65 protein-coding genes and 1 tRNA gene (1 of these 66 running past the window's edge) are annotated in these 54458 nt (G+C 62.3%); 27 read left to right on the top strand and 39 right to left on the bottom strand.

Annotation, left to right across the window (positions count from 1 at the left end; genetic code table 11):
* Positions 1–183 precede the first annotated feature (183 nt).
* Entirely contained in the window at positions 184–2436 is a 2253-nt protein-coding gene (gene parC, locus ACOZKU_RS25015) for a DNA topoisomerase IV subunit A (RefSeq protein WP_314088057.1), read from the top strand.
* Here parC and ACOZKU_RS25010 read toward each other — a convergent pair whose 3' ends face one another.
* The 6 genes from ACOZKU_RS25010 to hemB form a co-directional block, all read right to left on the bottom strand.
* Entirely contained in the window at positions 2437–2826 is a 390-nt protein-coding gene (locus ACOZKU_RS25010) for a type II toxin-antitoxin system death-on-curing family toxin (protein WP_421581170.1), read from the bottom strand. It lies immediately after the preceding gene.
* Positions 2823–3044, bottom strand: coding sequence for an AbrB/MazE/SpoVT family DNA-binding domain-containing protein (locus tag ACOZKU_RS25005; RefSeq protein ID WP_421581169.1), 222 nt, complete (start codon positions 3042–3044; stop codon positions 2823–2825). The genes ACOZKU_RS25010 and ACOZKU_RS25005 overlap by 4 nt, the downstream gene beginning before the upstream one ends.
* 54 nt (positions 3045–3098) lie before the next feature.
* Positions 3099–4016, bottom strand: a complete 918-nt coding sequence (locus ACOZKU_RS25000; RefSeq protein WP_314088064.1) for a DMT family transporter — start codon at positions 4014–4016, stop codon at positions 3099–3101.
* Positions 4017–4034: 18 nt separating this feature from the next.
* A complete protein-coding gene (locus ACOZKU_RS24995) occupies positions 4035–4799 on the bottom strand; it encodes an arginyltransferase (protein WP_314088067.1) in 765 nt (254 codons plus the stop codon).
* Between the two features lie 100 nt (positions 4800–4899).
* Positions 4900–5364, bottom strand: coding sequence for an RDD family protein (locus ACOZKU_RS24990; RefSeq protein ID WP_314088070.1), 465 nt, complete (start codon positions 5362–5364; stop codon positions 4900–4902).
* 221 nt (positions 5365–5585) lie between these two features.
* Positions 5586–6602 carry a porphobilinogen synthase gene (gene hemB, locus ACOZKU_RS24985; RefSeq protein ID WP_421581168.1) on the bottom strand — a complete coding sequence of 339 codons (1017 nt, stop codon included), beginning with the start codon at positions 6600–6602 and terminating at the stop codon, positions 5586–5588.
* 154 nt (positions 6603–6756) lie between these two features.
* Between hemB and ACOZKU_RS24980 the strand changes: the two genes are divergently transcribed.
* From ACOZKU_RS24980 to ACOZKU_RS24945, 8 genes are all read left to right on the top strand, one after another.
* Positions 6757–7194 (top strand): DUF6163 family protein, encoded by a 438-nt coding sequence (locus ACOZKU_RS24980; protein ID WP_314088075.1) that lies wholly within the window; start codon positions 6757–6759, stop codon positions 7192–7194.
* A 130-nt stretch (positions 7195–7324) separates the two neighbouring features.
* Positions 7325–7837 carry a transcriptional regulator LdtR gene (gene ldtR, locus ACOZKU_RS24975; RefSeq protein ID WP_314088079.1) on the top strand — a complete coding sequence of 171 codons (513 nt, stop codon included), beginning with the start codon at positions 7325–7327 and terminating at the stop codon, positions 7835–7837.
* 317 nt (positions 7838–8154) lie between these two features.
* Positions 8155–9480 (top strand): L,D-transpeptidase family protein, encoded by a 1326-nt coding sequence (locus ACOZKU_RS24970; RefSeq protein WP_314088082.1) that lies wholly within the window; start codon positions 8155–8157, stop codon positions 9478–9480.
* Positions 9481–9672: 192 nt separating this feature from the next.
* Positions 9673–10971, top strand: a complete 1299-nt coding sequence (gene glyA, locus ACOZKU_RS24965) for a serine hydroxymethyltransferase (protein WP_421581167.1) — start codon at positions 9673–9675, stop codon at positions 10969–10971.
* 9 nt (positions 10972–10980) lie between these two features.
* Entirely contained in the window at positions 10981–11460 is a 480-nt protein-coding gene (nrdR, locus tag ACOZKU_RS24960) for a transcriptional regulator NrdR (protein WP_117369545.1), read from the top strand.
* Positions 11461–12561 carry a bifunctional diaminohydroxyphosphoribosylaminopyrimidine deaminase/5-amino-6-(5-phosphoribosylamino)uracil reductase RibD gene (gene ribD / locus ACOZKU_RS24955; RefSeq protein WP_421581166.1) on the top strand — a complete coding sequence of 367 codons (1101 nt, stop codon included), beginning with the start codon at positions 11461–11463 and terminating at the stop codon, positions 12559–12561.
* A complete protein-coding gene (locus ACOZKU_RS24950; RefSeq protein ID WP_314088091.1) occupies positions 12561–13175 on the top strand; it encodes a riboflavin synthase in 615 nt (204 codons plus the stop codon). Before ribD ends, ACOZKU_RS24950 begins: the two co-directional genes overlap by 1 nt.
* A gap of 132 nt (positions 13176–13307) precedes the next feature.
* The gene (locus ACOZKU_RS24945) at positions 13308–14441 is read left to right on the top strand and encodes a diguanylate cyclase (RefSeq protein WP_421581165.1); all 1134 of its coding nucleotides are present in this window, start codon (positions 13308–13310) and stop codon (positions 14439–14441) included.
* Positions 14442–14444: 3 nt separating this feature from the next.
* On the opposite strand, the gene ACOZKU_RS24940 is transcribed toward ACOZKU_RS24945, so the two are convergent.
* Positions 14445–14948, bottom strand: coding sequence for a cupin domain-containing protein (locus ACOZKU_RS24940; protein WP_421581164.1), 504 nt, complete (start codon positions 14946–14948; stop codon positions 14445–14447).
* 196 nt (positions 14949–15144) lie between these two features.
* On the opposite strand from ACOZKU_RS24940, the gene ribH reads away from it, so the two are divergent.
* The 4 genes from ribH to ACOZKU_RS24920 all read left to right on the top strand — a co-directional run bounded on the left by ribH (position 15145) and on the right by ACOZKU_RS24920 (position 19653).
* Positions 15145–15606, top strand: coding sequence for a 6,7-dimethyl-8-ribityllumazine synthase (gene ribH / locus ACOZKU_RS24935; protein WP_421581163.1), 462 nt, complete (start codon positions 15145–15147; stop codon positions 15604–15606).
* On the top strand, positions 15603–16085 hold the full coding sequence (gene nusB, locus ACOZKU_RS24930; RefSeq protein WP_314088099.1) for a transcription antitermination factor NusB: 483 nt from the start codon (positions 15603–15605) through the stop codon (positions 16083–16085). Before ribH ends, nusB begins: the two co-directional genes overlap by 4 nt.
* A gap of 12 nt (positions 16086–16097) precedes the next feature.
* Entirely contained in the window at positions 16098–17324 is a 1227-nt protein-coding gene (locus ACOZKU_RS24925) for an MFS transporter (protein WP_421581162.1), read from the top strand.
* A gap of 193 nt (positions 17325–17517) precedes the next feature.
* Positions 17518–19653, top strand: coding sequence for a sodium-translocating pyrophosphatase (locus ACOZKU_RS24920; protein ID WP_421581161.1), 2136 nt, complete (start codon positions 17518–17520; stop codon positions 19651–19653).
* Positions 19654–19729: 76 nt separating this feature from the next.
* On the opposite strand, the gene ACOZKU_RS24915 is transcribed toward ACOZKU_RS24920, so the two are convergent.
* Entirely contained in the window at positions 19730–20200 is a 471-nt protein-coding gene (locus tag ACOZKU_RS24915; RefSeq protein WP_117369564.1) for an outer membrane protein assembly factor BamE, read from the bottom strand.
* 152 nt (positions 20201–20352) lie between these two features.
* On the opposite strand from ACOZKU_RS24915, the gene ACOZKU_RS24910 reads away from it, so the two are divergent.
* The 7 genes from ACOZKU_RS24910 to ACOZKU_RS24880 all read left to right on the top strand — a co-directional run bounded on the left by ACOZKU_RS24910 (position 20353) and on the right by ACOZKU_RS24880 (position 26508).
* Positions 20353–20907, top strand: a complete 555-nt coding sequence (locus ACOZKU_RS24910) for a ubiquinol-cytochrome C chaperone family protein (protein ID WP_421581193.1) — start codon at positions 20353–20355, stop codon at positions 20905–20907.
* Between the two features lie 21 nt (positions 20908–20928).
* Positions 20929–21483: a YceD family protein gene (locus tag ACOZKU_RS24905; protein ID WP_421581160.1), complete on the top strand. Its 555-nt coding sequence runs from the start codon at positions 20929–20931 to the stop codon at positions 21481–21483.
* A 118-nt stretch (positions 21484–21601) separates the two neighbouring features.
* Positions 21602–22660: a phosphate acyltransferase PlsX gene (gene plsX / locus ACOZKU_RS24900; RefSeq protein ID WP_421581159.1), complete on the top strand. Its 1059-nt coding sequence runs from the start codon at positions 21602–21604 to the stop codon at positions 22658–22660.
* Position 22661: 1 nt separating this feature from the next.
* Positions 22662–23633, top strand: coding sequence for a beta-ketoacyl-ACP synthase III (locus ACOZKU_RS24895; RefSeq protein ID WP_421581158.1), 972 nt, complete (start codon positions 22662–22664; stop codon positions 23631–23633).
* A gap of 98 nt (positions 23634–23731) precedes the next feature.
* The gene (locus tag ACOZKU_RS24890) at positions 23732–24070 is read left to right on the top strand and encodes an integration host factor subunit alpha (protein WP_117369570.1); all 339 of its coding nucleotides are present in this window, start codon (positions 23732–23734) and stop codon (positions 24068–24070) included.
* Between the two features lie 230 nt (positions 24071–24300).
* Positions 24301–24831 carry a MerR family transcriptional regulator gene (locus ACOZKU_RS24885; RefSeq protein ID WP_421581157.1) on the top strand — a complete coding sequence of 177 codons (531 nt, stop codon included), beginning with the start codon at positions 24301–24303 and terminating at the stop codon, positions 24829–24831.
* A gap of 609 nt (positions 24832–25440) precedes the next feature.
* Positions 25441–26508, top strand: coding sequence for a porin (locus ACOZKU_RS24880; protein ID WP_421581156.1), 1068 nt, complete (start codon positions 25441–25443; stop codon positions 26506–26508).
* A gap of 89 nt (positions 26509–26597) precedes the next feature.
* On the opposite strand, the gene ACOZKU_RS24875 is transcribed toward ACOZKU_RS24880, so the two are convergent.
* The gene (locus ACOZKU_RS24875; protein ID WP_314088121.1) at positions 26598–26849 is read right to left on the bottom strand and encodes a GlsB/YeaQ/YmgE family stress response membrane protein; all 252 of its coding nucleotides are present in this window, start codon (positions 26847–26849) and stop codon (positions 26598–26600) included.
* A 118-nt stretch (positions 26850–26967) separates the two neighbouring features.
* Positions 26968–27044: transfer RNA gene (locus ACOZKU_RS24870), tRNA-Pro, on the bottom strand.
* 67 nt (positions 27045–27111) lie between these two features.
* Between ACOZKU_RS24870 and ACOZKU_RS24865 the strand changes: the two genes are divergently transcribed.
* The 3 genes from ACOZKU_RS24865 (at position 27112) to ACOZKU_RS24855 (ending at position 29097) form a co-directional block, all read left to right on the top strand.
* Positions 27112–28032, top strand: a complete 921-nt coding sequence (locus ACOZKU_RS24865) for a tyrosine-type recombinase/integrase (protein ID WP_421581155.1) — start codon at positions 27112–27114, stop codon at positions 28030–28032.
* 118 nt (positions 28033–28150) lie between these two features.
* Complete coding sequence (locus ACOZKU_RS24860) at positions 28151–28360, top strand: dehydrogenase (protein ID WP_421581154.1); 210 nt, start codon at positions 28151–28153, stop codon at positions 28358–28360.
* A 2-nt stretch (positions 28361–28362) separates the two neighbouring features.
* Positions 28363–29097, top strand: a complete 735-nt coding sequence (locus ACOZKU_RS24855; protein WP_421581153.1) for an ImuA family protein — start codon at positions 28363–28365, stop codon at positions 29095–29097.
* Here the strand turns inward: ACOZKU_RS24855 and ACOZKU_RS24850 are convergent.
* Positions 29079–29435: a hypothetical protein gene (locus tag ACOZKU_RS24850; protein ID WP_421581152.1), complete on the bottom strand. Its 357-nt coding sequence runs from the start codon at positions 29433–29435 to the stop codon at positions 29079–29081. The two genes, ACOZKU_RS24855 and ACOZKU_RS24850, sit on opposite strands and share 19 nt — an antisense overlap.
* Positions 29436–29612: 177 nt before the next feature.
* Here ACOZKU_RS24850 and ACOZKU_RS24845 point away from each other — a divergent pair, with 177 nt between their 5' ends.
* The 4 genes from ACOZKU_RS24845 (at position 29613) to ACOZKU_RS24830 (ending at position 31197) form a co-directional block, all read left to right on the top strand.
* The gene (locus ACOZKU_RS24845; RefSeq protein ID WP_421581151.1) at positions 29613–29837 is read left to right on the top strand and encodes a hypothetical protein; all 225 of its coding nucleotides are present in this window, start codon (positions 29613–29615) and stop codon (positions 29835–29837) included.
* Between the two features lie 10 nt (positions 29838–29847).
* Positions 29848–30522, top strand: a complete 675-nt coding sequence (locus tag ACOZKU_RS24840) for an SOS response-associated peptidase (RefSeq protein WP_421581150.1) — start codon at positions 29848–29850, stop codon at positions 30520–30522.
* 202 nt (positions 30523–30724) lie between these two features.
* Positions 30725–30943: a hypothetical protein gene (locus ACOZKU_RS24835; protein WP_421581149.1), complete on the top strand. Its 219-nt coding sequence runs from the start codon at positions 30725–30727 to the stop codon at positions 30941–30943.
* 8 nt (positions 30944–30951) lie between these two features.
* Positions 30952–31197 (top strand): DUF982 domain-containing protein, encoded by a 246-nt coding sequence (locus ACOZKU_RS24830; RefSeq protein WP_421581148.1) that lies wholly within the window; start codon positions 30952–30954, stop codon positions 31195–31197.
* 70 nt (positions 31198–31267) lie between these two features.
* Here ACOZKU_RS24830 and ACOZKU_RS24825 read toward each other — a convergent pair whose 3' ends face one another.
* The 28 genes from ACOZKU_RS24825 to ACOZKU_RS24690 form a co-directional block, all read right to left on the bottom strand.
* The gene (locus ACOZKU_RS24825; protein ID WP_421581147.1) at positions 31268–32092 is read right to left on the bottom strand and encodes a DUF6236 family protein; all 825 of its coding nucleotides are present in this window, start codon (positions 32090–32092) and stop codon (positions 31268–31270) included.
* A 247-nt stretch (positions 32093–32339) separates the two neighbouring features.
* On the bottom strand, positions 32340–33008 hold the full coding sequence (locus ACOZKU_RS24820; RefSeq protein ID WP_421581146.1) for a hypothetical protein: 669 nt from the start codon (positions 33006–33008) through the stop codon (positions 32340–32342).
* 107 nt (positions 33009–33115) lie between these two features.
* The gene (locus tag ACOZKU_RS24815; RefSeq protein ID WP_421581145.1) at positions 33116–33457 is read right to left on the bottom strand and encodes a hypothetical protein; all 342 of its coding nucleotides are present in this window, start codon (positions 33455–33457) and stop codon (positions 33116–33118) included.
* Positions 33458–33468: 11 nt separating this feature from the next.
* The gene (locus tag ACOZKU_RS24810; RefSeq protein WP_421581144.1) at positions 33469–34155 is read right to left on the bottom strand and encodes a TIGR02594 family protein; all 687 of its coding nucleotides are present in this window, start codon (positions 34153–34155) and stop codon (positions 33469–33471) included.
* 26 nt (positions 34156–34181) lie between these two features.
* Positions 34182–34493 (bottom strand): hypothetical protein, encoded by a 312-nt coding sequence (locus ACOZKU_RS24805; RefSeq protein ID WP_421581143.1) that lies wholly within the window; start codon positions 34491–34493, stop codon positions 34182–34184.
* A gap of 7 nt (positions 34494–34500) precedes the next feature.
* Positions 34501–34815 (bottom strand): hypothetical protein, encoded by a 315-nt coding sequence (locus ACOZKU_RS24800; protein ID WP_421581142.1) that lies wholly within the window; start codon positions 34813–34815, stop codon positions 34501–34503.
* A complete protein-coding gene (locus ACOZKU_RS24795) occupies positions 34815–35633 on the bottom strand; it encodes a hypothetical protein (protein ID WP_421581141.1) in 819 nt (272 codons plus the stop codon). Before ACOZKU_RS24795 ends, ACOZKU_RS24800 begins: the two co-directional genes overlap by 1 nt.
* Positions 35634–35636: 3 nt before the next feature.
* Complete coding sequence (locus tag ACOZKU_RS24790) at positions 35637–35882, bottom strand: hypothetical protein (RefSeq protein ID WP_421581140.1); 246 nt, start codon at positions 35880–35882, stop codon at positions 35637–35639.
* Between the two features lie 14 nt (positions 35883–35896).
* Positions 35897–37432, bottom strand: coding sequence for a hypothetical protein (locus ACOZKU_RS24785; protein WP_421581139.1), 1536 nt, complete (start codon positions 37430–37432; stop codon positions 35897–35899).
* Positions 37429–41766 (bottom strand): phage tail protein, encoded by a 4338-nt coding sequence (locus ACOZKU_RS24780; RefSeq protein ID WP_421581138.1) that lies wholly within the window; start codon positions 41764–41766, stop codon positions 37429–37431. The genes ACOZKU_RS24785 and ACOZKU_RS24780 overlap by 4 nt, the downstream gene beginning before the upstream one ends.
* A gap of 17 nt (positions 41767–41783) precedes the next feature.
* Positions 41784–42227, bottom strand: coding sequence for a GNAT family N-acetyltransferase (locus ACOZKU_RS24775; protein ID WP_421581137.1), 444 nt, complete (start codon positions 42225–42227; stop codon positions 41784–41786).
* The gene (locus tag ACOZKU_RS24770; RefSeq protein WP_421581136.1) at positions 42224–42865 is read right to left on the bottom strand and encodes a hypothetical protein; all 642 of its coding nucleotides are present in this window, start codon (positions 42863–42865) and stop codon (positions 42224–42226) included. The genes ACOZKU_RS24775 and ACOZKU_RS24770 overlap by 4 nt, the downstream gene beginning before the upstream one ends.
* On the bottom strand, positions 42865–43473 hold the full coding sequence (locus ACOZKU_RS24765) for a hypothetical protein (RefSeq protein ID WP_421581135.1): 609 nt from the start codon (positions 43471–43473) through the stop codon (positions 42865–42867). The genes ACOZKU_RS24770 and ACOZKU_RS24765 overlap by 1 nt, the downstream gene beginning before the upstream one ends.
* Complete coding sequence (locus ACOZKU_RS24760; RefSeq protein WP_421581134.1) at positions 43470–45320, bottom strand: tail tape measure protein; 1851 nt, start codon at positions 45318–45320, stop codon at positions 43470–43472. The genes ACOZKU_RS24765 and ACOZKU_RS24760 overlap by 4 nt, the downstream gene beginning before the upstream one ends.
* Entirely contained in the window at positions 45317–45541 is a 225-nt protein-coding gene (locus ACOZKU_RS24755; protein WP_421581192.1) for a phage tail assembly chaperone, read from the bottom strand. Before ACOZKU_RS24755 ends, ACOZKU_RS24760 begins: the two co-directional genes overlap by 4 nt.
* Before the next feature lie 20 nt (positions 45542–45561).
* Positions 45562–45969, bottom strand: a complete 408-nt coding sequence (locus ACOZKU_RS24750) for a hypothetical protein (RefSeq protein WP_421581133.1) — start codon at positions 45967–45969, stop codon at positions 45562–45564.
* Positions 45969–46379 (bottom strand): phage tail tube protein, encoded by a 411-nt coding sequence (locus ACOZKU_RS24745; protein WP_421581132.1) that lies wholly within the window; start codon positions 46377–46379, stop codon positions 45969–45971. Before ACOZKU_RS24745 ends, ACOZKU_RS24750 begins: the two co-directional genes overlap by 1 nt.
* A gap of 9 nt (positions 46380–46388) precedes the next feature.
* Positions 46389–46853 (bottom strand): hypothetical protein, encoded by a 465-nt coding sequence (locus ACOZKU_RS24740; protein WP_421581131.1) that lies wholly within the window; start codon positions 46851–46853, stop codon positions 46389–46391.
* Positions 46854–46855: 2 nt separating this feature from the next.
* Positions 46856–47122, bottom strand: a complete 267-nt coding sequence (locus ACOZKU_RS24735) for a hypothetical protein (RefSeq protein WP_421581130.1) — start codon at positions 47120–47122, stop codon at positions 46856–46858.
* On the bottom strand, positions 47119–47448 hold the full coding sequence (locus ACOZKU_RS24730) for a head-tail joining protein (RefSeq protein WP_421581129.1): 330 nt from the start codon (positions 47446–47448) through the stop codon (positions 47119–47121). The genes ACOZKU_RS24735 and ACOZKU_RS24730 overlap by 4 nt, the downstream gene beginning before the upstream one ends.
* A complete protein-coding gene (locus ACOZKU_RS24725) occupies positions 47445–47918 on the bottom strand; it encodes a hypothetical protein (protein WP_421581128.1) in 474 nt (157 codons plus the stop codon). The genes ACOZKU_RS24730 and ACOZKU_RS24725 overlap by 4 nt, the downstream gene beginning before the upstream one ends.
* Before the next feature lie 14 nt (positions 47919–47932).
* Positions 47933–48964: a major capsid protein gene (locus ACOZKU_RS24720; RefSeq protein ID WP_421581127.1), complete on the bottom strand. Its 1032-nt coding sequence runs from the start codon at positions 48962–48964 to the stop codon at positions 47933–47935.
* Between the two features lie 18 nt (positions 48965–48982).
* Positions 48983–49339 carry a head decoration protein gene (locus tag ACOZKU_RS24715; protein ID WP_421581126.1) on the bottom strand — a complete coding sequence of 119 codons (357 nt, stop codon included), beginning with the start codon at positions 49337–49339 and terminating at the stop codon, positions 48983–48985.
* Positions 49340–49341: 2 nt separating this feature from the next.
* Positions 49342–49878, bottom strand: coding sequence for a hypothetical protein (locus ACOZKU_RS24710; RefSeq protein WP_421581125.1), 537 nt, complete (start codon positions 49876–49878; stop codon positions 49342–49344).
* A 23-nt stretch (positions 49879–49901) separates the two neighbouring features.
* Positions 49902–50780, bottom strand: a complete 879-nt coding sequence (locus tag ACOZKU_RS24705; RefSeq protein ID WP_421581124.1) for a S49 family peptidase — start codon at positions 50778–50780, stop codon at positions 49902–49904.
* A complete protein-coding gene (locus ACOZKU_RS24700) occupies positions 50777–52483 on the bottom strand; it encodes a phage portal protein (RefSeq protein ID WP_421581123.1) in 1707 nt (568 codons plus the stop codon). The genes ACOZKU_RS24705 and ACOZKU_RS24700 overlap by 4 nt, the downstream gene beginning before the upstream one ends.
* Entirely contained in the window at positions 52480–52716 is a 237-nt protein-coding gene (gpW, locus tag ACOZKU_RS24695) for a gpW family head-tail joining protein (RefSeq protein WP_421581122.1), read from the bottom strand. Before gpW ends, ACOZKU_RS24700 begins: the two co-directional genes overlap by 4 nt.
* An 8-nt stretch (positions 52717–52724) precedes the next feature.
* Positions 52725–54458, bottom strand: partial view of a phage terminase large subunit family protein gene (locus ACOZKU_RS24690; protein WP_421581121.1) — the 3' portion only. Its footprint extends 300 nt past the window's final position; only the last 1734 of its 2034 coding nucleotides appear in the window; its start codon lies off the right edge, out of view — the gene reads right to left on this strand; the stop codon is at positions 52725–52727.

Here is a 54458-nt window from a genome sequence, read left to right as displayed (position 1 = left end):
AAGGCTGCCTTGCCGTTACCGCTCATAGACGGGCGGCGCGGCGACTATATTCGGGCACGCGCAACTTTCTACAGGATTCTGGCGCTTCGGCGGCATATTCGCGACAGGCTTTACAAACTGCTATCCACAGCGCAATCGCCCGGATTCCTTGCCGCGAATCGGTCTAGAGGCTAGTCAAGTCACATGGGACAAAACACTTTGCCGCCGGATGGCGGAGACGACAATATCCTGCCGGTCGACCTCAAGGCGGCGCTGGAAGAGCGCTACCTTGCCTATGCGCTGTCGACCATCACCCAGCGCGCGTTGCCGGATGTGCGTGACGGCCTGAAGCCGGTGCACCGCCGGATCATCCATGCGATGAGCGAAATGGGCATTCGCGCCAATTCGTCCTTCAAGAAATGCGCGCGCATCGTCGGCGACGTCATCGGTAAGTTCCATCCGCATGGCGACCAGTCGGTCTATGACGCGCTGGTGCGCCTCGCGCAGGATTTCTCGCAGCGCTATCCGATCGTCGATGGGCAGGGGAATTTCGGCAATATCGACGGCGACAACGCCGCCGCCTACCGATACACCGAAGCGCGCATGACCGATGTCGCGACGCTGCTCCTCGAAGGCATCGATCAGGACGCCGTCGATTTCCGCCTGACCTACAACGAGGAAGACGAGGAGCCGGTCGTCCTGCCCGGCGCCTTCCCGAACCTGCTTGCGAACGGCTCTTCGGGCATCGCCGTGGGCATGGCGACGTCCATTCCCTCGCACAATGTGCATGAATTGTGCGACGCGGCATTGCACCTGATCCGCAATCCGGAAGTCGAGGTCGAAAAGCTCGTCGAATTCGTGCAGGGCCCGGACCTGCCGACCGGCGGCATCATCATCGACAGCCGCGAAAGCATCATCGAAGCCTACAAGACGGGTCGCGGCGGCTTCCGCGTGCGCTCGAAGTGGCAGACGGAAGATCTGGGCCGCGGCGGCTACCAGATCGTCGTCACCGAAATCCCCTACCAGGTGCAGAAATCGCGCCTGATCGAGAAGATCGCCGAACTGCTCATCGCCCGCAAGCTGCCGCTGCTCGAAGATGTCAGGGATGAATCGGCCGAGGACGTGCGTATCGTGCTGGTGCCCAAGAGCCGCACGGTCGATCCAACGATTCTGATGGAATCGCTGTTCAAGCTTTCGGAGCTGGAAAGCCGCATCCCGCTCAACATGAACGTGCTCTCGATGGGGCGCGTGCCGAAGGTCATGGGCCTCAAGGAGGTGCTGGTCGAGTGGCTCGCCCACCGCCGTGAGGTCCTGCAGCGCCGCTCGCGCCACCGTCTTGCCGCTATCGACCGGCGCCTTGAAATCCTCGGCGGTTATCTCATCGCCTATCTCAACCTCGACGAGGTGATCCGCATCATCCGCGAGGAGGACGAGCCGAAGGTCTCCCTGATGGAAACCTTCTCGCTGACGGACGTGCAGGCCGAGGCGATCCTCAATATGCGCCTGCGCTCGCTGCGCAAGCTCGAGGAATTCGAAATCCGCACCGAATTCGACACGCTGTCGAAGGAGAAGGCCGAGATCGAGTCGCTGCTCGCCTCCGACGAAAAGCAATGGCAGACCATCGCCTGGGAAATCGGCGAGGTCCGCAAGAAATTCGCGAAAGCCACCGAGCTCGGCCGCCGCCGCACCCAGTTCGCCAGCGCCCCGGAAGCCGATGTCGAGGCGATCCAGCAGGCGATGATCGAGAAGGAGCCGGTCACGGTCGTCATCTCGGAAAAGGGCTGGATACGCGCGCTGAAGGGCCATATCGCCGATACGTCGGGTCTCCAGTTCAAGGAAGGCGACGCGCTCAAGGTGGCTTTCCCGGCGCAGACGACGGACAAGGTGCTGATCGTGACGACGGGCGGCAAGGTCTATACGCTCGGCGCCGACAAGCTGCCGGGCGGCCGCGGCCACGGCGAGCCGCTGCGCATCATGGTCGACATGGAAAACGACCAGGACGTGCTGACGGCCTTCGTGCACGATCCGCATCGCAAGGTCATCATCGCCTCGCAGGCCGGCAATGGCTTCGTTGTTTCGGAAACCGAGATGGTCGCCAATACCCGCAAGGGCAAGCAGGTGATGAATGTTGGCATGCCCGACGAGGCCAAGCTCGTCGTGCCGGTGCGTGGCGATCACGTCGCCGTCGTCGGCGAAAACCGCAAGATGCTGGTCTTCCCGCTGGCACAGCTGCCGGAAATGACACGCGGCAAGGGCGTGCGCCTGCAACGCTACAAGGATGGCGGCATTTCCGACCTGCGCTGCTTCGCCATCGCCGACGGCCTCACCTGGGATGACAGCGCCGGCCGCAACTTCGTGCGCACCAAGGAGGAGCTGGTGGAATGGCTCGCCGACCGCGCCAGCGCCGGCCGCACGGTGCCGAAGGGTTTCCCGAGAAGCGGCAAGTTCAGCGGCTGATCAGCCGGAATAGGGGACGCTGACGTCGCGCAGAAAGCGCGTCGCGCCCTCTTCGTCGATCTCGCCGGCCGCGATGGCGAGGACGAACGTGTAGAGCGTGGCGTCGTCCGTCGCGATCTCGAAGCCGTTGTCCATGAGGAAGGCGGCAGCAGCAACGATTGCAATACGCTTGTTACCATCGACGAAAGCGTGGTTCTTCGCCAGCCCATAGAGATAGGCTGCCGCGAGTTCAAAGATGTCCTCGCATCCGTACGTGGCTTTATTGATAGGACGGGCCAGCGCGGTTTCGAACGCATTCTCATCACGCAATCCGTCGGCCCCGCCAAATCTCTGAATTTGAATGGCTTGTAGCCGCTCGACGAGAGGCCGATCGAGAAAGAGAATGTTCATTCCGCAAGCTTCTTGAGCGCGACCTTGTAGCGATCCATGAATTTTTCGGCATGCGCGAGCTGTCGGTCGAAGTCGCCGTCGGCTGCCGTGAGGATCAGCTTGCCGCCCTCGGTGGTCATCGTAACTTCGTCCCCCGCTTTGACGCCCATGCGGTCGAGGACGTCCTTCGGGATGATGATGCCTTCGGAATTGCCGATCTTGCGGATGATGATGTTCATGGCCTTACTCCGTTATAACTCGGTTATAACATTGGGTGAGGCCTATCTCAAGTCTCACCCCGTAAACGGGAACTCCGCCGCCGCATCGTCTTGCCGGAATGCACGGCTTTTCGAGCGCATCTGCCACAGCGAATGGGCGAGCAGCGCGAGGATGAGGATGGAGCCGCCGATGAGGGTCTGCGTGGTCGGCGTTTCGGCAAAGACGATCCAGACCCAGATCGGGGCAAGCACGGTTTCCACGAGATAGAACATGCCGACTTCGGGCGCCGACAGATAGCGCGGGCCGGTGGCGAGGCACCAGAAGGCGAGCGGCAGCAGCACGAGGCCGTTGAAGAGGATATAGACCGGTTCGGCGATCGTGATGCCGCCGGCCGGAAGGAAGAAAAGCCCGACGATGCCGGAGAGAACGGCGGCGACGAGCGGCACGAAGCCCATGTCGGCGCCACTTCGGCGGCTGAGCGTCAGGGAGGCCGCCAGAAGGAGCGCCGAACAGGCGGCCATGGCGTCGCCGAAGAGGTTCCCGCTCGAAAGCCCGTCATGCACGATGAGCAGCACGCCCGCGACCATCGCGGCCATGGTCAGGAGTGTCGCGTTGGCCGGTCGTTCGCCGAGGAATATCCAGGAGAGGATGGCGGCGAACATCGAGGTGAAGGCGAGAATGAAGACGACATTGGCCGTGGTCGTGTTGAACACCGCCAGCATAAAGGTCAGCCCGTTGATACCGTAGAGCAGCGCGATGAGCCATCCGATGCCGCCGGGAACGAGCACGGTCTTGCGGCGCAGAACGAAGTTCAGGAATGCCCAGAGCACGAGCGCCATCACGAAGACCGAGATGTTGCGCACGGCGACCATCGACCAGACGTCGCCGTTTGCGGAGCGGATCAACGGAATGTCGAAGGAAAGGGCCAGGCCGCCGATGGCGGTGATGAGAAGGCCCTTGCGGTGAAGGGCGGGGTCGCTTGTCTGGGACACGATGGGACCGAATCGATGCTAAGAGGCAGTATCCTGCTCATCATAGCGCTCCCAGCCGCGCGGCATTAGGTGCTCTTGCGGCAAAAACTTTGTTTTATAGTCCATTTTGCGCGATCCCTTGACCCAGTAGCCGAGATAGACATGCGGCAGGCCGAGCGCCTTGGCACGCCTGATGTGGTCGAGGATCATGAAGGTGCCGAAGGAGCGGTCTGCAAGCTCGGGATTGTAGAAGGAGTAGACCATCGAGAGGCCGTCGCCCATGCGGTCGGTCAAGGCCACGGCAAGCAACTCGCCCTGCGGACGCTCCTGCAGGCCGGAGCCTTCTTCGCGCCGGCGATACTCGATGATCTTGGTGTTGACGTGGGTGTCCTCCACCATCATCGCATAGTCGAGCACGGACATGTCCGACATGCCGCCCTTCTGGTGGCGCGCGTCGAGATAATTCCGGAAGAGGGTATATTGCTCGCTCGACGGCTCGGCGGGATATTCGTGCGCGATGAGATCGGCATTCGTCGCCAGCACCCGGCGCATCGAGCGGCGCGGCGTAAACTCGTTGACGAGGATGCGCACGGAAATGCAGGCACGGCAGCTTTCGCAGGCCGGGCGATAGGCGATGTTCTGCGAGCGGCGAAAGCCGCCCTGGGTCAGGAGATCGTTGAGTTCCGGCGCCCGTTCACCCACAAGATGGGTAAACACCTTCCTCTCCATCTCCTGCGGCAGGTAGGGACAGGCCGCAGGCGCGGTCAGATAGAACTGCGGAGAGGGTGTTGCCTGCGTATTCATTGGCCGTGAGGCGACTCCATCGCTTTGTGACACGTCTATGCCAATAGCATGGCCTAGTTCAAAAAAAGGTCAACTAGAGGAATTCGCCCGCGTCTGCCGATCAATAGCGATCGCGGCGAACCATGACGGTGCCGAGCAGCAGGTCGTGCAGCAGACGGCCGCGGTCGGTGAACAGGCCTACGAGCACGATGAACGGCGTCAGCACGGCATTGCCGATCCAGAACAGCACGAGATGCACGATCGCGGTCAGGAAATCCACCGGGCGGCCGTCGACGCGCGCCAGCGCAAGGCCCATGACGTTCATGCCGGCACTCGCCTGCGACGGGCCGCCCATCGTCATGCCGAAATAGAGCATGGCGACGATGGCGAAGAGGGCGGGGTAGAGAAAGAAGCCAAGGCCGAGCGTCAGTACGCCGAGGAAGAACACGATGACGGCGGCCGGAACCCAGAGCAGCGCAACGATCGCATAGTCGATCAGAAACGCAAAGATCCGCCGCGACAGCACGCCGCGATAGGCCTGCCAGTCCGTCGTCGGAACCCGCGTTTCATTGAAATCTGCGCTCATCTGCCTGTCTCCGTGGTGGATCATGCAGAACATATGGGGATGGTTTTGGGGAAAACAACGGTGCGTACGGTATAGCGCCTCATCCGGCTGCCGCCACCTCTCCCCGCAGGCGGGGAGAAGGGATATGCCGCGCCGTTTTCCTCCATCCGGTGCCCTGCGTTCGGCACGTTCCCTCTCGCCGCTTGCGGGGAGAGGGGTAGGGGTGAGGGGCAGCGTCGGGCTCAGCCCTTCTTCGCCAGATGCCGCGCGACGTCCATCGCGAAATAGGTGAGAATGCCGTCGCAGCCGGCGCGCTTGAAGGCCAGCAGCGTTTCCAGCATGACTCGGTCGCCGTCGATCCAGCCGTTCATGGCTGCGGCCTTGATCTGGCTGTATTCGCCGGAGACCTGATAGGCGAAGACGGGCAGGCCAAAGGCTTCCTTCATGCGCCAACAGATGTCGAGATAAGGCAGGCCGGGCTTGACCATCAGCATGTCGGCGCCCTCCTCGACGTCGAGGGCCGCGTCGCGGATCGCCTCGGTGCCGTTGGCGGGATCGATGTAATAGGTTTTCTTGTCGCCCTTTAAGAGGCCGCCCGTGCCGATCGCATCGCGATAGGGGCCGTAGAACGCCGAGGCGAACTTCGTGGCATAGGACATGATGCCGACATTCTGGTGTCCCGCTGCATCGAGCGCATGGCGGATGGCGCCGATGCGGCCGTCCATCATTTCCGACGGCGCGATGATGTCGGAGCCGGCATCCGCCTGAAGGATGGCGGCTTTCGCCACCAGGTCCACCGTCTCGTCGTTGACGATGACGTCGCCGCGCAGCACGCCGTCATGGCCGTGGCTGGTGAAGGGATCGAGTGCGACATCGGTGATGACGCCGATATTGGGCACGGCTTTCTTGATGGCGCGCGTCGCCTCGTTGATGAGGTTGTTGGCCACGAGACAGTGCGAGCCGGTTTCGTCGCGCAGGTGCATTTCAATATTGGGGAAGGTGGCGATGGCGGGAATGCCGAGATCGGCGGCCTCCTTCGCTGCCTCCACCAGCTTGTCGATGCTCATGCGGTTGACGCCCGGCATGGCGGCGACGGGATCGACGACGTTCCCGCCGGGCACGACGAAGACCGGCCAGATCAGGTCATCCACCGTCAGGCGGTTTTCCTGCACGAGGCGGCGTGTCCAGTCGGCCTTCCGGTTGCGCCGCATGCGGCGTCCGCCGGTGATATCGTCGACAATGTGCCTGCTGCCGGTCATGATGCCATTTCCCTTACGCGATCCGATTTGCGCCTCATATCACGCTCGATCCGGCAATCAAATCGCCAGCGGTAAGAGGGCATGCGGCATATGGCCGTGCATGATCGCGCCTGCGGCCTTTATGCCGGGCCGTCTTGCCCTTACTGTCCGCCGCATGGTTGCTGATTCTGCCAAGGGCCCGAGGCCAAGCCTGATCGAAACGCTGTTTACGCTGTTCCTGCGGCTTGCTGCAGTCGGCGCGCTATGGTTTGCGCTGCAGTACTGGGCGATGCTGACCGGTTTCTCCTTTAATGGCCAGGGCCGTTTCGATCTGCTGCCGCCGGCCTGGAAGGCGGCCTATACGGCGCTGGCCGTGCTCTTCCCCGTGGCGGCTGTGGGTCTCTGGCTTCTCGTCTCCTGGGGGCCGGTCATCTGGCTGGTCGCAGCGGCGACGGAAGTGGCCATGCACGAGGTCTATCCCTCGATTTTCGGTATCGACCGGATGCTGGTTCTCCTGCATGTCGCGATCGCCGTTCTCTTCGTCCTTTTCCGCGCAGCGCTCTTCATCGAGCGCCGCAGGCAGGCCCGTTCGGTAAGAACTGATTCACCCTGAGACAGGGTCGCCTTCCGGTAAGGCGCTGTTAAGCCTGCGGTTTAAGTAGAATTTTAGATGCATTCGTTAGGTTCTCACTCAAGGCGGGAAAACAAACCACACCGCCAAACAAAACAGTGAGGCAGTAACGATGAACACCAAGATGAAGCCGCAGCAGGCCCCGGTTGTCGACGCGCAGGAAGATGCGATCCGCAACCTCTATCTGGAATCCCTCCACCTCGTCGAGCGTCTGCACCGCCGTCTGCTCGACGTGATCAAGGACGAGTTCGACCGCGCCGGTCGTTCCGATGTCAACGCCGTCCAGGCGCTGCTCCTCTTCAACATCGGCAATTCCGAACTGACCGCCGGTGAACTGCGCTCGCGCGGTTATTACCTCGGCTCGAACGTCTCCTACAACGTCAAGAAGCTGGTCGATCTCGGTTTCATCAACCACCAGCGCTCGCGCATCGACCGTCGCTCAGTCCGCATCAGCCTGACGGAAAGCGGCCAGGACATCGCCGAAACCGTCGCCAAGCTCTACGAGCGCCATATCGGCTCGATCCAGAAGGTCGGCGGCATCGGCGAAGGCGAGTTCAACCAGATGAACAAGCTGCTCCAGCGTCTCGATCGCTTCTGGAACGACTCGATCCTCTACCGCCTGTAATTCCGGACGACATTTCGACCTCCTCCATAAAAGCCGGCCGCGTTCCCTGCGCGTCCGGCTTTTGCCGTTCACGATCAGCGGATAGGGCTCACATCTTCGTGTGTTTCCAGAGACTTCCCGCTGTGCGAGAGGCCCGAGACACGAATTGGCCATATTGCTGTGACACCCGGACGCTGGGCTTAAGGTATGCGCGGGCGGCAGGGCCGGTTTGCGTTTGTTAACCCTGTTCATGATAGCTGCATCGGGTAATGACCTTGGGTCATGTGTCCAGGCGCACCCGCCGCTTTGAACGGCGTCTTCAGGAGATGGTAGGATAGATGTCTCGCAAAACCGGAATTGATGTGTTCTCGCGCCGCGCATTCCTGCGCTCCGCTGCAACTTTCGGCGCTGCTGCTGTTGCCGGCCCCGTGCTGGCCCAGACGGCCCTTGACGATGTCCTCAATGCTCCCCGCCGCGGCAACTGGGACGACCAGTTCGACGCCCAGGCATCGCGCTCCTCCGCCGGCGTCCAGTCCAACAATCCGATCCTCGGTGCCGGTGCGATCCCGAACATCCAGCAGGCGATTTCCGATTACCAGCAGATCGTGTCGAGCGGCGGCTGGCCGCAGGTCAGCTCCAGCGTGAAACTGGAGCTCGGCGTGGTCGATCCCGCCGTGCAGGCGCTGCGCCAGCGCCTGATCATTTCCGGTGACCTTTCTCGTTCCGCCGGCGTGTCCAACTCCTTCGATTCGTATGTCGACGGCGCGGTCAAGCGCTTCCAGGCCCGTCACGGCCTGCCGCAGGACGGCGTGCTCGGCGAATATACGCTGAAGGCGATGAACGTGCCGGCCACGACACGTCTTGCCCAGCTGAACACCAATATGGTGCGTCTGCAGACCATGTCGGGCGATCTCGGCCAGCGTTACGTTATGGTGAACATTCCGGCGGCCTACATCGAGGCGGTGGAAAACGGTCGCGTCGTGTCGCGTCACGTCGCCGTGGTCGGCCGCCTGAGCCGCCCGACGCACATCCTGAATTCCAAGATCTACGACGTCACCCTCAACCCCTACTGGACCGCGCCGCGCTCGATCGTCGAAAAGGACATCGTGCCGCTGATGCGCAAGGACCCGACCTATCTGGCGCGCAACAACATCCGCCTGATCGACGGCAAGGGCCAGGAAGTGGCGCCGGAAACGGTCGACTGGAACGCCGAAAAGGCCCCAAACCTGATGTTCCGCCAGGACCCCGGCAAGATCAACGCCATGTCCTCGACGAAGATCAACTTCCACAACCCGAACAACGAATACATGCACGACACGCCCCAGCAGGGCCTGTTCAACAAGCTGATGCGCTTCGAATCGTCCGGCTGCGTGCGCGTGCAGAACGTGCGCGACCTCACGACCTGGCTGCTGCGCGATACGCCCGGCTGGTCGCGCGGCCAGATCGAGCAGGTCATCAACACGCGCGTCAACACGCCGATCAAGCTGGCCGTCGAAGTCCCCGTCTATTTCGTCTATATCTCGGCCTGGTCGGCACGCGACCGCGTCGTGCAGTTCCGCGACGATATCTACCAGATGGACGGCGCGACCGAACTGGCGCTCCAGAGCGGCATCGGCACGGAAAAGCCGGCCGGCTCACCGGACGAGGACCTTCTGCCGCAATAAGGCGATTTGTCCGACTTTTTCAAAGGCCCTGCATTCCCGGTGGAATGCGGGGCCTTTGTTTTTTGGCTTCGGGCGCGTTGTCGTTTTTATCGCATAACACGCGCGGAAATGGCGCAAACCGTGGAGCGGATATTGCCCTTGCCATGCGAGGACGATAAACACCGTGCCACCCACCCTTAAGGAGCCTCGAGGATGAGCCAGTCTTCCGCCACCGACGTTTTCTTCACGCGTTCCCTTGCTGATACCGACCCGGACATTTTCGGCTCGATCCAGAAGGAACTCGGTCGCCAGCGCCATGAAATCGAGCTGATCGCGTCTGAAAACATCGTTTCGCGCGCCGTGCTCGAAGCCCAGGGCTCGATCATGACGAACAAATATGCCGAGGGCTATCCGGGCAAGCGCTATTACGGCGGCTGCCAGTTCGTCGATATCGCCGAAGAACTCGCCATCGAGCGCGCCAAGAAGCTGTTCGGCGTCAACTTCGCCAACGTTCAGCCGAACTCCGGTTCGCAGATGAACCAGGCCGTCTTCCTCGCGCTGCTCCAGCCGGGCGACACCTTCATGGGTCTCGACCTCAATTCGGGCGGCCATCTGACGCACGGTTCGCCGGTCAACATGTCCGGCAAGTGGTTCAACGTCGTGTCCTACGGCGTGCGTGAAGGCGACCACCTGCTCGATATGGACGACGTCGCCGAGAAGGCCCGCAAGAACAAGCCGAAGCTCATCATCGCCGGCGGCACCGCCTATTCCCGCATCTGGGACTGGAAGCGCTTCCGCGAGATCGCCGATGAAGTCGGCGCCTATCTCATGGTCGACATGGCCCACATTGCCGGTCTCGTCGCCGGTGGCCAGCATCCGTCGCCGTTCCCGCATTGCCACGTCGCCACGACCACCACGCACAAGTCGCTTCGCGGCCCGCGCGGCGGCGTCGTGCTCACCAACGACGAGGAGATCGCCAAGAAGATCAACTCGGCAGTCTTCCCGGGTCTCCAGGGCGGTCCGCTGATGCACATCATCGCCGCCAAGGCTGTGGCCTTCGGTGAAGCTTTGCAGCCGGAATTCAAGGATTACGCCGCGCAGGTCGTCAAGAACGCCAAGGCGCTCGCCGAGACGCTGAAGGCCGGCGGCCTCGACATCGTTTCGGGCGGCACCGACAATCACCTGATGCTCGTCGACCTTCGCAAGAAGAACGCGACCGGCAAGCGTGCGGAAGCAGCCCTTGGTCGCGCCTACGTCACCTGCAACAAGAACGGCATCCCGTTCGACCCCGAAAAGCCCTTCGTCACCTCGGGCGTCCGCCTCGGCACGCCGGCCGGCACGACCCGCGGCTTCAAGGAAGCCGAGTTCCAGGAAATCGGTAACCTCATCGTCGAGGTTCTCGACGGCCTGAAGGTCGCCAATTCCGACGAGGGCAATGCCGGCGTCGAAGCCGCCGTCCGGGAAAAGGTCGTCGCACTGACGGATCGCTTCCCGATGTACACTTATATGTAAGGAAGCCAGATGCGCTGCCCCTATTGCGGTTCGGAAGATACGCAGGTGAAGGATTCCCGTCCCGCAGAGGACGGGGCCGCCATTCGCCGCCGGCGCATCTGCCCGGATTGCGGCGGTCGGTTCACGACCTTCGAACGGGTGCAGCTGCGCGAGCTGATGGTTGCCAAGAAGACGGGCCGCAAGGCCCCCTTCGACCGCGACAAGCTCCTGAAATCCTTCGAGATCGCGCTTCGTAAGCGGCCTGTCGACCGGGACCGCATCGAACGCGCGGTCTCAGGCATCGTCCGCCGGCTGGAAAGCTCAGGCGAGACGGAAATCTCTTCCGAAGAAATCGGCCTCCAGGTGCTGGAAGCCCTGAAGGCGCTCGATGACGTGGCCTTCGTGCGCTACGCGTCGGTCTATCGCGATTTCTCCCATGTCGACGACTTCGAAAAGATCCTTTCGGAAGTCGCCGCCAAGATCGCCCGCGATCCGGGCGCTGACGGCTAGATGTCGGGCGTCGTGTCCAGCGACGAACGCTTTATGGCAGCGGCGATCCGCCTCTGCCGCCGCAATCTCGGCCTGACCTCCACCAATCCCTCCGTCGCCTGCCTCATCGTCAAGGATGGCGTGATCGTCGGCTCCGCCGTGACGGCGCCCGGCGGGCGGCCGCATGCGGAGACGCAGGCGCTGGCCATGGCCGGTGATGCCGCGCGCGGGGCAACCGCCTATGTCACGCTCGAACCCTGCTCGCACCATGGCAAGACGCCGCCCTGCGCCGATGCGCTCATCGCCTCCGGCGTAGCACGCGTGGGCGTGGCCGTGACCGATCCGGACGAGCGTGTCGCGGGCAGGGGGCTCTCCATGTTGCGCGATGCCGGCATCGTTGTGGAGACCGGCCTGTTGGAGAGGGACGGCAAAGCGGCGCTATTTGCGTACCTCACTCGGCAGACCAAGAAGCGGCCATATGTGACTCTGAAACTTGCCGTTTCCGCCGATGGCATGCTCGGCCATCTCGGTGCGGGCCAGGTGGCGATATCAGGGCCGGTCTCGCGTGGCCAGGTGCATGTGCTGCGCGCCGAAACCGATGCGATCCTCGTCGGCATCGGTACGGCGCTCGCCGACGATCCCGAATTGACCTGCCGCCTGCCGGGTCTCGAAAACCGGTCCCCGGTGCGGATCGTGCTCGATCCGCGGCTGGAACTGCCACCGGCGTCGAAGCTTGTGCGAACGGCTCTGTTGGTGCCCGTTATCGTGGTGACGGCGAAGGACGGCAAGGACGATCCTGCTTTTGCCGCACGTCGGGATGCCCTGGAAACGCTGGGCGTCGAGGTGCTGATCTGCGATCCGCGCCGGCTCGAGGCGCTGCTGACGGCGCTTGCCACGCGCGGCATTTCCTCGCTGCTCGTCGAGGGTGGCGCGCGCACGGCGCAATCCTTCCTCGATGCGGATCTTGTCGATCGCATCCTGCTGTTCAGTGGTGCCGGCACCCTTGGCAAGGACGGGGTCGCATCCCCATGTGTGTCCGGGCAGATGCCGCCGGGCTTTTCGCTGCGCGGCACGGCGCGCTACGGCGCGGATATTTTTGAAGAATACGAAAGAGACGAGTGATGTTCACAGGCATTGTCACGGATATCGGAACGGTCGAGAAGGTCGAGCCCATGAACGAGGGGGTTCGCCTGCGCGTGCGCACGAACTATGATCCGGCGACGATCGACATGGGCGCCTCCATCGCCCATTCCGGCACCTGCCTCACCGTTACCGCTCTGCCGGAAGAGGGCGCCAATGCCCGCTGGTTCGAGGTGGAAGCCTGGGAAGAAGCGCTGCGCCTGACGACGATTGCCGGCTGGAAGGCCGGCACGAAGATCAATCTCGAGCGCTCGCTGAAGATCGGCGATGAACTCGGCGGCCATATCGTCTCCGGCCATGTCGACGGCAAGGCAGAAATCCTCTCCGTCGAGGCCGAGGGCGACGCGACGCGCTTCCGCATCCGCGCCCCCGAAGGGCTGGAGCGATTCGTCGCGCCGAAAGGCTCTGTCGCGCTCGATGGCACTTCGCTGACCGTCAATGCGGTCGATGGTGCTGTATTCGACGTACTGCTCATCCGCCATACGCTTGAAGTCACCACCTGGGGCGAGCGCAAGGCCGGCGATTTCGTCAATTTTGAGGTGGACACCATGGCGCGATATGCGGCCCGGCTTGCGGAGTTTCCCGCCAAGGCGTGACCGGCGCGTGACTCTTTCCCGTTATGTGCCAGATCGGAATGGTGCGGTGCGGTGTTTGCAACTGTCATGGTAACGATATCGATACCTCTCGGCTTTTAGTGTCCGCGCATTGGACTGCTGGAGGCCTCGGGGATGGTACCCGACTACAACACATTGTTGCTCGCCATCGGGCTTGCCGGCTTTTGCCTGTCGGCAACGCTTTTTGCCTCCTGGCTCTCGGCGAAGATCGAGCGTTTCCTGCTCTCCTGGTCCATCGGTATTGGCTGCATCGTGCCGGCCGTGGTGATCTACAGCGTCTATATCGAGCACGCGAGCGTGCTTGTCGGCTGCGTGGCCTTCCTGCTGCAGTTCCTCGGCTTTTCCTTCATTTACGGCGCGGCCTATCGCTTTCGCACGGGTGAAAGCGCGCGGCGGCGTATCGTCGGCGTATTTGCCGCCTGCGCGGCGATGTCCCTGCCGTGGCTGATCGGCGGTTATGACGGCCTTGCCTTCATCGCTCTCAACCTGCTGATCACGGCTTGCGTCGTCGCGACTGCGCGCGAATATTGGCGGGGCAGGGCGGAGGCTCCGTTGCCGCTGACCGGCATCGTGATCCTCTATCTGCTGACGGCACTGTCTTTCCTGCTGTGTGCCGGCGTGCTCATCCATGACGGCAAATGGGTGATGGGTCATGCGCCCGACAACTGGGCGGAAAACCTCAATCTGATCGTGGCGATCATGGGCATCAGCGGCATCGGCGCCATGTCGCTGGCACTCAACCAGTGGCGCGTTGCCGGCAACCACCATCGCGCCGCGATGACGGATGCGCTGACCGGCCTGTTGAATCGCCGTGCGCTCTTTGATCGTTACGACGCGCAAGCCGTGACCCCGCATATGGCGGCCATCGCCTTCGATCTCGACAATTTCAAATCCGTCAACGACCGTTATGGCCACGCCGCGGGCGATGTGGTGCTGAAGGTCTTCGCCGATGTGCTGCGCGACGCCTGCGATGCGGCCTGCATGGCCCGCCTCGGCGGCGAGGAATTCATCGTCGTGCTGGACCGCACGGTTCCGGATCGCGCCCAGCGCATCGCCGAGCGCATCCGCATGGATTTAGCGGCAAAGCTCATCCCGGTCGGCCGGCGCAGCATCACCTGCACCGTCAGCGCGGGCATCGCCTTCGGCCGGGAAGACGGCGTAAGCTTCGACAGCCTGCTCAGCAGTGCCGACAAGGCGCTCTACGCGGCCAAACGCGCTGGCCGCAACCGCGTCTCGCTTGCCGCCTGATGTTTACGCGCCGGGCTCGCCGTCCCAATAATCGACCTCTTCGCCATGCCGGCGCATGCTGCTGAAGGTGGTCGGACCGCCGGTGGCCGGACGGGTCTTTGCCAGGAACTTCCCCGAGTCCGGATATTCGCAGATCTCGGTCGCCGCCATCGTGGAGATGGCGAGATATTTCAGCGGCACCGTGCCGGTGTTGATGATTTGGTGCGCCGTTTCCGGCCCGCCGGCCGGCGCGCCGAGCACATCGCCGGGGCCGAACAGGTACCGCTCTTCGCCGAAACGATAGGTGCCGTGGCCTTCCAGGATAACGAAAAGCTCGTCCTCGACATGGTGGTTGTGAAACGGACAGCTGGACTTGCCCGGCGGCACCTCGCTATAGCTGATGCCGAGGTTTTTCAGGCCGAGCGCCTTGCCGAAGGCCGTATCGGTGCTTTCGTAGAGGCTCCCCTGCGTCCAGTGCTCCAGCTTCTGCTTGGCAAGCGCGATGATGGGCGATATCTGGGTGCTCATTCCTGTCTTCCTCTTGACAATGGCGCATTGTTCCCATTTTGTTCCGTTGTGTCAATGCCGCAACGCGCGCGGCCCGCGGCGGGGAGGACTCAAATGGCCGCATCCGGTGGAAAACTCTTGCCAAGCCCGGCCCGTCGTGGTTTGACCCCGCTTCCGCCCGCATTTGCGTAGCCTGCCTCCAATTTTCAGGTGATTCATGGCCAACACCGATACTCCCCATCTCCTCATCGTCGAGGCGCGCTTCTACGACGACATGGCCGATGCGATGCTCGAAGGCGCCAAGGGCGCGCTCGACGCCGCCGGTGCGACCTATGATATCGTGACCGTCATGGGCGCGCTCGAAATCCCCGCGGCCATCGCCATGGCGCTCGACGGCATGGACAACGGCGGTACCCTGTATGACGGCTTCGTCGCGCTCGGCATGGTCATCCGCGGCGAGACCTACCATTTCGATATCGTCGCCAATGAATCGAGCCGTGCGCTCATGGATCTCGCCGTCAGCGAAAGCCTGCCGATCGGCAACGGCATCCTGACCGTCGAGAATGACGAGCAGGCCTGGGCGCGCGCGCGCCGCTCGGAAGGCGACAAGGGCGGTTTTGCCGCCCGCGCGGCCCTGACGATGATCGACCTGAAGAAGAAATTGGGCGGCGAACAGTGAGCACGGACAAGGATCAGCAGCCGGTAAAGCCGGCCAACCAGCGCGGTGCGGCGCGCCTTGCCGCTGTGCAGGCGCTTTACCAGATGGATATCGGCGGTTCGGGCGTGCTCGAAGTCGTCGCCGAATACGAGACGCACCGGCTCGGCCAGGAAGTCGACGGCGATACCTATCTCAAGGCCGATGCCTCGTGGTTCCGCTCGATCGTCTCGGGCGTCGTGCGCGACCAGCGCATGCTCGACCCGCTGATCGGCACCGCCCTTCAGGACGACTGGGCGCTGTCGCGCCTCGATTCCACCGTGCGCGCCATCCTGCGTGCCGGCACCTTCGAACTGAAGGAACGCAAGGACGTGCCGATCGCGGTGATCGTCACGGAATATGTCGAGATCGCCAAGGCGTTCTTCGAGGATGAAGAGCCCAAGCTGGTAAACGCGGTGCTCGACCGTATCGCCAAGCAGCTTCGGCCAGAGACACGCAAATAACGGTAGGCAAGCATGGACACGGGGTCGGTCGAAGGTCTTGAACGGGAGCTTTCGGCCGCACGCCGCAATGTCTTCCTGTTGATGTTTGCGCAGGCGCTGCTCGCTTCGGCCGGGCCGATCGCCTTCTCCATCGGCGGGCTTGCCGGCTACAACCTGCTCGGCGAGGACAAATCGCTGGCGACGGCCCCGCTGACCGGTTTCAACATCGGTGTGGCGCTCGGCGCCGTCTTCGTGGCGATCGCCGCCCGCATGCTTGGCCGCGCCTATGGCTTCATCGTCGGCGCCCTGATCGGCGCTGCCGGCGGCATTCTTGCCGCCATTGCGCTCTTCCGTAGCGATTTTTGGTTGTTTGCCACAGGCTTCGTGCTGATCGGCATTTCCGGCGGCTTCACGCAAAAAATCCGTTTTGCCGCCGCCGATGCGTCGCCCTCCTTCTACAAGCCGCGCGCCATTTCCTGGATCTTGGCCGGCGGCGTCATTTCTGCCATCCTCGGCCCGCAAGTGGTGATCCTCACCAAGGACCTGTTCGAGCCGGTGCTGTTTGCCGGCGCCTTCGTGGCGCTGGCGCCGCTCTGCCTGTCCGGCATCGTGCTCTTCCTGTTCCTGCGCCTGCCCGATCATAAGGCGGCGGGCGTGGCGAGCGGGCAGGCGGCCCGGCCGCTCAGCGAGATCGTGCTGACGCAGCGCTTCCTGACCGGCATGATCTGCGGCATCTCCACCTATGCGCTGATGACCTTCATGATGACGGGCGCCCCGCTCGCCATGGTCATCGGCTGCGGCTTCTCGCCGGAAATGGCGACACTCGGCATCCAGTGGCACGTGCTCGCCATGTTCGCACCGAGTTTCTTCACGGGCATGCTGATCCAGCGTTTCGGCGCGGAGAAGGTCGTGGCCGCCGGCCTCGTCATCCTGATGGGCTGCGCGACCGTCGCCCATGCCGGCATCGCGCTCTGGAATTTCTGGGGCGCGCTGATCCTGCTGGGCATCGGCTGGAATTTCGGCTTCATCGGCTCTACCGCCATCGTCGCCTCCAGCTACAGGCCGCAGGAGGCCGACAAGGTGCAGGGCTTTCACGACATCATCCTGTTCGGCGCGGTGGCGCTCGCCTCGTTCTCCTCGGGCAAGGTGTTCAACGCCTATGGCTGGCAGACGATCAACCTGCTGTTCTGGCCGATCACCGGCATCAGCCTTGGTCTCGTGCTGCTTTTGCTTTTGCGCAATCGCCGCGCCGCCGTCTAATCGGTTCAGATCGGTCGCCGCCAAAAAATCCGTTTTCTAGAAGCGGTTGCCGCAGTGCGGCGACTTGACGCAACCGATTCGCAAACGCACTCTGGCCGCGCGCCGGCCCCTGTCTTGTGAGGAGGCAAGCAGGAGCGGGCGCATATCGGCTGCGGGGAGAGGACCCCGTGGCTTCCTAGGAGGACAGAGCGAAATGACCATATTGTTTGGCGTTATCGCATGCGGGTTGCTTTCGGTGGTCTATGCCATCTGGGCGACACAGTCGGTGCTTGCCGCCGACCAGGGGAATGCCCGCATGCAGGAAATTGCAGGTTATATCCGGGAAGGGGCGCAGGCCTATCTCACCCGGCAGTACAAGACCATTGCGATCGTCGGTGTTGTCGTCTTCGTCGGCACCTGGCTGCTTCTTTCCGCTACGGCCGCCATCGGGTTCCTGATCGGCGCCGTCCTGTCTGGCGTTGCCGGTTTCATCGGCATGCATGTGTCCGTCCGCGCCAATGTGCGCACGGCGCAGGCCGCGTCGGTCAGTCTGTCCTCCGGCCTCGACATCGCCTTCAAGTCGGGTGCGATCACCGGCATGCTGGTGGCCGGTCTCGCGCTTCTGGGCGTCTCCATCTATTACTGGGTGCTCACCGGCGTTCTCGGCCAGGAGCCGGCCTCCCGCGAGGTCATTGACGCGCTCGTCGCGCTCGGTTTCGGCGCTTCGCTCATCTCCATCTTCGCCCGTCTCGGCGGCGGCATCTTCACCAAGGGGGCCGACGTCGGCGGCGACCTCGTCGGCAAGGTGGAAGCCGGCATTCCAGAAGACGATCCGCGCAACCCGGCGACTATCGCCGACAACGTAGGCGACAATGTCGGCGACTGCGCCGGCATGGCGGCCGACCTCTTCGAGACCTATGCGGTGACTGTCGTCGCCACCATGGTTCTCGCCGCCATCTTTTTCGCCGGCGCGCCGGTGCTCGCCTCGGCCATGATCTATCCGCTGGCCATCTGCGGCGCCTGCATCATAACCTCGATCATCGGTTCGTTCTTCGTCAAACTCGGCTCGAACGGCTCGATCATGGGCGCCCTTTACAAGGGTCTTATCGTCACCGGCGTGTTGTCGGTTCTCGGCCTTGGCGCCGCGACCTCGCTGACGGTCGGTTGGGGCGAGATCGGCATCGTGGACGACAAGGTAATTACCGGCACGAACCTCTTCATATGCGGCCTCCTCGGCCTCGTGGTGACGGCGCTCATCGTCGTGATCACCGAATACTACACCGGCACCAACAAGCGTCCGGTGAACTCCATCGCGCAGGCGTCGGTGACCGGTCACGGCACCAACGTCATCCAGGGCCTCGCCGTCTCGCTGGAATCGACGGCGCTGCCGGCGATCGTCATCGTCGGCGGCATCATCGCCACCTACCAGCTCGCCGGCCTCTTCGGCACCGGCATCGCGGTGACGGGCATGCTCGGCATTGCCGGCATGATCGTGGCGCTCGACGCTTTCGGACCGGTGACGGACAATGCCGGCGGCATCGCCGAAATGTCCCATCTGCCGCCGGAAGTGCGCAAGTCGACCGACGCGCTCGACGCCGTCGGCAACACGACCAAGGCCGTCACCAAGGGCTATGCGATCGGTTCGGCGGGCCTCGGCGCGCTGGTGCTCTTCGCCGCCTATTCGAACGATCTGAAGTACTTCGCCGCTAACAGCGAAAAATATCCGTACTTCGCGGACGTCGGCACGATCTCCTTCGATCTCTCCAACCCCTATGTGGTGGCTGGCCTGATCTTCGGCGGTCTCATCCCCTATCTCTTCGGCGGTATCGCCATGACGGCCGTCGGCCGTGCGGCGGGTTCGATCGTCGAGGAAGTGCGCCGCCAGTTCCGGGAAAAGCCCGGCATCATGGCCGGTACGGAACGTCCGGACTATGGCCGTGCGGTCGATCTCCTGACCAAGGCGGCGATCCGGGAAATGGTCGTGCCGTCGCTGCTGCCGGTCCTTGCGCCGCTCGTCGTCTATTTCGGCGTGCTGCTCATTTCCGGTTCGAAGGCCTCGGCCTTTGCAGCGCTCGGTGCCTCGCTTCTCGGCGTCATCGTCAACGGCCTATTCGTGGCGATCTCCATGACCTCGGGCGGCGGCGCCTGGGACAATGCCAAGAAGAGCTTCGAAGACGGTTTCGTCGACAAGGACGGCACGCGTCACCTGAAGGGATCGGAAGCCCACAAGGCCTCCGTGACCGGCGATACCGTCGGCGACCCCTACAAGGACACTGCCGGCCCCGCCGTCAACCCGGCGATCAAGATCACGAATATCGTGGCCTTGCTGCTGCTTGCCGTTCTCGCCTGATTAGCACGGTGCGCAAAAGAAAACCGCGGGGAGCGATCCCCGCGGTTTTTTGATTCCGTATGGAAGAAGCCGATGCTTATTTCTGCGCGCCGAGCGCGTTCTGCACCATGCTGGCCGGGTTCGCGCCGCCCTTCAAGAGCTGGCCGAGGAAGGTGAGTTCCGCGCCGCCCGTCGGCGTGACGCGCGAGATCATGTCGAAGACCTTGCCGTCCTGCAGCGTGTAATGCGCCAGACGTTCGACATTGCCGTCCTTGTTGAAATAGACGGCGAGGATGCTCTGCTCGACGAGCTTCGGCTTCATGAAGGCGACCGGACGGGTGCGCTTCTGCGAAACGTAATAGAAAACCTCGTTGTCGAAGGTGGCGGTCGAGGACGGCGAGCCGAGCGACAGGAGAACCTGTTCGCGCGAGGAGCCGACCGGTGCCAGCGCCAACGTCTGCTCGTCCACGATATAGCCCTGGTTCAGGACTTCGCCGGTGCCCTGGCAGCCTGCGAGAACGGACACGGAGAGGGTGGCGGCAATGGCGGCGTTACGCAACAGCTTCATCTTCACAGCATCTCTCTTCACAACATCCCAGGGACTATGATGGCCGCGCAGCCATTGCAATTCATGCCTGCTTCGGTAAACCAGCTTCAAGCCTCATGCAACATGACTTGCAACGGCTCCATGGTTTGAATCGGGCAAAACTAGGCTTTATGATGATTTTCGGCCTGTTCGGCAAAAAAAACGGCAACCGGCGCATCGTCGAAAAGCAGTATGCGACACTGACGACGGCCGCGCGCCATCCCTATCTCTATGAAGCGCTTGACGTTCCCGACACGGTGATGGGCCGTTTCGAAATGCTGTCGGCGGTACTGATCCTCTACTTCCGCCGCACGCGGACGGGCGGCACCTCGGGCCAGGAGATCGCCCAGGAGATCGTCGATGCCTTTTTCGAGGACGTCGATCATTCGATTCGCGAGCTCGGCGTCGGCGATGTCGGCGTGCCCAAGCGCATGAAGAAATTCGCCGGCATGTTCTACGGCCGGCTGGAATCCTATGCTGCGGCCCTCGATAGCGGCAACCGCGAGGCGCTTGCGGCAGCGCTTCGGCGCAATATCTACCCGGAAGCAGGGGACGGCGCGCCTGCCATGGCGGGGCTGGCGGACTATCTCTTCGCGGCCGAGGCGGCGATGGCCGCGGTCAGCGACGATGACATCAAGACGGGCGTGCTCACGGTTATCGAGCCCGGCCGCGACGAACACGCCGCCTGAGGGCGGCCGGAAGGCAATACGATGAAGAAAGACGACGAACCGCCGTTCTCCTATCTGGTCAAGGTCGGCCATATCTCGGTGAACCCTGTCGAGGTGACGTTGAGCGCCAACGACAAAGAGCGGGCCGGTCTGGCCGAACTCTGGTCGGTGCTCGAGGTGAATGCACTTGCCGCGACCTTCACCGTGCAGCGCTGGAAACGGGACGGCGTGCGCCTCAAGGGCCGCGTCACGGCGGATATCGTGCAGGCCTGCGTGGTGACGCTCGATCCCGTCGAAGCCCATATCGACGAGCCGGTCGAAACGGTCTTCGTGCCGGAAGGCTCCAAGCTCGCGCGCATGCCGATCGCCACGGAAACCGGCGAAATGCTGCTCGATCCCAACGGGCCGGACGCCCCTGAAATCTTCACCGGCGATACGATCGACGCCGGTGCGGTGGCGGCCGAATATGCAGCACTTGCCATCGAGCCGTATCCGCGTAAGCCCGATATCGCCTTTTCCGGCCATATCGAAAGCAGCGACAAGGAGGACAAAAAACCGTCGCCTTTTGCCGTTCTGAAGGACTGGAAAAAAGACTGAACGGCTCCATGAGCGCCTGATAATTCAGTTGTGCACCCCGCGAAAAGCGGTATTTTGGCGCAATTCCGCTGCGGTGGCTTCTCCGCCGCCGGAAAACGAGAAGTAAGGCAAGACACGCGTGGTCAGAATTTCCGTCGACGTCATGGGAGGCGATTTCGGTCCGAAGGTCGCTATCCCTGGCGCAGCCAAGGCCCTTGAGCGCCATCCCGAAATCCGCTTTGTCCTTTTCGGCAATGTCGCCGAATGCGAGCCGATCCTGGCGCAGCACCCGAAGTTGAAGGCCGCAAGCACCTTCCATCATTGTGACGTCGCTGTTGCCATGGATGAGAAGCCGAGCCAGGCCCTGCGCCGCGGCCGTGGCAAATCCTCCATGTGGCAGGCGGTCGATGCGGTCGCCAAGGACCAGGCCGATGTCGCGGTTTCCGCCGGCAATACCGGTGCGCTGATGGCGATGTCGAAGTTCTGCCTGCGCATGATGGCCAATATCGAGCGCCCGGCGATTGCCGGCATCTGGCCGACCCTCAAGGGGGAAAGCATCGTGCTCGACATCGGCGCGACGATCGGCGCGGATGCCAACCAGCTCTTCGATTTCGCCCTGATGGGCGGTGCCATGGCGCGCGCGCTGTTCGAGATCGACAAGCCGACGCTCGGCCTGCTCAATGTCGGCGTGGAAGAGATCAAGGGCCAGGAAGAGGTGAAGGCTGCCGGCCAGCTGATCCGCGAGGCCAATTTCGACACGATCGACTACTATGGCTTCGTGGAAGGCGACGATATCGGTCGCGGCACGGTGGACGTTGTGGTCACGGAAGGCTTTGCCGGCAACATCGCGCTCAAGGCTGCGGAAGGCACGGCGCGGCAGATCGCGGAATATCTGCGCGCCGCCATGTCGCGCACCTGGCTTGCCAAGCTCGGTTATATCCTGGCCAAGAGCGCCTTCGACCGCGTGCGCGAAAAGATGGATCCGCGCAAGGTCAATGGCGGCGTGTTCCTTGGTTTGAACGGCATCGTCATCAAGAGCCATGGCGGCACGGATGCCGAAGGCTTCGCGGCGGCCGTCGATGTCGGTTACGACATGGCGCGCAATGGCCTGAAGCAGAAGATCGAAAACGATTTGCAGAAATATCATGCCGGCCGCCCCGTTGAAGGCGCTGCCCAGGGCATGAGCGACGAGGTATAGAATGATCCGTTCAGTGGTCCGCGGTTTTGGAACGGCGCTTCCGAAGCGGGTGCTCACCAATGCCGAACTGGAAAGCATGGTCGACACGTCCGATGAGTGGATCGTGCAGCGCACCGGCATCCAGCAGCGCTACATCGCCGGCGAGGGCGAGACGACGGCCTCGCTCGGCGAAGGTGCGGCACGCGCCGCTCTCGACAAAGCGGGCCTGACGGCGGCCGATATCGATCTCATCATCGTCGCGACGTCGACGCCGGACAATACTTTCCCGGCGACGGCGGTCAATATCCAGAACCGCCTCGGCATGCATCACGGCTTCGCCTTCGATCTCCAGGCGGTCTGTTCCGGCTTCGTCTATGCGGTGACCACGGCGGATGCCTATATTCGCGGCGGCCTCGCCAAGCGCGTGCTGGTCATCGGTTCGGAAACCTTCTCGCGCATCCTCGACTGGACGGACCGCACGACCTGCGTGCTGTTCGGCGATGGCGCCGGCGCCATCGTTCTCGAAGCGCAGGAGCAAGCGGGCACCAATGCGGATCGTGGCGTGCTGACGACGCAATTGCGCTCCGACGGTGCGCACCGCGACAAGCTCTTCGTCGATGGCGGCCCGTCCACGACGGGCACGGTCGGCCACCTGCGCATGGAGGGCCGCGAGGTCTTCAAGCATGCCGTGGGTATGATCACCGACGTGGTCTACTCCTCCTTCGATGCGACCGGCCTTACGGCCGACGATATCGACTGGCTGGTGCCGCATCAGGCCAACAAGCGCATCATCGACGGCTCGGCCAAGAAGCTCGGCATTCCGCTCGAAAAGGTCGTCGTGACCGTCGACCAGCATGGCAATACATCGGCCGCGTCGATCCCGCTGGCGCTGGCCGCAGCCGCCAGCGACGGGCGAATCAAGGAAGGCGACATCGTGCTTCTGGAGGCCATGGGCGGCGGCTTTACCTGGGGCGCGGTGCTGCTTCGCTGGTAGGCGAGGGTGTTGCCGTCGCACCGCTTGACCGAAGGGGGCAAGGACAATACTCTCCTGCCACTAACCATGCGCTTTCAATGGGAAATCGGTGAGGGACGATGAGCGGCAAAACGGTGACACGTGCAGATTTGGCCGAATCGGTTTTCCGTAAGGTCGGCCTTTCCAGAACCGAATCGGCGGAGCTTGTCGAAACCGTGATCGACGAGATCTGCAACGCCATCGTCCGGGGCGAGAGCGTCAAGCTCTCCTCCTTCGCGACCTTCCAGGTGCGCGACAAGAACGAGCGCATCGGCCGCAATCCGAAGACGGGCGAGGAAGTGCCGATCTCGCCGCGCCGCGTTATGACCTTCAAGGCTTCGAACGTGTTGAAGCAGCGGGTGCTGAAGCAGCATCTTGCGCGCAAGGCCAAGCAGAAGCCTGCGTCTCCCGCGTCCTGAGCGGCGAATCGGCGGTTTTCCGTCCTCATTGAAACGCTGCAAGACGGCAACCTGATCGCGAGGGGCGTGGTGTTCGCCACCGGCTCCTCGTGAGATTCGATGCGTTTTTGCTTGGGTTCATGCCCGTTAGGCAATTTGAAACTTGAATATCGTCTGGCAACCCGCTGAAATGAAAGCGACTCGACGCCGTTTCTGCTAGAGAGGCGTTGTTAGCATTCATCGAGGACACAATGGACAAGAGTCCGGACGCTTTCCGCACCATCAGCGAGGTCGCCGACGATCTCGACCTGCCGCAGCACGTGCTGCGCTTCTGGGAGACGCGCTTCACGCAGATCAAACCGATGAAGCGCGGTGGCGGACGACGGTATTATCGTCCCGAAGACGTGGATCTCCTGAAGGGCATCCGTCATCTGCTCTATGATCATGGCTACACGATCAAGGGCGTGCAAAAGCTCCTGAAGCTCAATGGCAACAAGTTCGTCGCGGCGATCGCCAGCGGCGATCTGGCGACCGTTGAGGCGCTGGCGGCGGCAAGCCACGAGGAGCCGACGCCGCCCAAGGCCGGCAGCGACGAGGACCAGATCGTCGGCCGCGCCAAGGCCCCAAGCAGCCGCCGCTTCTTCTCCTTCGTCGGCGGCGGTGACGATGCGCCGGAAATCTCGCTCGGCAGGACCAGCGTCGGCAAGGAAGACCGCGCCCTCCTGCAGGAAGCGCTCTACGATCTTCTGGAATGCAAGCGCCTGCTTGATCAGGTACGCTGATCTATAGGTTTATTGAACCTATGATCCTGTGGATGCGCATGGGCTGTCTCTCGTAAGGCGGCGGCAGCATTCCTGACGGGAAGGAGCGGAAAGATTTGCCTTTGGCGTTGATTTCCGCCGGTGACGCTGAAACCCGAATGATTCCCCACCACACCCTTTTGTCATGCGGCCAGTAGCCGCCCGCACTCTTCGTATTTCCGTCAACCGGCTGCGCACCCTGATCACGATCAAATAGATGGGACCAATGCGAGTCGTGTTCGCACGTCACGCTGTAGCTTCGCGTTTGCCTAAATCTGTCATAAAATATTCCATCAAAAGATGTATTCGTTCCTGTTATAATATTGAAATAACTTTATAAAATTCACCAAAGTTCGTCATGAAACTGTCGCATGCGCGAAATGCGTGTCTTTCCGGCAACGCTCCAATCATCCCCTGTCGTCACACTTCAGTCACAATTCGCTTTGGCGATTGAGGCCATTCTTCGTCTGGGTAATTTCCTGCCAGCCGGCTGCGGGATTGCACTTCCGCCTGCCCGGTGGTCGGGGCATCCGCGAGGCACATCGTCTTGCGGAGAGGGGTCCGGCCCCATGAATCAAACGGAGAGTAAAAATGAATATCAAGGGCTTCCTCATCGGCTCCGCCGCTGCCCTCGTTACGGTTTCGGGCGCTCACGCCGCAGACGCTATCGTCGCTGCCGAGCCCGAGCCGATGGAATATGTGCGCGTCTGCGACGCGTTCGGCAAGGGTTACTTCTATATTCCGGGCACGGAAACCTGCCTCAAGATCGGCGGCTACGTTCGCATGGACGCCCGCGGCGGCGAGTTGCTCGGCCTCAATGCCAATGAGGCAAACGGTTCGCTCGGCGACGAATGGGACACGCGTTCGCGCTTCGATCTTCGCCTCTCAACGGCTTCGGACACCGAATACGGTGCGCTGAAAACTTACAGCGAACTTCGCTTCAACTGGCGTCAGGGTGACACGTCGCTTGACGTGAAACATGCTTATATCGATCTCGCGGGCTTCCGCGTCGGTAAGACCGATTCGGCCTTTCTCACCTTCACCGACTATGCCGGCGCCGTGCTGATCGACGATCAGATCGACTTCGGTGTGGATGATGCCAACGTCATCCAGTACAATTATAAGTCGGATTCCGGCATCACAGCCGTGATCTCGCTCGAAGATACCGACTCCAAGGCTGCCGCCGAGGCCATTTTTGGCAAGGGCACGCCGGGTAGCGTCTACCAGAGCCGCCATGATTACATCCCGAACATCGTCGGCGGTGTCGGTTACACAAGCGAAGCGTTTAGCGCTCGCATCGTCGGCGGCTATGATTCGGCAATGGAAGAAGGCGCAATCAAGGTCCGTCTCGATGGCACTTTCGGAAACGTCTCGGTCTTCGCAATGGGGGGCTGGAACACCGATGGCGATATCAAGAATGCCTACGCAAACTGGGGCGGCGATTGGGCTGTCTGGGGTGGTGCATCGGTCGGCCTGACGGATCGCGTCAAGCTCAACGCGCAGCTCGCCTATGACGACAGCGAAACCTTCGTTGCCAATGCCAACGTCGCCTTCACAGTCGTTCCGGGCTTCGTCGTTACGCCGGAAGTCGTCTATCGCGACCGCGACGCCGACGGCAGCGCATGGGGCGGTATCGTCCGCTTCCAGCGCTCGTTCTAAGTTAGCCTGATCCTCCAGTCGGCTGGCGACCCGGCCCTGCATATGCGGGGCCGGGCTCGTTTTTTATGCCGGGCGTCAAATGAATGGCATCAGCGCCGTATGGCGCGGGCAATGGCGATGAGGATACAGGCTCCGATAAAGCCGGCAATAAGGTAGCCGATCCAGCCGCCGAGCGAGACACCGATCAGGCCGAGCAGCAGGTTTGCCACGGCCGCGCCGACAATGCCGAGCACAATGTTCATCAGCAAGCCCATATTGCTCTTCATGAACATTTCGGCGAGCCAGCCGGCGATACCGCCGATGATGATCGCTGCGATCCAGCCTACGCTTGCGTCTTCCATTCCAATCTCCTCAAGCCTTGAACGCTACACGGTGCGGTAGCCGGCAGATAAACGCGCAAAGCGCCGCAAAGTTCCATTGGGAAACTGCGAGCGTGGGGAGGAATTTAAGAAAGAAAAATGGTCGGAATGGCGGGATTCGAACCCACGACCCCTTGACCCCCAGTCAAGTGCGCTACCGGGCTGCGCTACATTCCGGACCGACGAAACCCCTATAGTCTCAACGTTTTGGACGCAAGCCCAAAAATAGGCACGGAGAACAAAAGTGGAGAATTATCTATCGGTGGGACTTCCACAGACAGAAATTCACACGGAAAACGCCACGGATGTTCTCTCTGCGTTCCGGCCGACGGCGGGGCAGGGGCGTACATTCGCCGACGCCGCCGAGAGCTTCCAGCGACAGGGTGGGGATGGTCGTTATCTGCCTCGATTGATCTCCTACTTCGGCCCTAAGCCTTTGCGCGAAATCTTTCCCTTCGATGTTCAGCAGATGGCGATAGCCCTCTATCCGCGCCAAAAGAACGCCACGCGAAACCGGCAGGCCATCTCACCCGCCAAGGCCGTCCTGCGACATGCGGCCGATCGCGGATGGTGCCAGCCGCTCAGCATACGTCGTTTCCGGGAAGACCCGCCGAAGCGGAAAGCACCAGCATCGCAAACATGGTTGCATGCCTTTGTGCGCCAATGCCAGAAAGACGACCTGATGCATCTGGCCGCCTTGGTGCTTTTCATGTCGACGACCGCGGCGCGCGTCACGGAAGCGATCGAGTTGCGCTGGCGCGAGGTGGACCTTGCGCGTTGCGCCGCCCTTCTCCTGAAGACGAAGACCTCGACGAACGTGCAGAAGGATTTCAGCAAAGAAGTGTCGGCCCGGCTCGCCGCGCTGAAGAGGGATGCGCGGCCGGACGATCGCGTGTTCGGCTACTCAGGAAGGCAGGCCGTGAATGCCAGGATTCGCGCGGTGTGCGCACGCGCCGGCATCAGCTACAAATCCAGCCACGCCTGCGGCCGCCACACCTTCGCGACGACGGCGATCAGCCTTGGCATGGACATCCGCACAACGATGGTTGCCGGCGGATGGCGGAGCGTTGAAGTCTTTCTCAGCACCTACGTGCATCCGAACGCCAACGCTGGCCGCATCGTGGCGGATACGCTCGGGCGGTACCAGTTCGACGCGGACCTGTAGCAGCGGTTCTTGACTCCGCCCTTGATGAGAACATATTAAGAACAACCGGCGATGCGGCGCCAATCCGGAACCTAGGGGATGATGCCTACTGTGGCACGAGACACAGGAGAACGACGACGTGCGCCCGATCGAACGACAACAGGAAGAGACCAGCGAGATTGACGAGGCCCTGGCATGGCATGACGGCGACGCGCTGGCGACAATCGCCACGCTGCTGCAGGACTGCCGGCACCTTCGAGGCCAGATCGCTATCTGCTCGAAGGCGATGAGCCGCGGCTATACGCGCGGATGGCGTCCAGATCCTGACAGCGTCTCGCTGGAGGATTGACGATGGCCTCTTCGAATGCTGCAAGGATTGCTGCCCTTCAAGAGCAGATCGACGCGATCGGCGGCGGAGTGGCTCGGCAGCGCGTCCGCCTGCCCTTCGGATGTCGCGAGATCGATGACCGCATTGGAGGAGGTCTTTCGTTCGGGGCCATTCATGAAATCGCGGGCGGCGGTAGTGACGCGGTCAACGGCGCAGCGGCGGCTTTGTTTGCCGCCGGGATCGCGTCCCGGGCGAACGGACCAGTCGTCTGGTGCTACGTCCGGGATGACCTCTTTTTCCCTGCACTCGCACACGTCGGCCTCGATATGGATCGGGTGATCTTCGTCCAAAGTGACAATGAAGAGGGAGCAATGGACAACGCCGAGGAAGCAATCAGCTTCGGCGGGGTATCGGTTGTCGTCTCTGAGCTGGTGCGCCTGCCCATGGTAGCATCTCGACGGCTACAGCTCGCGGCAGAGAAAAAGGGGACGATGGGGCTGATCGTCCGTCGCTGGCGGCGCCAGTCGGAGGCCACAGACTATGGCCAGCCTACGGCGTCGGCGACCCGCTGGCGTGTCTCCATTATCCCCTCAGAGCCATTACCGGTCGATGGGCTGGGGCGGCCGCGTTGGATGGTCGAACTCATGCGGGCGCGTGCAGGCGAGTGCTTCAATGTCGTAGTCGGGGCATGCGACGACCAAGGACGGATCGAGGTCGTGAAAGACAACCATGGCCTGGATCACGCGAGGTTCGCATGACGCTCCCGAAGTTGCGACACTTCCGCGGTGAGAAGATCGACATGGATTGCCGACGGTGCGACCGGCATGGCGTCTATGACCGCAAGGCTCTGGTGAAGAAGTTCGGCGCCAGCGTCGAGTTCGTGGAAATAAGGCGCCGGCTTGCGATCGGCTGTGCCGACGCGGGAACAGCGCAATGCCTGGCGCGGTTTCCCTGCCTCCTTGAAGCGAACATCCTTATTGAGGAGCCGAGGAACGCGCGGCGCCGCTGAGCGACCAATAGGCCAGAGCAAAGGGAAGATAGAATGTCGGACGAGAACGGATCCAAACAACATGCCGCGGCTGGCATAGTGGATCACCGGTGCGAATATCCCGGTTGCGGGGAATGGGGCGGGTTCGGTTTCGCTGCATCGCGATCTGTGGCGCCGCGATGGTGGTGTGCCCGGCATTATCCCTACTGGGATGAACCGGTCAAAGCGAAATACGCCGCCTTGCCAGTTTAAGGCTCCGCGCTATCTTGGCGACTGGAGGCGGCCATGGAAATTCTGGGACCAAGATCTACGAAACGAGACGAGGACAGGTTCCTGCTCTGTGAGGAGGAGCTTGAAGCGGCGTTTCAGGAGTTGATCTGGAAGGCAGTTCAGGCGGGATGGGATGAGGGCGAAGCCTGCGTGGCGATCGCTTCCTTGGCGGACCACCACGTCCTTGCCATGCAATGCAACGAGCGGACGGCCGCCTCCATCCGCAAGATCAAACTTTAGTCGAGGAACCATGTGCGGACGCTTCACGCAGATGCTGCCGTGGCGCGAGCTTGTCGCGCTCTACCGCCTCACGGAGAACATGAAGGCCCGAAACACAGAGGCCCGGTTCAACATAGCGCCGACACAAACCGTACCCTTTATCCGACTCGATAGCGAAGGCAATCAGGTCGTTGACGACGGTCGGTGGTGGCTCATCCCGCACTGGGCCAAGGAACCGTCCAAGGCGGCGATGTTCAACGCGCGCATCGAAACGGTGGCGACGACTCCCGGATTTAGAGACGCGTTCAAGGCGCGCCGCTGCCTCATCCCGGCCGACGGCTTCTATGAATGGACAAAGGCTGATGACGGCGGCAAAGACCCGTGGCTGATCCAGATGCCGGGCGGCGCCCCTTATGCCTTTGCCGGCTTGTGGGCGCACAACACGAGAATGGAAACCCCGGTCACGAGCTGCACGATCATCACCGGGCCGGCGGTCGATCCCATTAGCCAAATCCATGACCGGATGCCGATCATTCTGGATCCGTCCGTTTTCGATGCCTGGCTAAACCCGGCCACGCCAGTTGAGGACCTCATCGGCATTCTAGCCCATCACCTTGACGCCCAAATGCAGATGCACCGCGTGAGCCGGGACGTGAACAAAGCGACGTTCCAAGGCCGGCCCGAGCCGATCGTCAATTCGCTATGATTTACATTGTCTCGGCTCTTGCCGTATTCTCCGCATTGCTAGCGGTGATGCGCCCATCGATCTGGTCGTTGTTTGCGGCGGCGGCGTTGAACGGCGCTGCCGCCTATGCCGCTCTTGGCTCTTACATGGGCTGGTAGGCTGATGCCTAGCCGGAACAGATTGCCACCAGCGCAGTTCTCGACTCCATAGAATGGAGTGCGCCATGACAGTGTCCATCCCCTCCCCACGCAAACCGATGAATGACGCGTACGCGCAGATCGACTGCGAATTGGCGATCGATGTTCCCGTGCGCGATCTCGTCGATGCCATCATACAGGCCGGCTGGGCACCGGAGATCGCTTATGCCTCATTGAAGAGCGTAGCCGAGAACCAGGCGCTGGCTTACATGGAAGATCCAGACCCGGCGGCCGACCCGGAATAGTTGGCACCATGAACGATGGAAACTGGGAAGAGCCGATCACGTTCGAGACCAACAAGCTGGGCAAGTACTGGACCGTAACCAGCACTGCTGAGGCAGCGAGAGCGTTGATGGATAAATGGCCGGCCAATGCCGGCGAGGCCTATGAGGCGGCCCTGAGAACGTGTCTGGCAGCAATGGAAGGAGATGAAGCGCCCGACGCTGCGCGAGAGGCGTTCCTGAGAGCAGCCGAAGAAGCGGACGTCTTTATCCGATAAGCCCGACCGACCATACGCCAATTATCCGCGGCGGAATGCGGCGGGAGGGAATGTGTAGGCTCACGACCACCTAAATCATACCGAAAATTTCGTTATGATAAGAAACGACATACTGAAACGGAGTGGGCGCAGATTTGCGATTTTTCAGCCCGAAAACCGTACCAATAGTAACACTAGCCCCAGCCAGCAAGCTGTTCCCAATTGCGGCCGGCCAACTCGCGCCAAGGGAGAGCGAGCCCGTTCCGGCGACAGCAGCGGCAGCGAGGTTAAAATCAGAAGCTATATCACCGAGCCGAAACGAAAACCCAGCCTCTTGGACAACTTCGAGCTGCTCGCGAGCCGAACGTGCCAACCTCTCTAAAGCGTCGTGTTCCGCTAGTGGCCTGTCGGGCGCCCGCAAAACGGATTGATAGGTATCATTGATGTGTGACATCAATGCCTCACGCTGATCTCTTCTTTTTACTCGAAAAGCGAGAATATCATCTAACGGCACATCTATATTTGGTATCGGCAAGGCATTGACCATATTTACCTGCAACGCTCGCGCATCTTGCTGTTCCGGCCCATCCCAAGCCCCAGGGCCTGACGCAAGGGCCCAAGCGCCAGGCGCTGCTTGCTCAAGTTGTTCGAACGTTCTAGTCCTTGCTGCGATGGTAGCGGCAACGACTTCGCCGTGGGCGATGTCAATCCGATGGCGACGAAAGACAGACAAACTTTCTAAGTAGTCGATGTCATCACCCAGACCTACATAGAATGCGCTTCCGGGCTCAGGATATACAATCTCATCCCAATAAAGAAGCCATGCCCTTAGCAGTTGAGGATCGGCACCCCCGCCGAGGGTCACACCTTTGGGCAACCGTACCGAGACACCTGGCATTACAATAATACCCCGCATCTAATGCCCCTGCTTGGTGCGAACAGTACTGACAGTCGATATGAGTTGCACATGTCCGCGGTCTATATCAATAGAGAACTCAGGCGCTGCGTACGCATCGATCTACTTCGGCTCGACGCCGTTCCGCTGCCAAGGCCGTCGAAGATTGGTACGACGAGGGCTTGGCAAGGAGTGGAGAGCGTCCGGCTATCGTGGCGCAGAACATAGGCCCGCTTGATGCGCACGGTCTACCGCGGTGTCCGTGAGATCAGCCGGGAGACCCGCTGAGGCGCTGACGCTCGATCCGGTCAAGCCGCCCTCTCAGATCCAGAATGATGTCACGCTGACCATAAACAGAACCTTGGGCCTGCTTCACCTCATCGATCTGCCGCTGCTGGTCCGAAAATCGCTGATCATAAGAAGCCCATACGCGCTCGTGCTCGCCACGGGGAACTTGCTCGCTGCGCAACTCCTTCAGCCCGGCCTCCATCCGCTGGCGATCTTCTTGGCCGCGAGCCGTTCGCCACTCCATTTCCTTTTGAGTGACCATCTTGTCGACGATCGAGGCGAGGGCCGAAGAGGTGCCTGCCGAGAGGACTTTGCCGTCATCGCGAATTTGAGCGATGTTGTCTTTGATCGGCTGGAGCGCGAGAAACCCGAGGCCGCCAAGGATCGTGATGCTGACTGAGCAGAAGCCAATGATGATCGCCCACGGCGTCCTGTTTCTCTCGGCCAGATTTGTCGACAGCGAGGCGACGGCACTCCGCATCTCCGACGACATCGATGTCATGGAGGATTCGATTTGCTTGAAGCCGGAGCGCATTTCCGTTTCAAGATCCGATTGCCGCCGATTGAGGTTCGTCACCCGCTCGCCAAGCTGAGCGGTCAAGGCATCGGTGTAGATCCTGTTCACGTCTTGGCCGTTGCCGTTGGTCATATCATCCGGTCCTGTCATCATCGCCCCGCGTGCCGTTGCTGAGTTCGCCCCTCACCGGCTGAGCCGTGTGCACGCGAGGGGCGACGTCCAAAATCGTGTGAACCGCTTTACTTTGGCGCGATACGGATATCCGGCGCAGCGCCCGGCGTCTGGATCACCACCGGCGCTGACGGCGGGATTTCCTTGTCGATCGCCTTGGCGGCGGCGGCCGCCTTATCGGAACTCGACTTTGTCCAGATCGCGTAGAGCGGGATGATCGCGGCGGCCAGCGCGCCGATGGCGGCGAGCAGTTCCGGTACCTGCTTAGTCAGCGCTTCGGACTGCTCCGGCGTCAGCCAGCCGAGAACGCCGAGGATCGCGATGATGGAGCCGATGATAGTCGTAAGGTAGCGGATGGTGACGCCGATCGACGAGGCCGTCGTCAGCGGAGAGAGAAGCTTGTCGAGCATGGGAGATCCTTTCATGCCTCGTTGGTGGAAATCTTGCCGTTGAAAGTGCTTAAGGCGAGCGGCTTGGCCGGCATGGTGAAGGTGCGCGGGTAGCGCAGGCCCTTCACCCGGCTCTTGGGCATCTTGACGATGCTGACGCTATTGGACTGGTTGCCGCCCAGCGCGTGATAATTGTCCTTGTCGTGGCCGACGACGAAGAAGACATGGCCGCCGCCGTTGCGCTCGGCCGCGCCGATCGCGCCAAGGACGGGCTTGTCCTTCGGTACGTCCCGCCCGAACTTCAGCCAGTTCAGTGCCCAATAGGGATTGGCGATCATCGCCTCGTTCGGCAGGGCAACGGCAATGCACGTCTCGACAAAATCGCCACACCAGGGCAGCTTGGCGGGATCGCCCAGCGCGTGCCCGTCGCTCTTCAGGAACACTTTCAGTTCCTTGTTGTCGCGGACCTCGTGCAGCCCCATCTTGCGCTGCGCAAGTTCGATCCACGGCGGGATGACGGTTGCGGTTTCGGACAGGCCTAGCGCCGCGAGCGTTTTCGGTCCGACCGAGCCGGGGTTCTTGATGTCGAGCCCCCTGTCGGTCTGGAAGTTAGCGATGGCCTTGGTGGTATTACGCCCGGGGATACCGTCGGCGCCGGTCGGCCCAAGATAATAGCCGAGCGCGCTCAGGCGCTCCTGCACCTGCTTCATATCGATCATGGGATTTCCTCTTGAGGTTTCGGCCTTCAGTCCGGCCAGGTCAGTGTCGGGAGTTCTGCGACGAAGGCTTCGACAGTCGGGCGCGCACGCTCACCAGCCTGAACCTTTGCCAGTTCGACATAAGTGAAGGCCCACACCTGATCGCGCCACGCGATGAACGCTTGAGCCTGCGCCTGCCATGCGGGAATCGTCGACAGCGCATAGGAGGCGAGCGTGACGCCGTCACGGAAGGCGCGCTCGCGGGGCTTGGCATCCACGACGGCCTGGATGGCCTCCTCGTAGATGGCGATAAGTGCAGCGGTTGCCGCCGTTGCCTTCATTTCGGCGGTGATGATCATGTTCGGATCAGGCGCCCACATGACTGACCTCGCCGCCTGGCAGTGTGATGGGGCCGTCCTGCGCATCGTCGATCGCTTCCGGGAAGGCGACGGCGAGAGAGGGGTTTGGCCCGTGTGGAAACAGGAGCGTCAGATTGATCTTGCCGTCGATACGCTGCACCGGCCCGACAATCCATTCGCAAGGAACCCCGCCGGCCGGGATTTCGGCGCCGTCGGGCAAGCTCGTGAAGTCGAAGACCTCGCCGTTGATCGTCAGGCTGTCGCCGGCCTTTACGACTATGAGCGGCTGATCGGATCTTTGCGGGGAAAACACAATCTGCATCACACGAACCACCTTCCTACCGCGACCAGGTTCACGCCGCCCGACACCTCGGCGCCAGTGCTGCTTGTCCAAAGGTTGATCGCCGCGCTCGATGCCGCCGGCAGACCGCCTGCGACGCGGGCCGCGCCCGTAGAGCTCGACACGACAGACAGCGACGTTGTCGCCGCGCTGAAGAACGACGCCGGATAGGTCCACGTGAAAGCCGAGCCGGCCGTGACCGTGACGTTACGCAGCCAGCAGATCTGCGTGCCGTCGGCAAAGCGGACGTACTCGCCATTGGCGTTGGTCCCGCGCTCGACCAGTGCCCCAGACGGGATGCCGCTGGACTGCGCGACAGTGCCAAGGATGTCCTGCATGACGCCGGTGTTGGCACCGGTGGAGCGAAAGAACTTTCCAGCGCCGCCCGACAGCGCGGTAAAGGCGCGCGCATGGGCCGTGAAATCGGCGAGCGCCATCGTCCCGGCGCCGGTGAAATAGCCGATCTTGTTGGCCGCCGACGCGAGCTGCGAGAACGCATAGAGAAGGCCGTTCGTGATGCTCGACAAGACGGCATTCATCGCCGTCAGGCCGCGGACGGCGTCCGGTGTGAAGCGTATGCGGTAGGCGGCGGTGGCGCGCGTTGCGCCAGGCCACGCCTCCGCGAGGGTGATGCTGGTGTTGCTGTTGACGGACAGGATCTCGGCCTGCAAGCCAGCGGCGACGAAGAGATCGCCAGCCTGGACGCCGCCCGTCAGCCAGCTCGTGCCCTGTCCGGTCACTGCCGTATCGTTCGCCGTGACCGAAGCGGTACCCGTGTTGTAACTCGTTGGAAGCGCCATGGATCAATCCTCCTGCCGGCTCTCGGCAGGCGGCGGCTCGATATCGGCTGCCGGGCCAAAGGCTTCTATCCGGCCCTGGAGTTCATCCAGCCGCGATGCGAGAGCCGCGCGCTCCTCCGCCATGTCGTCGATGACGGCTTTCTGTTCTGCGACCATCTGGGCGAGAAGCAGGTTTCGGTTTTGGTAATGGGCAATAAGCGCCGCGTCCTCCTGCCGTGCCACGGCAGGATGGATGTTGATTTGGGACATGGAAATCTCCAGAGCTACGGAAGGGGGATACCGAGAACGAACCAGCGGATGCCGACCATCGGCTTTTCGTCCATTTGGTTGACGATCGAGCCGCCGCCGGACGATCGATAGAAGGTGTACCGGGGGCGCCCCTTGGCCGTGTAGAAGGTCGCCTGCGTCTGATTGTATTTGCAGTACGACCCGTCGCCGGAGAGGCCGCCGTCCGACAGGCTATTCTGAAATCGCCTGTTCACGCGCGGAGCCCGCACCTCCTCAGTAAGACCGGAGCCGTGCACCGTCATGTATTTGACGTAGGGGAAGAACCCGGCCGCGTCATACTCCACCGTCGTGGCCGTCGGCGTGGTCAGGCTTCCCGAGTGGTTCGGAACGTCAAAGTAGCCGTCCGCCAGGATCTGAATGACCGGCCGGCGGGTATCGATGATGATGTCGCTGAACCGTGGCGGGTTAGCTGCCCCCGGTCGCAACAGCTGCATGACGTTCTCACCATCGGCCGTGAACTGCTTCAGAACGTCGTTTACGCCCGACGACGGCCCGCGCGGGTCGTAGCCATAAACAATAAAGCGCGCTCGGCAGGCTTTCTTCGTGTTGTTGAACCGGACCAACGAACCGTCGGTCCAGTATTCCACCCCGTAGTTCGAATTGCCGTCCGAAAGCTTCATTGGATAGTAGATGTCCGAACTGTCGTAGCAGGACATGTCGATGGCGGTGAGCGCTGGCAGCGTGACCCCCGTATCGTAGGACGAAGAACCAACCGGGATTGCGATATCGGCCGCGGCGACGACATTCAAAGGCCGCCCCGTCGCGTCGAACGCCAATTGCGATGGCGTGGCGACGTTCACGTCATAACCAGGTTTGGCGACCTTGCATTGCGTCGAGGAGATCAAGACGGTCTCTTTCCCCGCAGAGCTGGGCGGAGACGGGTCGCCATCGAGATCGGTGTTGTTTCCTGGAAGGTTGTACACGATCAGAACCTGGTCATAGCCGGAGCCATTGGCGTTCGAGTTGTAGGACGTCGAAAAGAAGCGCATGCCATAGTCGACGTTGAAGGCAGAGCTTGCATCGAAGGTTTCGAAGCGCCGAGCCCACGTGCCCTGATCGCCCGTCCCGTTGTATCCACCCAGCACGCCAGCCGGGCCGTATTCGGCACCAAACGATCGCTCCGTCATGTCGACGCCGCGATATCTACCGTTTGCGCTCCAGATCGGAATGAGATCGAACACCGGCATGTTGTATCGAATTTGCGGAAACTGCACCGGCCCACGGATCGTGTAGGCAGAGCTACCCGTGCTCGACGGGCCGTCGACCCGCATGATACCGAATGTGGAATTGTTCGATCCGGCCGGGGTCCTGACAACGCGGTCATTCCCTCCAGAATTGGCAACGAATGGGCAGTCAACGATCTCTGGCGTCGTCAGCTGGTTCGCCCACTTCGAACTGAAATAGAACCGCTCCCGCCGGGCGTCGCTCGTCGTGATCGGGTCATAGGTGCCCTTCGTGATCTTGACGCACGCCACGCCGGTACTATCGAAGCCGATGAGTGTTTCCGTCATGACGAAATCCTGATCGTACCGGCGTTGAGATCGATCCGCATTTTGCCGTTGAGGCTCTGCATCACGCCTGCATTGACAGTGCCGATATTCGCAACATTCATGATGACCTCGCCGCCCTGGACGATAAACGGTTTGTCCTTGGCACTGCCGTTGCGAATGGCGAACTGGTCAGCCTCGACCAAAAACACACTGTCGAGATCAGTGTTGCTCGGAACGTCGACATACCAACCGGCGGATCTCTCCACCCCGGATGCCGAGTATTTCACCCGTGCCGCGATGCGCGCGTAACCGGTCGGACCTGTGACGGTTGCCATGCGGAAGCGCGCATTCGCCGAGTTGTCATCCACCGTGGCGGAAATGCTTTGCACCAGTTCGGCTGTCGCCTGGACGCGGGCATCGGATACGTCAACCCATGCCGATCCGCTCCAGCGCTTCGGACGGTTATCGTTGGCGGTATCGAACCAGACATCGCCGGCACGGAGCGGGATTGCCGTGGTGCCTGTCGGCGCGGCGCTCTGGCGGAAGATCCTGTTTTTGGCGTCCGCCAACGCGACGACGGTGTCGACGTTGGTGCGAATGACCGACAGGCCGGTGGCCTTGCCGCCGCTTGGCTGCGCATCGTCCCAGCCCAGTTCGGATTTGATGGATGTGATCGATGCGGCCGATGCCGTCACGCGCGCGTCCGTCACGTCGATCCACGCCGACCCGCTCCAGCGTTTCGTCAGATTGTCGTTCGCCGTGTCGACCCAGAGATCGCCCGCAACGAGCGGCACGGCCGTGGTGCCGGCGGGCGCGGTGTTCTGGCGATAGACCTTGTTCTTCGCCGAGGCGAGACCGTAGGACGCCGCGACATCGGCTTCGAGGATGTTGAGCGCCGTCGCGCGCGATCCGCTCGCGGCGCCTTCATCCCAGCCAAGTTCCGCCTTCACCTGCGTCAGTGCCGTTCCGGCTGCTGCGGTGAGCACTTCGTTGGCTGTCAATCGGCTGTCGAGCGCCTGCACGGCGGTTGCCTTGGCAAGGTCGGGAATTTCCGCCTGCGTCTTCGTCAGCGCCGTGCTGACGACCAGCAGATTGTCGTTCGTCTGTTCGATGCGCGTGGTTAGCGACTGCGCGACATCCGCCGTGATGCGCTTGTTTTCCATATTCGCGAGGAAGTTCTGGAAACCCTGCTCCATCAGTTGTGACGCCATAGGCAGCAGTTGGTTGCGGATCGAGGTCACCGCGCCGCCGATGCTGGAGATACCGCCGGCGTCGAGGGCATCGATGTCATTTTGCAGCAACTGGACGCTTTCGATCGACGCCTTGCCGGTGATCTCGGTTTCGAGGCTGTCCAGGATCACGCCATGCGCGGCGATGCCATCCTCGAGGAGATCAACGCGCGCATCCATTGCAGTGACAGCGGTCGAGAGGGCACCGAGCCCGGTAGTCGGGCTGCCGATCGCCGCCTGGAGGGCCGTGATGTTCGTCGTCTGCGCGCTATCCGCCGCAATGCGCGCCGTCCGTTCAGCCAGCAGCTCAGCACGAGATGCGCCCGGCGACGGGCTGCCGACACCAATCCAGTCGATCAGAAAGTAGTTGGTCGACGTCTGGGCGGCTGACAATTCAACGCGGATGGAATCGATCGTGCCAGCCCAGTCCATTTGCCAGGTGAGCAAACCATACCCGTTGGTGTCATAGGAAGGCTCCGAGATTGTCGAGCGGCGCGCGGTATCCCATGTCGTGTCGCTGGTCGTTTTCCACCAGGCATAACCCGCCCATGTCGGCGTGCCGACCTTGCGGATGCGGGCGCGCACCTGCCGGTATGCCGTCGCCTGCACGGCAAGCGCCGTCGGCGAGATGACATAGGGCGTGGCTGCCTGATCAGCCGGCCGCAGCGCGCCGGAAGCGTCGAAAGTCGGCGTCCCGTTGCCTGTCCATCCTTCGATCGTTGAGACGAAATTCCAGAGCTGCGCGGGGTCGAACTGGTTGTTGGTGCCGGCGCTGAGAAGGCTGATCTGCTGGGCGAGCGCATTCAGCCCGTTCACTGAGGCGGTATCGACCTGTCCAACAAGGGCGGTAAGATCCGCGTTGCCCGTCTCCAGCCGCGTGAGGCGCTGCACCAGGCCGCTGCTGTCACCAGTGGCGATGATGATTCTTTGGTCGAATTCGGCATAGACGTCATTGACGCGGGTCGCGAGGAGCGTGCGCACCTGCTCGACATGCTGATAGCTGTCAAAGGTCGCGTTCGTCAGCAGATCGCGGACGGCACCCACTTCGTTGATAAGCGCGCGGTACGTGCCGGCCAGATGATGTGCGTCTGCAATCCGCGCTTCCTGCTCCTGCACGATTTGCGTGACGCGGGCGTCGGTTTCCGCCTCGATCTGGTTTTCCAGATCATCGACCTCGGCGCCGATGAAGTCGTCGAAGTCCTGAAAGCGTTCCTCGATGTCTTCAAGAAGGCCCGGCAGATAAACGTCACCATCTGTCAGCCGGGTGTCCGGCGTCGTGACCGCAAGCCAGTTCGACCAAAGTGTTTTCCGCTTGCCGTTCGGTGCGTACCGGCCCCGCGCCTCATAGGCAGACGCCGGCAGGAGGTTCTGACTGAGCAGGATTACGCCAGCAGCGACATCGTCGGTACGCCCCCGATAGACGACTTCTTGCGTCTCGGCGAGGCGAACCTGAAAAAGGACTGCCTCCACATCGTCAACGGCGCCATTCCACCCGAGCTTGATCGCCGGACGGCGCGCATTGCCGCCTGCATCGTTGATTGTCGCGGGGCTCGCAAACCAGTCCACGATAACCTGCGGCGTCGGCCGCACGGGGCCTAGGAAGCCAAATGTCGGTGCGACGTAGTCGGTGGACGGGTTCCAGTCGTAATCGCTCGGATCGACTTCGGTCAGGTCGAGGATGACGTCGAGGTTTGGCTTGTCGACGACGCCGTCGACACGCATCAGCTTTGCGTCATAGCCGTTGCGCGTTGAGGTCCACGCGACGACGTCGCCCGGCTCCAGCACCCAAGCGGCCGGGCCGAGCACGAGGGTATGGCGCCGCGCCCGACGGGCTTCTTCAAGCGCCGATTTGATCAAGCGCTGAACCTGGCTTGCGCGTCGAACCGCGCCGAGCTGGACATTCGCGAGCAGGCGGCGGTTGCCGTCGCGGGCTTCGAGATCAGGCCGCAGAAGGGTCGGCGCCGCTTTCGCGTTCCAACCTTCTGCCGGCTCGGGATAGCTCGCGCTGATGCCGTTCACAGTATCCGCGAGGCCAAAGAACGGTGAGAACGATTGCGCCTCGGTGGACAGTATGTCGCCATCGGAAAACGCGAACACCGCGTCATCGGGCGAACCGACGCGCAGGGTGTACACGCCGCCACTGTCGATCAGGCGACCTTGGCACGCGCTCAAAAATGCCTCTACAGCGTCCGCGACAGGGGCATTGACCTGTATCTCTATACCGGAAAGGTACTGTCGTTCCGTTCCGCCGCCTGGCTTATCCACGGCCGCGCGGCACTTATTGATCTGCCCGCGCCAGTTCGCCGCCGGCATTCGCACCGGCGAAACGCCCTGCAGGCCGTAGAACCATTCAGACCCAAAGCGAAGACCAAGCAGCAGATTGTGGATCTGGACGCCGGGCAGTTCATCACCGTCCCCGCCCCACGTCGTCGGATCGGCTGCGCGATGCGGCCCGCTACCCCCTGCGGTGCTATCCTTCGTCACGTCATAGAGACGCGTGCCAAGCACCTCGAATTTATAAGCAGGGAAACCGGTGAACAGCTCGTCGTTAATGCGCGCGGTGCAGATCACATAACTGACGCCCACGCCGACCCGCGTGCTCTCGTATGGCCGCTCTTCAGTGCTGACCTGGCCGACGAGGAAATCATCCGCAGCGGTTTGTGTCCCGTCGTAGAACTTGATCCACAGATAGTCTTTACCGTCGTCCCGGTACTCCGCAACGGGCAGACCGAAATCCTCATGAGGATCGTCCGTCAACAGCGAGCATTTCTCCCCGTTGACCCACGGGCGCACCAACTCCTGCGTCGGGAGGTCTGCAAGAGCGATGACCTGCGTGAAGTAGGCATTCGGCGTGTCGCCCGCCTTGCCCCACGTATTGGCGTAGACGAGTGAGCCCGCCGTCGCGGTCCTTCCGACGATAAACGAACGGGAAACATCGCCGCCGGCCTGCAACTGACCCTGTATGGAAAAGCTCGGCTTCTCCGGCTGGCCAGCCCACGCGCTCGCAAGCAGGTTCAGGCCGATGCCGACAGCTGCCCGGATCAAGAAAGACCCGACGGCCCCCGACAGGAAGGTGCCACCGAGCAGGCCGCCGATCGCAGCCGCGATGCCGGAGAAAATTGCCATGAATGGTTCCGCTATTCCTAGAGAGACTTCAGGTAGTGGCGCTCGGCCGCGGTATAGCCGCAGCGCTCATAGAGACGCCCGACAGCTGGATTACCGCCAAGGCCGGCAAGTTGCGCGAACGTGCACCCCTGCGCTTTCGCCCAAACCTCGTACTCATTCACCATGCGGGCCGCCATCCGGCCGCGATAGGGCGGCTCGATCCACCAGACGAGTTCGCTGGCGAACGAGAAATCGCCGAAGAGGTGCTGGCCCGCTTCAGCGACGAGAACACCTTCCGCGACACCGTTCACGTCGAGAACGAGGCAGAGGCGATTTGCCTGCTCAACAGATGCACAGAAGATGGCATCGGCATGCGGCGCCGAGAACGGGAATGGCGCCCCGGAAACACCGTGAAACGCCTTTGCCATCATGAGGACGCGGATTTTATCAGAAAGCGCAGCGCGCCTGACGACCATGGTCATTTCTTCTTCGCCCCGATCTTGCCGCTACGGCGACCCCAGAAAAACTCGACTTCGCCGATCGTCGTCACATCCTGGAAGAAATTGTCGGTGTCGGAGCGCCGACGCTGGCTCGCGTCGGACCGGGTGTCGGCGTTGGCTCGTGTCATCTCCTGAGTGTGCGAGACGCAGGTCAGTTTGATCGACCCTGCCTGACCTTCGTCCGGCGTTACGATCTCGACCTCGTCGATAAAGCCAACAAAGCGACAGAGCGCTGGCGCAACAAGAAGGCGGCTCGTGGGGCTGAGAAGGCCGCGATATACTTCCACGCCCGCTTGCCGCAGATCGTAGCCACGCACCATCAACTCCACAGAAGGGTCAAGCTGTGAAAGCTCGATCAGGGTCTCCTGCACCGAGAGGTTCGCCACGAGAGGGACGGCACCCACGCTGATGAGGGTCGAACTGCCCTCAAAATTGCGGATCACGGCCATGCCGGTTGTCGGATCAAGGACTTCTGCAGCGACGTTTCCGACATCCGACCAGAACCCGCCGGAGACCGGCGCGCCGGTGTCCATGGTACGCGCATTGATCCATAGGAAATCGCGTGGAACCAGCTGACGCGAGCCGAGCGCTCCAAGATTTTCAGCAGAGATATTGCGCATTAGCGGGCCTCGAACCCCTGAAAACTGATCGTTCCACGCCCTGTGCGTCGATCAACAGCCGACGAGATCGACCCGGGAACGATTGACATCAGGCAGGACGGCCGGCGGATGGAGACGAGGGCGTCCTCCTCGGTCTCTGGCCAGATATGCGGTCTGACCTCGAAAGCGCCCGTCGGATTGCCAGTGGCGGTTTCGAGGACGCGATGGAGATCACCCTCTCCAATCTGTATCAGGTCACCGGGCGACAGGATTATCCCGACAAGCCCGGCGACTGTGATGCTTTTGCGGTCCGCTCCTATCGACGCTAGCGCTCCGGTTGGGAGCGCGGAAGATCCCGGATGAAGGATGGGCCGAAACCTGGAACTCGGGCAGGCGCGGAAGGTCTTAAGTACCCCTTCAAGCGCTTCGAGCCGCGCGCGCCACGTGTCGATCTCGTTTGCTGTCAGCTCGCAACTGCTCCAAACCCCTCGCCACAGCGGGGATCCCAAATCCTTGCCAATGGTCTGACCGGACGCCGTGCGAGACTGTTCCTGGCGATAAACCAGCTCGAACTCTGTGGACCAACCGGGAAAATCCGAGAGGAAATCGAGCGGATACGTGATCGTCATTTGAGGATCCGCCGCTGCTGCGCCTTGCGAACGGCCACGATCGTACGCCCCTCGAAGTCGGCCCGGTCCTGGGCGGCCTGCTGCTTGATCTTGACGATCTCGTCGGCCGTGCCCGTGAAATTATAGACCGGCGCATAGGTCACGTTGACGGGGTCACCCCCTCGCTTGCTGGCGGGAATGACGTCGCCGTGCACTTTCGGCACGAAGAATTCCTGTTCCCGTTCATTGACCTCGTAAAGCCGTCCGGGTGATACACTTCCGCCCGCCGCGCGCGGTCCACCGAAGCCGAGAACGTCGCCAAGCGTGGTATTCGGCACGAAACTGTCTGACGCCAGGCTGCCGCCGCCGAATAGCATCGAGGCCAGTCCGGAGAAGAGCCCCTTGCCGCCGGTGACCGCGTTCGCCAGCTCCTTTGCGAGCGCGGCGAGCGCATCCTTGGCCTCGAAGGTGACGGCGATAATCCGATCGAGCTGATCGTCGAGCACTGCGCCGAAGTTCTCAGCCGCCTCCTGCGCGCGTTCGCGGGCATCAATCAGCGCTTCCTCGGCGGCAAGTTCGCGGTGCTTCTGCTCGACGAGCGCCGAGATCTGCTGGCCTTCCTTACTTGCCGCAGTGACGCCGGCTTCGCGCAGCGCCTGGAGCTTTTCACGCTCCACGGCGGAAAGACCGATGACCTCAATCTCGCCTTGAAGGGCTTCGACGACCCTCTTTATGGCTTCGGCCTCTTTGTCTGCCTCTGCACTGCGCGCGCCGCCTTTTGTTGTGCGCTCGGATGCTCCGGGCTTATCGGACAATCGATCCTTCAACTGTGCGTCAAGGAGCGCCTCACGCAGGATATCCTTTGGGGACTTGAGGCGACCTGTCTTCGGCGCCGCCCGCTCAGCCGTTTCTTGGTCGCTCGCCTTCTTCCTTGCGACAACCAGTCTCTCCAGTTCCGTGATTTCTTCCCGGAGTTGCTTGATCCCCTGTCCATGCGCTCCATCCACAACAAAGCGAGCGACCGAAGATTTCTCGGTCTTCAATAGCATCGCTTTCTTGTCCGCCAGCTGCATTTCCAGCGTGCTCGACTGGCGCGCGTCGACCGCATTCAGCATGTCTACAAAACCCGCAAGCACGGTGTACGCGGAAACGATAGCTCCCTTGAGCTTCGTGCTGACGGTTACCGATACGACGTTGAATTGCCGGTCGACTTCTGCAGCCTTCGCGACCAATTCGTCGCTCATGACGAGGCCAAGGTCGTTTGCCGCCTTGATCGTCTTGCGAATTCCGGCTTCTCCTTGGGAAATCAGTTCCACAAATCGTTCGCCAGCCGCGCCACCGAAAATTTCATCTGACACGCGGATTTGCGCCGCCTTGTCGAGTTGCCCCAACCTCCCGATGATTTCTGCGAACAGAACGGACGGCTCTTTTAGCTTTCCTTTAAGTTCATCGGCATTAAGGCCAAGTCGCTTGAACGCTTCGGCCGCGCTACCGCCGCCGGTTGTGACGAACTCGTCGGCGCGAAGGTTGAGCTCCTTGATGCCATCGGTCAGCTGATCGACACCGATACGATTCTGCTCTGCCACGAACTTAAGTTCTTGAAATGCTTTCAGGCTCAGGCCGGCCCGCTTGGCTTCGTCGCCTACGGCCGCGATAGACCCCGCCGCATTTCGCAATGCGGTCACGGCGGTCGTGATGCCGGCCGCTGCGAAAAAGGAGGGCAGGACACCGGCCGCCGACTTAATGCGTGCGAATGCGCCAGTGACATCATTGGCCGTGCTGCCGGCGACGCCTTTGACGCGGGCCATCGCGGCCCGAAACCCTTTTTCGTCGCCACTGATCGTGACCGGAATATCGGGTCTGCTCACGGGGTTGCTCCAACGATGGTTGCGTTCGGATGGGCGCGAAGGCTTGGACGCTCGCCGTATTCGGCGGCGAGGCGGCGGATTTCATCGCGACTGATGACAGGCGAACTGCCGAAGTTTCCGGCGAGCCCCTCCAGGGCCATGTTCATCTCGGCGGCCGTCGACCGCCAGAACGTCTCCGGGGTCCACGCGAGGCGTTCTGGCGAAACCGCGACGCGAAACAGGGTCCGGATATGGCTTTCAATCAGGAGGGGCTGTCGACGTTTCCCCCGAGAGCCTCGGCCACCACGTCGGTTGTGGTGCGGTCATCGCGATGATCGCGGCCGACCGCGACATGTGAGGTGAGGGCGCGCTCGATCGCCGTCTTCCACGCATCCTCGTCGGCGGCGGAAATATTGCCGTCGTCGAGCACACGCGCGGCAAGGCCGGCTGCCTTGTCGTCATCGTCGGCGACGACAAGGCAGCGGATGGCGCAGGCCACGGCCTTCGGCTCGAAGGCAAGAAGCCGGGCGTAGATCTCGTCAAGCGAGCGGGCGGCGATGGCCTCGGACAGGCGCACCAGGCCGGAAAAGGTGACGGCGATGCGAAACTCGACCTGACCGATACGGCAGGCGGACTCGCCGCGAAGGGGATTTGCGAAGGCGTTCCCCATCAGGTGGCCGCCACGAAAGCGACGGTGCCTGTAAAGGCCCAGCGCAGGTCTGCGGTCATCTCGCCCTGCTTGTCGCCAGCGAAACTGCCGGAGATCAGGCAATCGCCCTCGAACGTACCCACGCCGGGCACGGTGACCTGATAGGTGTGAACGACCTGATTGATGATGTCGGCGGAGATGGCCTTCATCGTGACATTGTCCACGAAGGCGGTCTGGCCGTTGAAGCGGATCGACTGGACGCCATACATCAGCGCCAGCACAAGCTTGCTGCCGGGGTTGGCGCAGTCCGGCTTGGTAATGTCGATTTCCTCATTATTGATCTCGAGTGTGCGTTGCTCCGTGATGCAGGCCAGCGTGAAGTTGCCACCGGAACCTTCACGGCCGATGGTAAGGGTGCGTCCAAGTGCCATGATGGCCTCCTATTGCGCGGCTGTTTCGGGATCGCCCGCAACCGTCTTGTAGGTCACGAGGTAGTTGATGGAGCCGCCCAGCAAGGGAAGCCCGGTATCGCGATTGACGAAGAACTGCTCGCTGGCGAGCGTGCATTCGATGACTGTGCCGCCGAGCGTGATCGCCTGCCCCATCGCCGCCTCGACGAGCACGCAAATGGCATCGAACGCCTCTTCGGGATCCTCATCGGAGAGATGGACGACGATGGCGAGCGGCAGACTGCGGTCGTATCCATCAGCCCCGGCTTCTGTGGCGAAGGGGCGGATGGTCGACCCTTCCGCTCGATCGGCCCATGTGAGGGTGAGGGCAGGGAGGATATCCTCCCGCACTGCCGACGTCCGGCCGCGCTCGACCTTGCCGGGATCGGAGAATTCATCGACGCCGGAAAGAACGTCTTTCACCGCCGAAAAAATCTGACTGCGCAGGTGCGCCATTTTCAGCCCACCAGCCCGAGATCGCGCCGCGCGTGATAGACGATGCGGGATGCGTACCCGACGGCAGACAAGGCGGCGGCGTCAGCGCCGCTGTCGATCAGACGCTTGATGTCGGTGCGGATCGCGCTCTTCAGGCGCGCCGGGAGCTGCTCCCAAGGTCGATTATCCATCGCGCCGGCAACCCTGCGTGCGTCGGCGAGTGCATCGCCATCAGCGCCGGCATGCAACGCGACGATCATGTCGGCGAGCGCTTCGACTTTCTTTCTCATGTCAGTTTCTCCCTGAAGGTGAGTTTCAGCATGGCGCGGCCGTCGTCCTCGATATTGCGGATGCCGTAGAGAACGCCGTCGATGGTGACCGCGTCCCGCTGGCTGGTCAGACCCGGCACGGCGAGGGCGGACACACTGACGCTGTCGAGTGTGGCTTCCACGTCCTGGTCGCTTTCTTCCGCGAAGTCCGTGACCCGCATTTTGCGGGCGATGATGCGGACGGGTTTCCCGATGACGCCGTCTATCCGGAATATCCCGTCCGCATTGCCGAAGGCCCGGCCGAACGCCGCGCCCATGCGGGCGAACCGTTCTGGCCGGTCGATCACGACTTGCCCTTCGTTGCTTCGTCGAGATCGGCCGTCAGGCGCTTGATCTCTTCCGCGAGGGTGGCGATGTCCTCACGCGCGCTGGCAAGCTCGGTTTCGAGCGCCTTCTTTTCGTCCTCGATCACCTTCACCTTCTTCTTCTCGGCGTCCAGGTCGCCGCGATTGGAGGGTGCAATGCGCGCCTTGGCGAGCTCGCCTTCTACGCGGCTGTTCTCGGCCGTGAGGCGGTCGACCTCACCGGCAAGGCGGTCTCGGTCTTCCGTGACGATCGCAAGGGCAGCGGATGCGTCGTCCTCCGCTCCCTCGTTAGCATCGGGGCCGCCGTTCCAGATGCCGAAGGCTTCATGCAGCCGCCTGGCTTCGGCGTCGTCCAGGCCATCCTTGCCGCCGACCGGAACCGGCGTTCCGGGCAGGAGCATCGCGCCGCCGAACTTGACGGCGATGTTGAACTTCTCGGTTCTCTTCGTCATGACGATCTCCAGGGTTAGCGCACGAGCGCGAAGAGGCTGGCGTCCGGCTCCGGCATGATCGGAAGGGGCGCAGCCTGCGTCTGGACGATGGTGCGGGACGGGTTGCGCTCGTGCCACATGTCCGGGAAGCGCTCCATCGACTGGAGGGCCTGGTTGTCGAGGATCGCGCCATAGGCGAAGTGGCCCATGAACGAGAACGGATCGAAGACGCCGACGCCGAAGTTCGGCCAGAAGTTCTGCTTGGAACCGCCGACCGTGTAGGGCTGCGAGTACTGCACGAAGGTCAACTCGCCGATCGTGCCGAGGACGGCCGAATAGCTGGCCTCCGCACCGGTGGAGACCGGACCGAGCTGCATCAGTCCGCCGTCCTGCCGACGGTTGTCGAGCACCTTCATGAAGCGCTCCGAACGCTTCAGAAGACCTGCCGCACCGGGGCCGAGCAGGACTTCACGGGCGGTGAAGCCGCCAACGCTGCCGACGAGCGCAACCCACTCCTCGATGTCGTCATACGGATCGACGCCGGTTTCACCCCAGCGGTCGCCGCCGGTAAGGGCGATGGTGAGCGAGGCATCGCGACCGAAGTTGACGGTCTGGGTCGGATAGTCCTCGCCATCCACCACGACCTGGCCGGTGCGCAGCGCCTGCGAGCACATGAACTCCTCGCGGCGGGTGATGCGCCGGTCCTGGTCGTCGATCATCGTCGCCAGGTTGTAGGCGTAGCGCTGCTGGGGAGAAACCGCGCCACCGATGCGCTCGCCCGGCATGCGGATCATGTTGCCGCGCGGCCGAAGCGTGTTCTGCGGCTTCACATAGGCAGGCGTGAAGCTCGTGGCCTTGAATCCACGGTTCGCGCTGTCCTTGCCCGGGATGTCCGGGTGGACGAACGGCGCAAGCTCGCGATCCGGCACGATGCGATCGAAGACGATTTCTTCCATGTCGGAAAGGACCGTCGTCGAAAAATAGCGGTCGCGCAGGAAACCTTCCGGGCGATCGCGCGGCGGCAGAACCGTGATCAGTTCCGCCGTATTCAGGAGAATGTCAGCCATGGTGATGGTCCTTTCCCGTCACTTCAGCGTACGGACATAGAGGGGTGCGGACTTCTTGCGGAAGGCCGCCTCGACGGAGGCGGCGTTGTGGCCGGTTCCGTAGATCAGTTTGGTGCTGTCGAAGGCCGCCATGGCATACGCCGCGACGACCTTGTCGCCGCCGCTCGCGTCACAGTCGATCGCGAGAACGAGATCCGGTGTCTGGCTGCCGTCGCTCGATGCGGACAGGGACAGCGTGTACTTGTCACCCGTGGTGATATTGCCCAGCACAGCGCCGCGCAGCAGGTTCTGGCCGCTGACAAGCGTGATGTAGCGGACGATGACCGGCACATCGGAGACGAGCAGGTCATTCGGGGAAAAGGTGGCGGTCGCCATGATCAAGCTCCCTTGCGGTTACGGCCGTGCATGGCCTTGATGGTGCTGCCGACCGCGGCGAGCACGGTCTGCTTTTCGGATTTCGGGGCCCCGCCGCCGGATCCAAGCTGCGGGCTGCGACCCTGCATCTTGTCGGCGAGGCGCGAACCGCCGCCGGCAGATGCAAGCAGCGCGCCGGCGGACTTGGCCGAGTAGACCGTGGCGCCGAATGCGAGCTCCGACGCCAGGCCCGGATTGGATGCCGCTGCGGGATGCGTGAGGATTGCGCGGATCCGGCTCTGTTCGGCGCGGCGGATGCGGCTGGTGTTCGCCGAGGTCTCGTCGGTTTCCTCCGCTTCCGCCTCCGGCGCATCCTCCTCGCTCTCTGCGGAATTTTCGTCTTCCGACGTTTCCGCCTCCGGGGTGTCGTCGTCGGCTTCTGCCGTCGTTTCCTCCGGCTCGTTGTCTTCCGGCCGCTCCTCTTCAAGGCTTCGGCCGCGGCCGCCAATGGCGGCAAGCACGCTCTGCGCGAGCGCGGTGCTGCGGGTCAGTTTCGACATCGTCTTCTCCGATGATGTGGGGATCAGCCGGCGGACCGGCTCAGTTCGGCCTCGAAGACTTCGAGAACCTGTGAGGGCCGTGCGACGGCGTCGGCGAGGCCTGCCTCGACCGCCTTTTGTCCACGGTAGACACCCGCCTCGGTCGCGAGAGCGGATTCGAGTGACAGGCGGCCGGCACGAAAGCGCGCGACCGTCGCTGCAAATTCCTGCCGGAGCTCCTCGAGCTCGGCGAGTTCCCGGTTGAGCACCTCTTCGGGGAGAGCCTCGTAGGGGTTGAGGTCGGCCTTGCGCGATCCGGCCTTGAGGATCGTGACCTTCAGGCCTTCCTTCGCGAGCCATGCGCTCATGTCGACATGCATGGAGATGACGCCGATTGATCCGCAGATCCCGGATGTCGGAATAACGATTTGCCTCGCCGCCGCGGCCAGCAGATAGCCGGCGGAGCACGCATGATCCGTCAGGACCGCAATCGTGGGCTTCACCTGCGACAACTCGAACAGGCGCTCGGCCGCATCGAAGACGCCCGTGACCTCGCCACCGAAACTGTCTACCTCGAAAATTGCGCCCCGGATTGACGGGTCTTCCTCGACCCGGTCTGCCTGCGAAATGATGCCCTCATATGTGGTCTGGCCGGAGGACTTGCCGATCCACTTGCCCTTGTTGATCAGGGATCCCTCGATTTCGATGATCGCGATGCCGTTGTGCTCGCGGGGCGCGCTGTCGTCGCCCCACTCACCCATCGGATCGCCCACGAGACCGAAACTCTCGCCGCCGCGAACCTCGATTTCGGCGGTCCCCAGCACGCGCGGACCGAACGCCCGGGCAATGACATCGGCTTTTGCCGGGTGCAGCATCAGCGGCGTGTTGAACATCCGCCCCGCGACTTCGGGAAAATTCGTCATGCGCGTCTCCGGATTGTTGGTATGCCGTGCGCGCCCTTCTTCGGACGGCCATTCACGGCCTCTTCGATCTCGGTATCCTGATCGGCCTCCTCGGTCGCAGGCCGGACGGAGCCCTGTGACGACGCCGCCGGTTCGAGGCCGATCGATGCGTAAAAGCGCTTTTCCCGTGCGCGCTGCAGTGCATCCATCTTCCAGTCCCGGCCCTGTTCCGACGCCTCGTGCTGCATGGTCGTCAGGCCGCCCTCGACACGCTCGCGGGCGGCTTGCGCCTCGCGCAGCGGGTCGATCCATCCGCGGCCCGGTCCAATCCAGTCCGCATGGCACCAGGCGGCCGGGTTTGCTTCGAACGACGGTGCATTGGCCGGCAAGCGAATGACCCCTTTGTCGAAGAGTTCCTCGAGATAGGCGCGGTAGATCGGCCCCATGAACTGCGCCGCGAAGCTGTGCTTTTTGGACGTGAATCCCCGCCAGATTTCGAGGAGGGCCGCGCGGGCCGACGAATAGTTGACCTGGCTCCAGTCCATCGTCAGCTGTTCATAGGTGAGCCCGACCGCACTCGCGACCTTGCGCAGCGCCGCGTTCACGAACGCTTCGAAGTTCGCATTCGGATGCTCCGGCTTCGTCAGCGTCGCCTTCTCACCCGGTTGCAGCATGTTCACGCGCACGCCGGGGATCTCGATCGGGGCCGCTGCATAGTAAGCCTTCTGCGCGTCGCCCATCTGGCCATAGAGGCTGGCGACAGCGCCTGGCGAGACGTCGGTCCCCATAGCGTCGAGAAATTCTTCCGGATCGAACGGCGTCTCGATGAAGGCTGCCATGACCGCGTTGAGAAGCGCTGCCTGGCTCTCGAAGTCCTCGTAGTCGGTCGACTGTTTGATCGAGCGAATGACTGGCGCCCAATCCGATACACCGCGCGTCATGCCCGCGCGCTTCTGGTCGAAGGCGTGGATGACGATGCGGCGGCCCCACTCGGTTTCGCGCGGCACATAGTCCCATGACCACAGACCGGTGTTTCCGGCAAAGAATTCGCCCGGATGAGAGCGTCGGAAATGATAGCCGATCGGCGCTCCGTAGCCGTCGATCTGCACGCCGTCTCGCAGGAATTCTTCGTCCATCCGCGCGTTCGGGTTGGAGCAGCGCGCGGGATCGATGATGTGCACCGCCGTGTTGAACGTCGGAGCGGCGTCCTGCCAGATGAGAACGCCGAAGGCCTCGCCCTCGGCGCCGTAGCGATGCCGGGCGGCAAGACCCAGGAGCCCCGCCATTGTTTTCGTCCGCTCAGCATCGCACCACATGTCGACGTCGTGGGCGAAGTCGCGCCAGTGAGCCTCGATCTGGTCGGAGATCGCCTCGGCCTCCTCGAAGGTGATGCCGAGCGAGACATGGTTCGGCCGTGCGGCAAGCGTCCAGCCGGATCCGATAATGTTGTCGACCAGTCGTGATGTGCCTGCGGCACCCCAACCATCGTTGCGCGCGACGTCGTTCAGGCGATCGACGAGATCGGTGCGCGACCAAGACAGCGCGGATTGCCCAGACCATGAACCGGGCCGCCACTTTGCAAAGGACGGATGATCGTCGGAGGCGCCCTGATAGGCACCGCCCGAACGCAGCGCGCGATTGCGGGCGACTTGCACCTTCATTGCCTGGCGCACATGGGGTGCGAGCGGCTGCGCGTCAGGGCCGAGGATCTGCATGTCGCTCATCCGAACACCACGCCGCGGCTGCGAGCGCGCGCCATCGAGCGAAAGCCGAGCTGGACCTCCAGATCGCGAACGTACTTCCGCAGCGATCCGGCGTTGGTCTGCGTGTATGTGACGCTCTCGCCATTATACGCGATCGACGCCTCCGCCTGCCCAAGCTCGAGCCGGTGAAGCGCGTCGCGCGCTTCGTCGAGCCGCGCCTGGACGCGGATGCGCTCTTCCTCACTGAGGGCCATGAGAGTTCCTATCGGTTGCGTTGCGCTGCTCTGGCGGCGCGGGCAAGGGCTGCGGCGACAAGCGCCGACTGGTTCGAATCTACCGGCAGCGCTATGGATGCCGGCGGAATGATGGCGTGCAGCCGGTCTTCAAGGTCCGGCTGCGAGGGTGGATCGATCATACCGATGCGATCCTGGACCGCGTCCCATTCCTCTTCGGTCCAATAGGGCAGGCCGGCCCGGTAGGCGGCCGCGAGGCTCTGGTTGATCATGTCCAGAATTTCGTTCCTCTGACCGTCCGGCAGCTTCCAGACATAGCGGTCATGCCCCGTGCGCGTTTTTTCCTTTATGCGCACTTCCGACGTCGCTTGCTGGAACACGTCGTCCGGGAAGCCGGCCGCGAAGTCGACGAAGCCGGCTCGCTCCGGATCATCCTTCTTCATGTCCCGGTAGAGCCGCAGCTTGAAGGCGGACGCGTTGAACGTAAAAAACCGCGAAGACCACTTCTGCTTTTTCGGGCGACCGCGCTTATCGTACTCACGCACCTGCGCAATCGGGGGCGCGGCGTCATTGTTGCCGCCGCGAACCATGATTACCTTGGCCTTCGGATGCCGGCTCGCCCACGCCCAGACGTCTTCCGTGTACGCGTTGCCGTCGATGGCGAGGCGCTCGACCGATCGCTTCGCGCCCCGTTCGTCCGGCCACGTCCGCGCCAGGAGCTTGTCGAGCGCGTCCTTCACCTCCTTCTCGGAGATATGGCCCGAATGCTCAATATAGCCGGGCAGATGGCTGCCGGCTCGACTGTCTATCACGCCGTGATCGATGATGGCACGGTAGCGGTTGCGACCGTAGCCCATCAGCAACCATTCGACCCGATCGCCCTGCACGTCGACTGAATACATGAGCACCAGCGCGCCGGCCGGAACGACGCCGCGCCGCAGGCCGCGCCGCGAAGCGCGATCGCGCAACACTTCCCAGTCCACCGCCTTGTTGTCCGCCTCATAAGCGAGACCAAGCCAGTCGTTCCAGAATGTCTGTTCGGCGCCGGACCCGCCATCGCGTTTCTCGGGGCCGCCAGACTGGAGCGTCAGAAACTCCCGCGCTAAGCTCTCCCACCGCTCGAAGGGCGAATAAGCCATCCAGATCCGAAAGGACCGGTGATGGCGCGCACGCTCGGGAAACTTCGCGACCCAGCGCGCTCCGTTCTCGGGCTGCACCATCCAATCGCGATGATGTTCATGAATCTCGCATCCGCAATGAATGCAGACGAAATGCGCCTTCTCCGGGTGCTGCGGGTCGATGTGATCCCGCATGTTCTCCCAGCGAAGTTCCTGAAGACCTTCGCAGTGCGGGCAGGGAACATGATAGCTCTCCTGCGTTCCCTCCTGAAAGTTCGCCGTGATCTTGCAACCCGGCGAAATCATCGGGGTAGAGATCTTGAAGACCTTGGCGTTAAAGAAGGCCTTCGAACGGCTATCGGCTTGAACCTCCGGATCTCCGGCCTCGTTCATTTGCCACTTTGCAAGGTCGTCCTGGACCTGCTTTCGCGGCGAGATCATCGACAGGCCGGCCGGCGAGTTCGCGCCAGCGGCCTGGATGGCGCCACGTCCGTCGCGACGCTCCTTGTAGAGCACCGAGTTGCCCGCATCCCGGCTGTTCTGCGAGAACAGGCTGGCGATCTGGGGCATCTCGCGCACGAGTGGCATCAGCTTCGTCTTCGACCATCGGATCGCATTCTCTTCCGTCGGATGGACGTAGAGAAA

The organism is Shinella sp. M31, assembly GCF_049199205.1.
Taxonomy (GTDB): domain Bacteria; phylum Pseudomonadota; class Alphaproteobacteria; order Rhizobiales; family Rhizobiaceae; genus Shinella.
Note: the sequence above shows the minus strand (reverse complement) of the source record. Positions and strands in the feature narration are given on the sequence as shown.

Coding starts and splice junctions, on each gene's coding strand:
- parC (WP_314088057.1), top strand. CDS start 184: ATGGGACAAAACACTTTGCCGCCGGATGGCGGAGACGACAATATCCTG.
- ACOZKU_RS25010 (WP_421581170.1), bottom strand. CDS start 2,826: ATGAACATTCTCTTTCTCGATCGGCCTCTCGTCGAGCGGCTACAAGCC.
- ACOZKU_RS25005 (WP_421581169.1), bottom strand. CDS start 3,044: ATGAACATCATCATCCGCAAGATCGGCAATTCCGAAGGCATCATCATC.
- ACOZKU_RS24995 (WP_314088067.1), bottom strand. CDS start 4,799: ATGAATACGCAGGCAACACCCTCTCCGCAGTTCTATCTGACCGCGCCT.
- ACOZKU_RS24990 (WP_314088070.1), bottom strand. CDS start 5,364: ATGAGCGCAGATTTCAATGAAACGCGGGTTCCGACGACGGACTGGCAG.
- hemB (WP_421581168.1), bottom strand. CDS start 6,602: ATGACCGGCAGCAGGCACATTGTCGACGATATCACCGGCGGACGCCGC.
- ACOZKU_RS24980 (WP_314088075.1), top strand. CDS start 6,757: ATGGTTGCTGATTCTGCCAAGGGCCCGAGGCCAAGCCTGATCGAAACG.
- ldtR (WP_314088079.1), top strand. CDS start 7,325: ATGAACACCAAGATGAAGCCGCAGCAGGCCCCGGTTGTCGACGCGCAG.
- ACOZKU_RS24970 (WP_314088082.1), top strand. CDS start 8,155: ATGTCTCGCAAAACCGGAATTGATGTGTTCTCGCGCCGCGCATTCCTG.
- glyA (WP_421581167.1), top strand. CDS start 9,673: ATGAGCCAGTCTTCCGCCACCGACGTTTTCTTCACGCGTTCCCTTGCT.
- nrdR (WP_117369545.1), top strand. CDS start 10,981: ATGCGCTGCCCCTATTGCGGTTCGGAAGATACGCAGGTGAAGGATTCC.
- ribD (WP_421581166.1), top strand. CDS start 11,461: ATGTCGGGCGTCGTGTCCAGCGACGAACGCTTTATGGCAGCGGCGATC.
- ACOZKU_RS24950 (WP_314088091.1), top strand. CDS start 12,561: ATGTTCACAGGCATTGTCACGGATATCGGAACGGTCGAGAAGGTCGAG.
- ACOZKU_RS24945 (WP_421581165.1), top strand. CDS start 13,308: ATGGTACCCGACTACAACACATTGTTGCTCGCCATCGGGCTTGCCGGC.
- ACOZKU_RS24940 (WP_421581164.1), bottom strand. CDS start 14,948: ATGAGCACCCAGATATCGCCCATCATCGCGCTTGCCAAGCAGAAGCTG.
- ribH (WP_421581163.1), top strand. CDS start 15,145: ATGGCCAACACCGATACTCCCCATCTCCTCATCGTCGAGGCGCGCTTC.
- ACOZKU_RS24925 (WP_421581162.1), top strand. CDS start 16,098: ATGGACACGGGGTCGGTCGAAGGTCTTGAACGGGAGCTTTCGGCCGCA.
- ACOZKU_RS24920 (WP_421581161.1), top strand. CDS start 17,518: ATGACCATATTGTTTGGCGTTATCGCATGCGGGTTGCTTTCGGTGGTC.
- ACOZKU_RS24915 (WP_117369564.1), bottom strand. CDS start 20,200: ATGAAGCTGTTGCGTAACGCCGCCATTGCCGCCACCCTCTCCGTGTCC.
- ACOZKU_RS24910 (WP_421581193.1), top strand. CDS start 20,353: ATGATTTTCGGCCTGTTCGGCAAAAAAAACGGCAACCGGCGCATCGTC.
- ACOZKU_RS24905 (WP_421581160.1), top strand. CDS start 20,929: ATGAAGAAAGACGACGAACCGCCGTTCTCCTATCTGGTCAAGGTCGGC.
- ACOZKU_RS24895 (WP_421581158.1), top strand. CDS start 22,662: ATGATCCGTTCAGTGGTCCGCGGTTTTGGAACGGCGCTTCCGAAGCGG.
- ACOZKU_RS24890 (WP_117369570.1), top strand. CDS start 23,732: ATGAGCGGCAAAACGGTGACACGTGCAGATTTGGCCGAATCGGTTTTC.
- ACOZKU_RS24885 (WP_421581157.1), top strand. CDS start 24,301: ATGGACAAGAGTCCGGACGCTTTCCGCACCATCAGCGAGGTCGCCGAC.
- ACOZKU_RS24880 (WP_421581156.1), top strand. CDS start 25,441: ATGAATATCAAGGGCTTCCTCATCGGCTCCGCCGCTGCCCTCGTTACG.
- ACOZKU_RS24875 (WP_314088121.1), bottom strand. CDS start 26,849: ATGGAAGACGCAAGCGTAGGCTGGATCGCAGCGATCATCATCGGCGGT.
- ACOZKU_RS24855 (WP_421581153.1), top strand. CDS start 28,363: ATGGCCTCTTCGAATGCTGCAAGGATTGCTGCCCTTCAAGAGCAGATC.
- ACOZKU_RS24845 (WP_421581151.1), top strand. CDS start 29,613: ATGGAAATTCTGGGACCAAGATCTACGAAACGAGACGAGGACAGGTTC.
- ACOZKU_RS24840 (WP_421581150.1), top strand. CDS start 29,848: ATGTGCGGACGCTTCACGCAGATGCTGCCGTGGCGCGAGCTTGTCGCG.
- ACOZKU_RS24835 (WP_421581149.1), top strand. CDS start 30,725: ATGACAGTGTCCATCCCCTCCCCACGCAAACCGATGAATGACGCGTAC.
- ACOZKU_RS24830 (WP_421581148.1), top strand. CDS start 30,952: ATGAACGATGGAAACTGGGAAGAGCCGATCACGTTCGAGACCAACAAG.
- ACOZKU_RS24825 (WP_421581147.1), bottom strand. CDS start 32,092: ATGCGGGGTATTATTGTAATGCCAGGTGTCTCGGTACGGTTGCCCAAA.
- ACOZKU_RS24820 (WP_421581146.1), bottom strand. CDS start 33,008: ATGACCAACGGCAACGGCCAAGACGTGAACAGGATCTACACCGATGCC.
- ACOZKU_RS24815 (WP_421581145.1), bottom strand. CDS start 33,457: ATGCTCGACAAGCTTCTCTCTCCGCTGACGACGGCCTCGTCGATCGGC.
- ACOZKU_RS24810 (WP_421581144.1), bottom strand. CDS start 34,155: ATGATCGATATGAAGCAGGTGCAGGAGCGCCTGAGCGCGCTCGGCTAT.
- ACOZKU_RS24805 (WP_421581143.1), bottom strand. CDS start 34,493: ATGATCATCACCGCCGAAATGAAGGCAACGGCGGCAACCGCTGCACTT.
- ACOZKU_RS24800 (WP_421581142.1), bottom strand. CDS start 34,815: ATGCAGATTGTGTTTTCCCCGCAAAGATCCGATCAGCCGCTCATAGTC.
- ACOZKU_RS24795 (WP_421581141.1), bottom strand. CDS start 35,633: ATGGCGCTTCCAACGAGTTACAACACGGGTACCGCTTCGGTCACGGCG.
- ACOZKU_RS24790 (WP_421581140.1), bottom strand. CDS start 35,882: ATGTCCCAAATCAACATCCATCCTGCCGTGGCACGGCAGGAGGACGCG.
- ACOZKU_RS24785 (WP_421581139.1), bottom strand. CDS start 37,432: ATGACGGAAACACTCATCGGCTTCGATAGTACCGGCGTGGCGTGCGTC.
- ACOZKU_RS24780 (WP_421581138.1), bottom strand. CDS start 41,766: ATGGCAATTTTCTCCGGCATCGCGGCTGCGATCGGCGGCCTGCTCGGT.
- ACOZKU_RS24775 (WP_421581137.1), bottom strand. CDS start 42,227: ATGACCATGGTCGTCAGGCGCGCTGCGCTTTCTGATAAAATCCGCGTC.
- ACOZKU_RS24770 (WP_421581136.1), bottom strand. CDS start 42,865: ATGCGCAATATCTCTGCTGAAAATCTTGGAGCGCTCGGCTCGCGTCAG.
- ACOZKU_RS24765 (WP_421581135.1), bottom strand. CDS start 43,473: ATGACGATCACGTATCCGCTCGATTTCCTCTCGGATTTTCCCGGTTGG.
- ACOZKU_RS24750 (WP_421581133.1), bottom strand. CDS start 45,969: ATGGGGAACGCCTTCGCAAATCCCCTTCGCGGCGAGTCCGCCTGCCGT.
- ACOZKU_RS24745 (WP_421581132.1), bottom strand. CDS start 46,379: ATGGCACTTGGACGCACCCTTACCATCGGCCGTGAAGGTTCCGGTGGC.
- ACOZKU_RS24740 (WP_421581131.1), bottom strand. CDS start 46,853: ATGGCGCACCTGCGCAGTCAGATTTTTTCGGCGGTGAAAGACGTTCTT.
- ACOZKU_RS24735 (WP_421581130.1), bottom strand. CDS start 47,122: ATGAGAAAGAAAGTCGAAGCGCTCGCCGACATGATCGTCGCGTTGCAT.
- ACOZKU_RS24725 (WP_421581128.1), bottom strand. CDS start 47,918: ATGACGAAGAGAACCGAGAAGTTCAACATCGCCGTCAAGTTCGGCGGC.
- ACOZKU_RS24720 (WP_421581127.1), bottom strand. CDS start 48,964: ATGGCTGACATTCTCCTGAATACGGCGGAACTGATCACGGTTCTGCCG.
- ACOZKU_RS24715 (WP_421581126.1), bottom strand. CDS start 49,339: ATGGCGACCGCCACCTTTTCCCCGAATGACCTGCTCGTCTCCGATGTG.
- ACOZKU_RS24710 (WP_421581125.1), bottom strand. CDS start 49,878: ATGTCGAAACTGACCCGCAGCACCGCGCTCGCGCAGAGCGTGCTTGCC.
- ACOZKU_RS24705 (WP_421581124.1), bottom strand. CDS start 50,780: ATGACGAATTTTCCCGAAGTCGCGGGGCGGATGTTCAACACGCCGCTG.
- ACOZKU_RS24700 (WP_421581123.1), bottom strand. CDS start 52,483: ATGAGCGACATGCAGATCCTCGGCCCTGACGCGCAGCCGCTCGCACCC.
- gpW (WP_421581122.1), bottom strand. CDS start 52,716: ATGGCCCTCAGTGAGGAAGAGCGCATCCGCGTCCAGGCGCGGCTCGAC.